Here is a 57671-nt window from a genome sequence, read left to right as displayed (position 1 = left end):
TGGAAACTCAGCAATCAATTCATTTGATCCTACAAACGCCAGTGCTTATATGTTAGATCAAAATGGTAATCCAATGCCCAATGTTGCACATTTCGACTTGACTGATCCTAATGCCAATGCGCTCAGGGATATGAGTAACTACATCTACGCTACGAGATATTACACCCAGTTCAGACAACGAAATCACGGATTATATATTCAGGATCAGTTGAGCATTAATAAGCTTAAAATACTCATTGGGTTAAGACAGGAATTCTTCTTTGATGAACTTAATTATGACACTGATGAAGAGCAATTTGAGGAACAAAGAGCATTGCTACCAAGGTTTGGTATGGTCTACTCAATACAGCCAAATATTAACGTATATGCTACCTATGTTGAAGGTTATGAACCACAAAGTGCAGATGTAGCCAATGATCCAAATGTTGGTGGTCCTTTTGATCCTTTAACGAGTTCATTGTTGGAGATTGGAGCCAAAGCCAAATGGTTCAATGGTAAGTTAAATACTACACTGGCAGTATATCAACTACAACAACAAGGGGCACTTTATGATGCGAATGATGCAAATAACCCAGGTTTGCTTGTCCAAATTGGCGAAGAGGAATCTAAAGGTATTGAACTCGATTTAGCTGGTAGTATTAATCAAAACTGGAGCATTGTAGCCAGCTATTCTTATAACGATGCTGTGATTACAGAAAGTGATAATACTGAAGAAATTGGTAGACAAAAGCCCAATTCACCCAGACATACCGGAAACATCTGGACCAAGTATTTAATCAATGATGGTGCTTTAAAAGGTATTGGGTTTGGACTTGGAGCCAATTTCGTTTCTGAGAGATATGGTTCGATAGTGAGCAATGATACACCACCAATATTTCCAGAATATCAGTTAGTGGATGCAGCCGTGTATTACAAAGTTGAAAAGTTTCAACTACAGGTGAATGTGAACAACATTTTCAACAAAACGCATTGGGTAGGCGGTTATGATTATATCAGAGCATTCCCAGGTGCACCCAGAAATATAATGACCACTGTATCTTATACCTTCTAAAATGAAAAAGAATTTCATTTGGAAATTGCATAGCTGGACCGGCCTATATGCCGGTCTGGCGATTGCTTTTTTGAGTTTAACAGGTACTGCTGCTTTGTTTAGAATTGAAGCCGATCATATTCTAAATCCCGACTTGAGAAAGGTTGATGTTGGCAATCAACAGGTATCATTAAATACTGCTGTAGAATCAGTAAAGAAACAATATGAAAATCTTGAGCTATTTGAAGTAGAGCTGCCTAAAACACAAGATGGTTCTTGGAATATTCGTTTTCAATCCGAATCAGACAGTAAGTTGTTTCCTGTGTTTTGGGAAGTATTTGTTGATCCATATTCCGGCAAAACCCTTGGTGACAGGAACTATTACAAAACATTCAGCTACTATCTAAGAAATATTCATGTTCGCTTTTACGAAGGATATTTTGGCAGGCAAATAGTAGGTCTTGCAGGAATAGCACTTGTAATCTCATCAATTACTGGACTTTTAATTTATGGGCGATTTACGAAAAGGCAAAATTTTGGTAAGATAAGGAATAAGAATATCAGAACGCAGCAAGCTGATTATCATAAATACATAGGAATTACAGCGCTTGTTTTTAATCTGATGATCGCTATCACAGGAGCCTGGTTAGGTTTGCAAGTTTACCTCCAAAAATGGATGCATATTGATAGACCAAATACCTATATTTCATCAAACTCTGTAAGAATTAAAAACCAATCTTCTATAGATTTTGATTTAGCATTGATCAAAGCTAAATCTGAATTCCCAGAGCTTATACCAACCATTATTCGACCTACAAAAAATGGAACTGTTGAAGTTATTGGTGATGTAGCGGGAAAGGTATATGAACGAAATAGTAATAAGTTGGTATTATCAACTGCTGACTATTCAACACTTTTTAAATACAACATCAGCGAAGCAACGGCAAGTCATAAATTATTCTTTATTCAGGAAGCTCTCCATTTTGGCGATTTTGGCGGTTTTACTCTCAAACTGATTTATGGATTATTTGGCCTAACCACAGGATTTCTATCACTTAGTGGCTTTATTATTTATTTGGAACGGACAAAAAAACAACGAGCGGTCAAACCATCATTTCAGGAGTTGGGACCTGTACTTTGGAAGTATACGTTTGGGTTACTTGCCTTTTGTTTAATAACTATGATAATGAGTTTGATCTGGGGAATTGGAGTGCCAACTTTAATTGTATCAGTAATATTTTACTCACTACTCATATTCATTTCAATGAAAGTGACTTTCAAATTCATCATTAATATGTTTAGAAGGTTTACATTATATCACTAGATTACTTCGAAGCCAACTGCATCAATATTCCACATAACCACGCTCCATAAGTACCCAATGCATAACCTAATACTGCCAGTAACACTCCTACAGGTGCTAACGATGGGTGAAATGCTGCAGCCAAAACAGGTGCACTGGCCGCGCCACCAATATTTGCTTTACTACCAATGGCCAAAAAGAAATAAGGAGAATGAGAAAGCCTGGCAGCTACAACCATAATCAATACATGAATTGCCATCCAAATTAAACCCACTAAAAAGAAGCCCGGGTTATCAAAAATGGCCAGCACATCCATTTTCATTCCAATGGCTGCCACTAATATGAAAATAAATACTACTCCAATTTTAGAAGCACCCGCTCCTTCATACGTTCTCATTTTTGTAAAAGAAAGTCCAATACCAATGGTAGTTGCTGTTACAATCAACCAAAAGAAGCTGCTATCTAAGCTGAATTTCTTTAGTTCAGGTGCATGAGTGGCAATTAATGGGGCTATCCAATCTGCGAATAAATGTGATAAACCAGCTACTCCAAAACCAACACCCAAAATCACCATTAAGTCTGTAGTTGAAGGGATTCTGGCAATACTTAAACTGTATTCTTCCATCTTATTTTGTAGCGTATGAATTGAAGTATTATCCGCTTTAAAAAAATCATTAATAGCATCTCTTCTGCCAATACCCAACAATAGCACTGCCATCCAAATTTCTGCGACAATTACATCTACCGTAATACTAATAGAATATAGCTCGTCAGACGGTTGGAATAATTCATACATGGCTGCCTGGTTGGCTCCACCACCAATCCAACTACCAGCTATGGTGCTCATTCCTCGCCAAACGGCATCGGGGCCGGCACCTCCTACCCAATCAGGGTTGATACCAGATACGATAAGAATAGCTAAAGGCCCACCAATAACAACACCAACTGTTGCAGCAAAAAACATAATCAAAGCTTTTGGTCCAAGCTTGAATATTTCTTTTAAGTCTATACTTAAAGTAAGCAGTACTAAACAGGCAGGCAATAAGTAACGTGACGCAACAAAATACAACTTCGATTCTTCGGCATCTACAATTCCGAAAGTGTTTAACAAGGAAGGCAGAAAATAACATAATAAGATAACGGGAATTACTTTATAGAACTTAGTCCAAAATGGCGTTTTCAATGATGAAGTCTTGAATATTAAAGCCAACATCATCATTAAAATTCCAAAAATGATGGCATCGTTAGTGATTAGTGCGTTTCCGTGCTCCATAGTTTAATTTTTAAACCGACAAACTAATCGATAAAACACAAGAATGACAAATCCATTAATTTAGGGCATATGATACCGGAAGAAATCAAGACCTGCTTAATTGATAATTATGGTGAGCTACAATCTTTTACTCCTGCCTCAGGTGGTTGCATTAATAATGGCGGAACAGCCAAATGCAAATCTCAAGAGCTCTTCTTAAAATGGAATAGCGCATCCCTTTACCCAGGAATGTTTGCTGCCGAAGCTAAAGGTTTGAATTTATTGCGCAAGTCTGAACTCATAGTGCCAGAAGTCTTAGAAGTTATAAATGGACAAACCTATGAAGCATTGATTTTAGAGAATATAAGATCAGGAGGACAAAACAAGAACACTATGGAAAAGTTTGGCGGTCAACTAGCACAGATGCATCGGATTACACAAAAAAAGTATGGTCTCGATCATGATAATTACATGGGGTCACTAAAACAATACAATAAGCCACATGAAAATTGGATAGAATTCTATATTGCTCAGAGACTTGAGCCACAGTTAGAAATAGCTGTTAAGAAGGGTTTGGCTGATTTACAGCTTCAAATGAAGTTCGAAAAATTATATAAACTGTTGCCAAAACTACTAGTAATTGAGCAGCCTTCTTTGGTACATGGAGACTTATGGAGTGGTAATTATATGATTAATTCAGATGGTAATGCTGTATTAATTGATCCGGCTGTGACATTTGCAAATCGTGAAGTTGATCTGGCAATGACCAAACTATTTGGTGGTTTTTCTCAGGAATTTTATTCAGGTTATGAAGCGGAGTATCCCACGGAAAAAGGTTTAAATGAAAGACTGGATATTTACAATCTATACCCATTATTAATTCATCTGAATCTATTTGGAAGTAGTTATAGAAGCCAAATCATTTCTATACTCAATTATTTTATCTGATTACATTCCCTTTCCAACTTCGGGTTCATATTAGTATGTTTGTGGGATTGGTTAGCTCTGACGAAAACAAAACTTTATCAGGGTTTAACCTGACAAAAAATCAATTGATTTTTTTGTCGATGGTTAATTCTAAATCGATCCTATGCTGAAGATAGACATGCACACCCACATCATTCCAGAGAATATGCCTAACTGGACTGATAAGTTTGGGTATGGAGATTTTATCTATTTACAACATCACAAGCCCGGATTCGCCAAAATGATGAAGGGAAACCAGTTTTTCAGGGAAATAGAAGCCAATTGCTGGGATCCTGAGCTTCGAATTAATGAATATGCTCAGTTCAACACTCAGGTACAAGTAGTATGTACTATACCTGTTATGTTTTCCTATTGGGCCCAGCCAGATGATTGCTTGGCGCTTAGCGAGTTCTTAAATGATGACATTGCCCAATTAGTAGAGAAATACCCTAAGAATTACATCGGGCTTGGAACAATACCTATGCAAGATACTGATCTGGCCATTCAGGAATTAGAGCGCTGTAAAAAAATCGGCATCAAGGGTATTCAGATAGGTTCTAATATTAATGATGAAAACCTTAGTGAGGATAGGTTCTTCCCAATATTTGAAGCATGTCAGGAACTAGATTTAGCCGTTATGGTGCATCCATGGAATATGATGGGTTTCAAAAATATGACCAAATATTGGCTGCCTTGGTTGGTAGGTATGCCTGCTGAAACGTCAAGAGCTGTTTGCTCCATGATTTTCTCAGGAATCTTTGAACGCCTGCCCAATTTGAGAGTTAATTTTGTGCATGCAGGTGGTGCCTTTTTACCCACTATTGGTCGCGTTGAGCATGGATTCAACTGTAGACCCGACCTTGTTGCAGTAGACAATCAAGTTAACCCACGAGAATATTTATCTAAGTTTTGGGTTGATTGTATTACTCACGATCCGAAGATGTTACAATACGTATTGGATTTACAAGGCTCAAAAAGAGTGACTTTAGGCTCAGATTACCCATTTCCATTAGGAGATTTAGAAATTGGCAAGTTTATTGAAGAAATGAACTTACCGGAATCAACTGTAGAAGATATTTTTTGTAACTCAACATTAGAATGGCTCAAGCTGAACAAAGAAGATTACCTATAATTAGGCATTACATTTTTATAGCTTCTATCCTACTCCCTTCATTATGCTTTTCTCAAACACAAGAAGAGAAAATACGAGATGCTGAACTTCAGGCAGAGCAAATGCGCAAGGTGAAAATCACCAAATTAATGGATGAAGGGATAGACTTTATGGAGAATGAGCAGTATGAAGAGGCGAATGATAAATTTAAAGAAGTGCTGGCTACTGCAAGAGTTATCCCCACCGATTTAACCTTTTTCTTTGGAAAGAATTCATTTCATCTGGGAAAATATGAGCAAAGTATCGATTGGCTCAATAAGTATATTGAACTTAAAGGAACTACCGGGCAATATTATCAGGAATGTGTTAACCTCCTAGACCAATCAAACAAAGCCTTTCTTATTGTGAAGGAACAAGAAAGAAAGGAAGCCAAACAAATACTGGCGTCTAACTATCAAATCGATTGCGGGCCCAGTGGTAAAGTAGTTTGCCCTGTATGTTCCGGAAATGGTGTAATCATTCAAAGAGGCGCATTTGGCGATATTTATAAGACCTGTCCGTATAGCGATGAGCATGGTTACCTGACTTGCGATGAGTACAACCTGCTCATGAGAGGTGAACTGAAACCCAAATTTTAGCTACCTTTGCATGATATTAAAATCATTCATGCAAAATGATCTTACACAACAGAGTAAACAAAGATGTACTAAAGGAGCAGCTCCAGAATAGTACAGAAAAAAGAATCACTATTTCGTTTTACAAATACGTAAAACTAGAAAACCCGCAAGAATATAGAGACCAATTATATGCCGACTTCTTTAAGTTAGGTGTTTATGGTAGAATATATGTGGCTCACGAGGGTATAAATGCACAAATAAGTGTTCCTGATGCCAACTTCGATGCCTTTGAAAAATATATAGATAATAGCCCTGAGCTAAGTGGAGAAAGATTAAACATTGCTGTTGACGATAATGGAAAGTCATTCTTTAAGCTTAAGATTCAAGTAAGACATAAAATAGTAGCAGATGGCCTTAATGACGAGACCTTTGATGTTACAAATAGAGGTGTTCATTTAAAAGCAGAAGAATTTAATAAGTTAGCAAGTGACCCTAACACTGTAATTGTAGATATGCGAAACCACTACGAAAGTGAAGTTGGTCATTTCGAAAATGCAATTACTCCAGATGTAGACACCTTTAAACAGTCCTTACCTATCATTGAGGACATGCTGAAGGATAAAAAGGACAAGAATCTCCTGATGTATTGCACCGGTGGTATACGATGTGAGAAAGCCAGTGCCTATTATAAACACAGAGGTTTTAAAAACGTATTTCAATTAGAGGGTGGAATTATCGAATATGCTCGTCAGGTAAAATCTCAGGGACTTGAAAATAAATTCAAAGGCAAAAATTTTGTATTCGATGAGCGGCTAGGTGAGAGAATTTCTGAAGATGTGATAGCTGTTTGCCATCAATGTGGGCAAAGTGATGACACACACACTAACTGCAAAAATGACGGCTGCCACCTGTTATTTATCCAATGTGAAAAGTGTGCCGAGGAATTTGAAGGCTGTTGTTCAAAAGAATGCCAGGACGTTATTCATCTTCCAGAAGAAGAGCAGGCAAAAATCAGGAAAGGAATAAACAAAGGCCGCCAGGTTTTCAAAAAAGGTCGCTCTGAAAAATTAGCTTTCAAAAAATAATGAAGGCAAAAATTGGGATTATCAATGTTTCTGACAGAGCCAGTCAGGGAGTATATGAAGATATACCCGGAAAGGCTATTGTAGAAACCCTCAAAGAATACCTAATATCCGAATGGGAAAGTGAATATCAGGTTTTACCTGATGAGCAGCACCTTTTGGAAGATGCGCTAAGGTTTATGGCAGATGAACAAGAATGCTGCCTGATTATTACCTCTGGAGGAACGGGACCAGCACCAAGAGATGTGACTCCTGAAGCCACCGAAGCGGTATGTCAGAAAATGATGCCTGGTTTTGGTGAACTTATGCGGCAAGAAAGCTTAAAGTTTGTTCCTACAGCCATATTATCCAGGCAAACAGCTGGAATCAGGAATAAAACGCTTATCTTGAATCTACCAGGCAAACCAAAAGCAATTAGAGAGTGTTTAGATGCTGTATTCCCCGCTATACCATATTGTATAGACTTGATAGGCGGTCCGTATTTGGAGTGCAACCCTGACATCATAAAAGCGTTCAGGCCTAAGAGTAATTAGTGAGCAATGGCTAGAATTAAGTATTACTACGATACAGAAACCTGTAAATACGAGCGGGTTAAAGTCAAAACACAGGACGTTGTTTTTAATTTTTTGGGCTTAGCATCACTAATTATTGGGTGTGCTGTAGGACTACTTTTGTTGTACAACACCTATTTCGAATCTCCAAAAGAACTACGTCTCAAAAATGAGTTGGAAGAGCTCAAAGATTATTATTATAATCTTGAGAATGATGTTTCTAAGATGAACGAAATTCTTGCAGCTTTAGAAAAACGAGATGATGACATTTACCGGATTGTTCTCGGAGCAGACCCTATTGATGAAGAAATTAGAAATGCAGGTATAGGCGGTGCAGATCGCTATGAAAATATCAGATCTTCATCTTCAGAATTTAAAGATGAAATCATCAAGCTTTCTGAAAATGTAGATAAGCTTAAGCGAAAAATGTATATACAGAGTAAATCGCATGATGAGATTGTTGAGCTCGCTGAGAATAAGGAGAAATTATATGCGGCCATTCCTGCCATACAACCGGTGGCAAACAAAGAATTAATTAGGCTTGCATCTGGTTTCGGGTATCGAATACATCCAGTGTATAAGGTTAAAAAATTACATACTGGAATTGATTTTTCAGCCCCAATTGGTACTCCCATTTATGCTACTGCTGACGGAGTAGTTGAAAAGACCAATGTCTCATTCAGTGGATATGGTAAAACAATCAGAATTGATCATGGATATGGCTACAAGACTAGATACGCACACATGCATGAGTTTGCTGTAAAATCAGGAGATAAAGTAAAGCGAGGTCAGGTCATTGGATATGTAGGCAATACGGGCACTTCAACTGCACCGCATTTGCACTATGAAGTAATAAGGAAGGGTCGAAAGATCAATCCTGTACATTATTTCTTTAATGATCTTAATCCTGACGAGTACGAAAAAATTGTTGAATTGGCATCTATAGAGAACCAATCATTAGGTATGTAAACCATTCAACTGATTTTTATATCCCCCAAATTAAGGGATAGCCTTTCATCATAACATTACCGAACTTTACTGCTCTTTCATTGCATTAAACTCAATGAATCATTTTATTTGTCGCTTTTTAAAATCAGAATCATGAAAATTAGATCTTTGATACTCAGCGGAGTATTCGTTTTAAGTACATTCAGTTTAAGCCTGGCCAACGGTCATGGCGAAAAAGATGAGAAGGTAACTTCCTACAAGAAAGAAATAAAGAATATTTATTCTAATTACAAATCTTTTCATTTTCCAACTTTAGACGAAACGTATAAAGACTTTGTTGAAGCTATCGAAATATATAATGAAGATAGTAGTGAGTCTAATTTTATTGAAGTTGAGCACTTAGCTGATAAGATTAAGTTTTTCCATAAACTGAAGGAAGAAGAAAAATGGCATGATGAGGCAATTAGTAACCGCTATTTCGATTTATCTGCAGAAGTTTTTCAATATAAAAGAAGGGTTGATAACTTATTCATAGTTGAACGTGGTTCAGGCTCATTTTATGGAGGTATGGAAAATCATACTAACAGTGTAATTCAAAAGAAAAGGTTGTACGAAGCTGGAATGTTGGCATACGAAGAAAACCTGAAAGAGGTAAAACACACTAATCATTGCGACTATGCTCAAAGAATAGAATACCTAACAGAAAACAAAAATCTGTTGGTGAAAATGGAAACTATTTTAGCAGCCGATGACACAAGAGATTTTGAAAAATCACTAAAAAATTTAGAGGATACTGAAAAAATAAAAGAATTAATCTTTAATTATCAGATAGATTAATTCATATTTGTAATTCAAATGCAATTATTCAGCGCAACATATAACCATCATCACCATCATCTGTTACATCATCAGATGCATGGAAGTTGTATGTTTTAACTAGAATCAAATACCTAATTATAAACGAAAGGCTTGTCATGCGACAAGCCTTTTTTTATTTCTAAAATTTCAAATTCAATATGTCACAAAAAATCAGAATTGCAGTCCAAAAATCAGGGAGACTTCAGGAGCAGTCCGTTAAGTTGCTCAAAGAATGCGGTATTTCTTTTGGAAATGGTTCAAGCAAATTAAAAGCCGAAGCCGACAATTTTCCAGCTGAAATATTATTTCTAAGAGACGATGATATCCCAGAATACATTGAAGATAATGTTGCTGATATCGGGATTATTGGCGAGAATGTTTTTCTAGAAAAGCAGAAGGAAAGTGAGTTGGTGCTAAGACTTGGTTTCGCCAAATGCAGACTTTCAATAGCTGTTCCAAAGTCTGAAGAATATCAATCGTCAAACTGGCTGAATGGTAAAAAAATTGCTACCTCCTACCCAGTTATTGTTGAGAATTATCTCTCAAAGAATAATATAGCAGCAGAGATCCACGAAATCAGTGGTTCGGTGGAAATAGCCCCTGGTATAGGCTTAGCAGATGCTGTTTGTGACATTGTAAGCACAGGAAGCACTTTACTTACCAATGGCCTAAAAGAAGTTGATACTGTAATGAAATCAGAAGCGATACTAATAGCCAGCAAAAGTCTAAACCCTGAAAAATCCGCTTTACTCAATGAGTTAGTTTTTAGAGTAAATGCTGTAAATGCTGCTAAATCTAACAAGTATCTCCTACTTAACGCCCCAAACGACTCAATTGAAGCCATAACACAGGTACTACCAGGTATGAAAAGTCCTACAGTAATGCCTTTGAAAGAAAAAGGCTGGAGCTCATTGCATAGCGTGGTGAACGAAAATGATTTTTGGAGTCAGATTAGTCAGTTAAAAGAGTTAGGCGCTCAAGGAATATTAGTAATACCTATCGAAAAAATGATTGTTTAAAATGGAAGTAATTAAATATACATCAATCGAAGATTTAGAATCTGCTTTAAAAAGACCGGAACTGAATACGGAATATTTGACTGGTACTGTCAAAAATATTTTGCAACGTGTGAAAACCTCTGGTGATGCAGCATTATTTGAACTAACAGAACAGTTTGACAAAACTAAACTGGATCAACTACAAGTTGATGCAAAAGAAATTGAAGTAGCTGCTAATGAGGTTTCACAAGAATTAAAATCAGCAATTCTTCAGGCTAAGTTGAATATAGAAAAATTTCATGCCGCTCAAAAAAGAGAGCCATTAACCGTTGAAACAATGCCTGGGGTTAAATGCATGAGGAAATCAGTACCCATTGAAAAAGTTGGATTATACATTCCAGGAGGTACTGCACCACTCTTTTCAACCGTATTAATGCTTGGAATACCAGCTCAGCTTGCTGGTTGCAAGAAAGTAGTGTTATGCACACCGCCAGATAAGAATGGTAAGATTAACCCAGCAATTCTGTACTCTGCTTCAATTGTGGGTATTAGCCAAATATATAAAGTTGGAGGTTCGCAGGCTATAGCAGCTTTAGCCTATGGAACTGAATCAATACTCAAGGTAAATAAGATATTCGGGCCGGGTAACCAATATGTGACTAAAGCCAAACAACTGGTTAATATGGAAGGAACTTCTATTGATATGCCTGCCGGACCCTCAGAAGTTGCGGTAATTGCAGATAAAAATGCCGATCCAGCTTTCGTAGCAGCAGACCTCCTTTCACAGGCTGAACACGGTGAAGACAGCCAGGTGCTTCTTCTAAGTGATTCTGATCAATTGATTGATTCAGTCTTAAAAGAAATAGAAGAGCAATTAAAAGAATTACCAAGAGTAGAAGTAGCTAAAAGGTGCTTATCACTAAGTAAGGCCATTTGTACTAAGTCTCTTGATAAATGTATTGAAATATCAAACAACTATGCACCAGAACATTTAATTATTAATTGTGAGGATGCTGAAAAAATTGCAGAAAAAATAACGCAAGCTGGTTCCGTTTTTATTGGGGCATATACTCCTGAATCGGCAGGTGATTATGCGTCTGGAACCAATCACACCTTACCCACCAATGGAGCCGCAGAAGCTTATAGTGGAGTGTCGCTCGATTCGTTTATGAAGGAAATTACTTTCCAACAAATCACAAAAGAAGGCATTAAAAACCTAGGACCAGTAGTAGAAACAATGGCTGAAGCTGAAGGCTTAATGGCTCACAAGAATGCAGTATCAATCAGACTAAATGAATTAAAAAGATGAATATAAATCAATTGGTCCGACCCAACATTCGAGCAATGAGGCCATATTCTTCAGCACGTGATGAATATCAAAGTACTGATAAAGTAACACTATTAGATGCAAATGAAAACCCCTATAATACCGAATATAACAGATACCCTGATCCGTATCAAAACTTGTTAAAGTACAAGATTAGTGAGGTCAAAAATATAGACAAAGAGAACATTTTTTTAGGTAATGGAAGTGATGAGGCAATTGATTTAATCTTTAGAATATTTTGCGAACCCACCATTGATAATGTTGTAATTCCTGATCCCACATATGGCATGTATGAAGTAGCAGCTGCAATACAAAATATAGAGGTCAAAAGAATTCCATTAGGTACAAATTTTACTCTTTCAACTAAGGAAATATTAGAAGCAACAGACAGTAGAACGAAAGTTATTTTTATATGCAATCCTAACAATCCAACCGGCAATGCTTTTGATGAATATGACATCTTTCAACTTCTTGAAAACTTTAATGGAGTAGTAGTGATCGATGAAGCCTATATCGATTTTTCTGAATCGAAATCTCTTATAAATCGAATTAAAGATGATAACAATTTAATTGTACTACAGACATTTTCAAAGGCTTGGGGGCTTGCAGGTTTACGTTTAGGAGTTGCATTCTCAAACCCAGAAATCATACAACTCTTCAACAAAGTTAAGGCGCCATACAACCTTTCATCCACTACTCAAAAACAAGCCTGTAAACTCATCGACAGGAAAAAAGACATACTTAACAAAGAAGTAAAAGAACTCATAGAAAATAGAAAATCAATGATTCAAAAACTTCAGAAATTGGCAGTGATAGACAAAATCTATCAGTCGGAAACCAATTTTTTACTGGTGAAATTTAAAAATCATCAAGAAGCATATAACCAATTAAAAATCAATGGTTTAATTGTTCGTGACCGATCTACAGCTTTAAACTGTAATGGCTGTTTGCGCATTACTATCGGAACACAAGAAGAGAATGAAAAAGTACTCAAAACCTTAGAAACATTATGAAAAAAGTATTATTCATAGATCGTGACGGAACGCTTATTTTAGAGCCTGAAGACGAACAAATTGATAGTTTAGATAAGCTGGAATTTTATCCTGGTGTATTTAAGTGGCTAGGAATGGTAGCCAATAATCTGGACTATGAACTGGTAATAGTTACCAACCAAGATGGACTAGGAACCTCATCATTTCCGGAAGAAACATTCTGGCCTGCACACAATAAAATGATTAAGGCATTTGAAAATGAAGGTGTCAAGTTTGATGAAATTCTTATTGATAAATCATTCCCTTCAGACAACTCTCCTACTCGCAAACCCAAAACAGGTTTACTCAAAAAGTACATGAATGGTGACTACGACCTAGCTAATTCTTATGTTATTGGAGATAGGGTAACTGACATTGAACTTGCCAAGAATTTGGGTGCAAAAGGTATACTCATCGGAGGTTCAAATAAGCCTCTCGGAAAGCTTCAATCAAGCTGTGTTTTAAGCACCGAGAACTGGAAAGATATTTATGACTTACTTACTGAAAGAAGATCCAGTATTAGTCGTAAAACCAGGGAGACCGACATTGAAATTTCTTTAAACTTAGACGGCTCAGGGCAGAGTAATATTAGTACAGGTCTTGCTTTTTTTGATCATATGCTGGAACAGATTTCTAAACATGGAAATCTTGATATAGTTATAAAAGTAAAAGGCGATTTAGAAGTGGATGAGCACCATACGATCGAAGATACAGCTATAGCCTTAGGTGAAGCTTTTCAAAAGGCTTTAAGTGACAAAAGAGGTATTAACAGATACGGTTTTCTATTACCAATGGATGATTGTCTTGCGCAAGTTGCCATTGACTTTGGCGGAAGAAATTGGATTGAATGGGATGCAGAATTCAACCGTGAAATGATTGGCAAGATGCCCACAGAAATGTTCTTTCATTTCTTTAAATCATTTTCAGATGCTGCCAAGTGCAACCTAAATATTAAAGCAGAGGGCACTAATGAGCATCACAAGATTGAAGCTATTTTTAAAGCATTTGCCAGAGCCATTCGAATGGCGGTAAAACGTGAAGTTGGAAATAATGAACTTCCTTCAACAAAAGGAATATTATAAATGAAAATAGCTATAATCAAATACAACGCAGGAAATACGCAATCCGTGATTTTCGCATTAAACAGGCTGGGCATCAACCCTACCTTAACAGACAATGCCGAAGAATTGCAATCTGCCGACAAGGTTATATTTCCGGGAGTTGGTGAAGCAGGCAGTACTATGCAGCACTTAAGAGCCAAAGGTCTTGATACCATAATCTACAACCTCAAGCAGCCTGTGTTAGGTATTTGCCTGGGCATGCAACTGTTATGCAAATACTCAGAAGAGGGTAACACAAAATGTATTGGAGTATTCAATACGGAGGTAAAAAAGCTTCAGTCCGAAACCTTAAATGTGCCACATATGGGTTGGAATGAGTTGAAAGCGAAGGATCATGCACTAAATAAACAGCTCATTGATAAGCATATGTATTTTGTCCACAGCTATTATGTGCCCATAACCAATGAGACAATTGCTTCAACAACTTATGGACAAGAGTTCTCAGCCTCTTTACAGAAGGATAATTACTATGCTGTACAATTTCACCCTGAGAAATCGAGCAAACAAGGGCTACAAATGATTAAAAACTTTATTGAATTATGAGAATTATACCTGCTATCGATATTATAGACGGCAAATGCGTACGCCTGAAACAAGGAGATTATAATGCTAAAACCATTTATAATTCAAACCCGGTAGAAGTAGCGAAAATATTTGAAGACAATGGTATCAAATTCTTGCATCTGGTTGATTTAGATGGCGCAAAATCGGGCAAAATTGTTAATTACAAAGTCTTAGAATCTATAGCGCAGGCCACTTCCCTAACCATAGACTTTGGTGGTGGCGTTAAGTCTGACAATGATATTGAACTAGCATTTAACTCAGGAGCTAGCCAGGTTACTTGCGGAAGTATTGCCGTTAAACAGCCAGAGAAGGTTTTTGAATGGATTGAAAACTATGGAAGTGAAAAACTCATTCTGGGTGCAGATGTGAAAAACAAAATGGTAGCCACTAGTGGATGGACAGAAACAAGCTCAGTTACTATTGACAATCTTCTGCTCAATTTCTTACCTAAAAACCTTAGAACGGTAATCTGCACTGATATCAGTACGGATGGTATGCTACAAGGGCCAAATATTGATTTATACAATGAATTATTACATAACCACCCATCAATACGGTTAATCGCCAGTGGCGGTGTGAGTTGTATTGAAGATGTACAGCAGCTTAAAAAGAAAGGCTTGTATGGAGTAATTATTGGCAAGGCCATTTATGAAAATAAAATCTCATTAAAAGATTTGAGTGATTATGCTTAAGAAGAGAATAATTCCATGTCTGGACATTAAGGATGGCAGAACGGTTAAAGGTGTAAATTTCGTAAATATTAGAGATGCAGGTGACCCTGTAGAACTCGCTAAAAGATACGCTGAAACAGGTGCCGATGAATTGGTTTTTCTAGACATCACAGCTACGAATGAAGGTCGTAAAACTTTCGTTCAACTCGTAAAACGTATTGCACAAAATATAGACATCCCATTTACTGTAGGAGGCGGTATTTCTTCTGTTGAGGATGTTGAACCATTACTTCAAAATGGTGCTGATAAAGTTTCAGTTAACTCTTCGGCTGTTAAAAGACCGGAATTGATCAATGAATTAGTAGCAGCTTATGGCACCCAATGCATTACCGTAGCAATAGATGCTAAAAACGTAGATGGCAAATGGTTGGTGCATACCCACGGTGGTAGCAAGCCAACAACAAAACTTCTATTTGATTGGTCAAAAGAAGTAGAGCAAAGAGGTGCCGGTGAAATACTTTTTACAAGTATGGATAACGATGGGACAAAAAACGGATTCTCTATCAATGCATTAAATGAATTAAGCAAAGTAGTGAACATTCCAATAATCGCCTCGGGAGGTGCCGGTACTAAAATTCATTTTTTAGATGTATTTCAAAAAACGAATGTGGGTGCTGCATTAGCTGCGAGCATTTTTCACTTTGGCGAAATATCAATTCCAGATTTAAAAAATTACTTAAAAACAGAAAACATAGACGTAAGATGATACAACCAGATTTTTCGAAAGGGTTAGTGCCAGCAATTATTCAAGACTATTTCACTAATAATGTCTTAATGCTGGGTTACATGAACGAGGAGGCGCTGAGTAAAACAGCAGATGAGAAAAAAGTCACCTTCTTCAGTCGTTCAAAAAATAGATTATGGACAAAGGGAGAAACCTCTGGCAACTACCTACTGGTAAAGTCTATTGAAGTAGACTGCGACAAAGACACACTATTGATTAAAGCAGCCCCACAAGGACCAACCTGCCACAAGGGTAACGATACATGTTTTGGTGAGCAGAAAAACGAATCGAATGATCTTAGCTTTCTGCAAAATACGATCAGTAATCGCAAAGAAAACCCAAAGGAAGGTTCTTACACGAATGAGTTATTAAATAATTTAAATAAAGCCGCTCAAAAAGTAGGTGAAGAGGCCGTTGAACTTGTGATTGAAGCCAAAGACAATAACGAAGAACTTTTTCTGAACGAAGCAGCTGATTTGATGTATCACTATCTCGTTTTATTAACCGCTAAAGATTACAAACTAGATGACGTTATTCAGGTACTAAAAAAACGTCATAGCTAACCTTGTTGTCAACTGCCTTACATCTGGTAATCAATTACAATGATTATACTTGCATTATGAGCAAGACCAAATTGATAAAGGGGCATCCTTACGAGGCATATTCTAAAGAAACATACTCCGAAGAAGAAGTTGTAAAAAGAAGCTTAGAATACTATCAATGGCTGGATAAACGAAGAACGGTAAGGGAGTTTTCAGATAAGCCCATACCCAAAGAAGTTATCGAAAATATCATACTGTCAGCCTCCACAGCCCCTTCAGGTGCTCATAAACAACCTTGGTCATTCTGTGTGGTGAGCAACCCTGATTTAAAGAAACAAATAAGAGAAGCCGCTGAAAAGGAGGAATATGAAAGCTACAATGGTAGAATGACTGAGGATTGGTTGAAAGATTTAGAGCCACTAGGCACTGACTGGCATAAGCCATTTCTTGAGATAGCTCCATATCTAATTATAGTCTTTAAAAAGGCCTACGACCTTTGCCCTGAAGGCAAGAAAAAGAATAATTATTATGTGAATGAATCCGTTGGTTTAGCGGCTGGATTTTTACTCACAGCCATTCATAATGCCGGATTGGTAGCACTAACACATACTCCAAGTCCAATGAATTTTCTTACAAAATTGTTGGAACGACCTGAAAATGAACGGCCAATGCTGTTAATACCTGTAGGTTATCCTGTAGCGGAAACCTGGGTGCCTAATCTCGGAAGGAAGCCTATAGAAGAAATAGCTACTTTCTACGAATAATTACTGATCCATCATCTCAGAGAAATCCTCCACATCAAACTTGATATCGTCTTCACCTATCTGATCAAATGGATTTTCAAGGTGGCCTTGGATGTTATCTAAGCTTACAAGAATAAAACTGAATACAATAGGCATTGCATACATTAAACCCTCTGAATAATGTTCAGAAACTGACACGAAGTACGGGCCGTATAGCACTGGAAAAGAATAAATAAATACCTTGCTATATGCTCTTAAGGTAACAGGAGTTCTATAGTGCAATATGACTTTTAGATTTTCCATGGCCACCATAATTTTGCTAATGTACTGGCTTACTCTTGACATCTCTCCCACCTGCAAACCATGGTCTCGGAATTTCTTAGCAATGGCAGAGAATTTCGAAATCTGTTCATAAATAAGCCTTTCTGATTCATGTTCTGTTTTAGGGTCGCTCACGAAAAAGTCTCTGATACGAGAATATATCTGCAAAAGCTCAGATTTAATCTCCTTTTGAAAATCCTTATCATCATCAACCCAATCTCTTGAAGCATGATAAAGGGCTATTATATGTGCTTTAAAATCACCTAGTAGACCAAGTGCTCTTTCTCTGCGCTTATAGGCACTGTCAATTGAAAATACCACCGGAAATACGATAGCAATAGCTACCAAAGTGAGCGGGAAATCTGCTACCACCTGATACTTTTCACAAAGCCAGGTGCTCACCACAGCTAGTGCCGTTACAATAAAAGTTTTATAATTTATTATTAAATAAAGGCTCTTAATTACTTTCATCAGTATTGTAAATTATGAAGCGAATATAGATAAACCAGACCATGTTAAGAAATTGTTAAGTAAACTACTTTACGTATGTAGATATCGCTTCTTAAAATCTAACTTTTCTATATTTTTGCCGCTGAATTTAAAATTTTAGAAATGGGAAGAGCATTTGAATATAGAAGAGCAGCGAAAGAGAAACGTTGGGACAAAATGTCCAAGGTATTTCCAAAACTAGCTAAAGCCATTACGGTAGCTGTTAAAGAAGGTGGAGCAGACCCCGAAATGAACGCAAAGCTACGTACGGCTATTCAGAATGCTAAGGCTGAAAATATGCCTAAAGATAATATTGAAAATGCCATTAAGCGTGCTGAGGGCAAGGATGCTGCAGAATACACTGAAATTAATTATGAAGGAAAAGGACCTCATGGCGTTTTAGTTTTTGTGGAATGTGCTACTGATAATGCAAATAGAACTGTAGCCAATGTGAAAAGCTATTTCAGTAAGGCAGGTGGCAGTTTAGTTCCTACCGGCTCGTTGGAGTTTATGTTTGACAGAACGGCTGTTTTCGAATTTGTTAAAACTGAAGGTATGGATCTGGAAGAGCTTCAATTAGAATTGATTGATGCAGGAATGGAAGAAATTGAAGAAAAGGATGACAAAGTGTTTGTGTATGGAGATTATACCAACTTTGGCAATATTTCTACAGCTCTTGAGAACCTTAACATTGAAGTGGAAAAATCATCTCTAAAAAGATATCCTACAACTCCTGTAGAGTTTACTGAAGAACAGATGGAGGAAATAGAAAAAATGCTGGATAAGATTGAGGACGATGATGATGTACAGGCAGTTTTTACAAATATTGCCTAAGTGAATCGAAACCCTAAAGTCTTATATAAAACAGCAGGTCTTATACACTGGGCATTACTCATACCCATGCTGTTCTTTTCGATTTTTACATTTATCAATAATGTATCCGGTAGCCAAATGAAAAATTCCGGATTAGACCAGTTGATCTACATACCTATGCTATTGATTGTAGTTGCTTTGACGCTAGGTCGATTTCTTTATGCTAATACACTATCTAAGGCAAAAGGAAAATCCTTCTATGAACGAATGCAAGCGTTTATGAGTGCCATGATCATAAGAGATGCCTTTTTTGAAGTAGCAGGAATAGCGGCTGCTGTTGTTGGATTTCTCACCGGAAATAACCTTATTCTCCTGCTGATCATACTAATTGTAATTCAATTCTACCTGAACAGACCTACCTATCTAACAATAGAAAATGATCTGAAAGCGACTAGAAATGAAATGGAAATACTAAAAGCTTAGAAGATAATATTTTCGTAAACACCTTCATTACACGTTCTGCAAGACAGCTTACCTGTTAAGGCACTTGGCTTAAACAGTGATTTACCCATCACCATACGCACACATTCCTGAATACCTTCTGTTATTGAAGGGTGTGGATGTACGCATTCAGCAAGTTCTTCAATACCCTTATCCATACTAATAAGCAACGCTACCGCTTGTATAGCACTTGATGCGTGGTTGCCTACCACACGCATACCGAGTATTTTCATAGCATCATCATTGGTAACAAGCATTTTTATGAATCCTTGTGTGTTACGTTTGGCTATTGCCCGAGGTATGCAGGCGTAATCAAGTGTTACTACTTTATAGGCAATGCCTTTTGCTTTTGCCTGAGTTTCATTGAGACCTACGCCCGCCACTTCAGGGTTTAGGAACATTATGGTGGAAATATTTTCATACACCAATTTTCTCTGAGGCTTCCCGAAAATCTTTTCTACCGCATGTCGTCCTTCCAATTCACCCACATTAACTAATGCTATATCAGCTGTAATATCTCCAACTGCATAAATGTTGGAAACGCTGGTTTGTGTCTCATTATCTTCAATACCCCGCTTATTTAATGTAATAGGCACTGCATCAGCCCATAGGTTTTCATAATTAGGTATTCTACCTACAGAAACTAAAGCCCTCTCAACATTAAAAACCTCTTTGGAGCCATCGTCATACTCTAGCTCATACTCCACTCGCCCATTCACAATATCCATTCTGATGAGCTGAGAATTACGGTGAATAAGTACGCCATTATTCTCCATGTTACGCTCAATCACTTTTACAATATCCTCATCTTCAAATGGAAGAATACGGTCACCTTTGTCAATTAAATGAACTTTGGTTTTACCAAAACCAGAGAAAATGGTGGCGAATTCACAACCAATAACACCCGCACCTAAAATCACCATACTTTCCGGAAAATCGTCCATCTGCTCAATACCATCGCTGGTGAGTATTACCTTTTCATCAATAGGAATTTCCGGTAACTTTCTTGGCCTGCTGCCTGTCGCTAATACCACATATTCCGCATAAATCACCTCTTTACCACCGTCTGATGTTATTTCTATTTCGTGCTCATTAAGAAGCTTTGCAGAACCTTTTTTAAAGTCTAATAAATCAGAGAATTGAGAGTTTTTTAACAAATCCATATGATCAGTGAGTAGCTGCTTTCTTTCAGCAACTGCACCTCTCACCTCTTGTTGTACTTCTTTAAAACTTACGTCTGGTGCTTTGAGGTTGAACCGCTTTAAATTTTTATTAATAAGGTGCGTTTCTCGAGAAATCTCCCACCATGTTTTGGATGAGAGCGCACCATTCGTTACTCCGGCACCTCCCACATTATTTTTCTCAATTAATAATACCTTTTTTTTGAAGTCCAGTGCCCGCATTGCAGCAGCATAGCCTGAGGGGCCGGCACCTATTACTACTAGATCGTATTTAGTCATAATAACTACAGACAGATTATTTTCTAAATATAACCAATTATCTATCAAATCATTAATGATTAAAAATATCCATTTTTTCGTTACATTGTTGCAACAATGATCTCTCCCAAACCAAACTGGTTGTTTAAAATCTCTAAGATGTTGCAAAGTGCCAGAGCCATTGCGATATCTGCGATTGTAAGTGCTGTTTTACTTTACACGCTAATTTATCAACTCTACCCCTACGCAAACTATGAATCAGGCTTTGTGATAGCTATTATAATTGCTCTCATTGTTGGGTACCCCATGGGAAGATTGGTAACTATTTATGGTAATGAAATCAGGTTTCAGAATAAAGAAATTAGAAAGAATAACGAAATCAAAAATCAGCTAATAAGTATACTCGGTCACGACATAAAGGGGCCATTGAACAATGTGAAGAAGTTGCTGGAATTGGCTAATTCAGATCATATAACCAAAGAAGAGCTGCAAAAAGTAACATCACAATTACACAGCGATGTAGATAGCACGCTTGTACTCACGAACAACCTAATTAACTGGATTAAAATTCAAAAAATAGATTTTAAACCTCAGCATAAATATTTTAAAATTAAAGACATAATAAACGAAACTATTGACTTATACAGACCAATCGCGAAGAATAAATCAATACAACTAGTAGCTCAGTTGCCTGAAGAGGAAGAAATGCAATGCGATGCTGAAATGTGTAAGATAGTCCTGCGTAACCTGGTTTCTAATTCTATAAAATACTCACATGAGGGAGGTAAAGTTGAGATCACTGTTTCTCAAGATTCAAATGATATTATTTTTGAAATAAAAGACACAGGTATAGGTATTGACAATGAGCAAGCCGAAAAACTCCTAAAAGATGAAGTTGTATCGAGCGAGTTAGGCACAAATAAAGAAAAGGGAACAGGAATTGGTCTTCATTTGTCCAAAAAAATTATAGATCAGTTGGGTGGTGAAATATGGTTAGAAAGCAACTCCAATGGAACTGCTTTCTATATTAAACTTCCACAACATCAGGCAGTCGACTAAGCAAACATCAGCTTTTTAGTTATTCGATCATTTAAAAGCATACGCACTTCATGTATTGATTCGAATAACTCTTCAAATGAATCAATGATGAAATACCTATCCTGAAAAATATCTTTGCGGTAAGGCGTATTAAGAATTTGATCTACATTATATTCAAAATGCTTCGGTTCATTGCTTAAACTGAATTTAGTCTCACCAGCTGAAGATAGAATTCCGGCTCCGTAAATTCTCAAACCAGAAGACTCACGTATCAAACCAAATTCAACAGTAAACCAATATACACGAGAAAGCAGATCAATAGCTTTTACATCACCGGCATGTTCAACAGCTATTTGACTTAGTGCTTGAAGAAAGTCTACAAAAGGCTGATTGACAAGTAGAGGCACGTGGGCAAAAACATCATGAAACATATCTGGCTCTTCCAAGTAATCCAACTCACTCATTTTTCTTAGCCATGTTGTTGCAGGAAACTTCTTATTGGCCATTAATTCAAAAAACAGCTGATCATCTACAATACCCTCTACAGCCACCAACTCCCAACCAGTGGCTTCACGCAGTATTTTATTGGTCTTCTCAAAGTTTGGAATTTCATCATTTGTAAAATTAATCCTATCGAGACCTGCCAGATATTCTGCCGTTGCTGCGGTTGGAAGGTTTTTAATCTGTCTGTCAAAAAGTATCTTCCATACCTTATGATCTTCTACCGTGTAGTTATCATAAACCTGCTGCATGTTTTTCAGTGTTGGAATACTTCTTTTTTCAGTTGCTTTCATAGTTGTTAACAGTTAAAATTTGGTATAAAAAAAGCCCCGCTCTTGGAGCGGGGCTTATATATTCGTTTTATTTTTTCTTTGTTGTTAGAACATATAACACTTACTCCAAGAGATTATTTCTCGGTAGTAATAGTAATAATAAGTGTTAAATGATCTTTTCATTAGTTCAATGATAGAAGGATTTTGGAGTAATTCATATAAAATTCAAAAATTATTTTTAAGTTTATTATTACGTAACTTATTACATATTATGAATTACCTCGATCAACTTGGTGTGCTGGCCTTAGGAACTCGGCTTAAAAAAGTATCTGATATGATAATGAATGACGGCATTGAAATGTACAAAGCCGCTGGAATAAAATTCGATCCTAAATGGTTTCCTGTATTTCATTTGCTTTCCACCCACTCTCCTCTCGGTGTTATGGAGATTTCTGAAAAAATAGGTATCTCACACCCATATGTGATAAAATTAGTAAAAGAGCTTCAGAGAGCAGGGTTGGTTACTAATACCACTAACTCGAATGACGCCAGAAAAAGATCTATAGAACTTTCCACAGACGGCAGGAAGCTTCTTAATTCAATAACCCCTATATGGAATGATATACACAGCACCATAGAAGATTTGCTAAGAGATTCCAACAACTCACTTTATTCAAACCTGATAGCGCTTGAAAATTCATTTACAGAAGAAAGTTTTCTTAATAGGGTTTTCACTACCAGAAAGCAGCGTTTATTAGAAGAAGTGGAAATATTGCCTTACAACCCTTCACTCAAAGAGCATTTTAAAACATTAAATATTGAGTGGCTTGAAAAATACTTTACTGTTGAGCCAATAGATGTTAAGGTATTAAGTGAACCAGAAGAAAATATCATTAAGCCGGGAGGTGCGATTGTATTTGCCAGGGTTGAAGGTAAAATTGTTGGTACTTGTGCATTAAAGAAAAAGGAGGGTTATGGCTATGAGTTAACAAAAATGGCTGTTACTGAATCTGCTCAAGGACTACAAATTGGTAAGAAATTAGGTTTGGAAATTATATCAATTGCCAAAACAAAAAAGGCCAAATTAGTATTCCTGGAATCTAATAGAATTTTAACCCCTGCCATTGCCCTTTACAGGAATTTAGGTTTTATTGAAGGAATTACTCCATGGGAGTCGGACTACCAACGTTCTAATATTTATATGGAGTTAAAGCTTTAGACGTTGCTCGGTAACGTAACTTCAAATGTGGTTTGTCCAGGTTTGTTATTTATCAGCTTAATGTCACCTTTTAGCACTTTTACCGCGGTTTTAACTGCGTAGAGCCCAAGACCTGCTCCTTGTATATAATCCTGCCCAACGAAGAACATATCAAAGATATTATCAGCTATATCATCATCAATTCCCAGCCCGTTATCACTTACTTTAATACTGGCCATTCCATCCGCAGCCATGGTCGCTTCTATGGTTAATTTAGGATTTTTGGAATTTCTAAACTTAACAGCATTATCAATCAACTGACTCAATATTAATTTCACATTGTTCTGATCTGTTAACAGCTCAAAATCATCAGATATCTCTATCTTGGATTTTACTTTACAGTTTCGCTCTTCACAAACTTTATCGATTAGTTCCTGAGCGATTGTCTCCAAATCAATCTTCGTAACATTTAATTCAGAAGACTTAAGCCGGATAATATTAATAAGCCTATAGAAAAGCTCATTCATTTCATAGGCTGTTAGATTGAGTCGTTGAACTAACTCAAGTATTTTATCATCTTTAGTCTCCAATGATATTAAATAACTCAGGCCCTGAAGTCTGGCGATAGGCCCTCGTACATCATGTACAGATCTGTATATAAAGGTATCTAACTCTTTATTTACCTCAAGCAAATCCTGATAGGTAGTCTTCAATTGATTTGTACGATCCTCAACTATATCTTCTAACCTTGTATTAATCCGTTGCAATTCATCATTCTTTGACTCTATTTCTTTCTGTTGAGCCTCTATCTCTTCTTTTTGTGTCTCGATTTCCTCCTTTCTCAATAAAATTTCTGACGTACGCTCATCAATTAATTGTTCTAAAAGTTGTTTCGATTTTTTCAATGACCTAACACGTAGGTTATAAACAATCAGTGCAAAGGCGATAACTATTGCTGAAATCAGAAATATGAAATTTTTAGTCTGAGAAAAATAAGGGGCTTTTGTGAATGCTAAGGAAGCGCCTTCATCATTCCAAACACCATCGCTATTGGCTCCCTTCACTTTAAACACATAATCCCCGGGAGGCAGATTGGTATAACTAGTTTCAGGTATTCCTTCGGCATCTTGCCAGGTTTCATCAAAGCCTTCTAATTTGTATTTGTATTGCAGTTTATCAGATGCAATATAGCTTAGGGCTGCATATTTAATTGTTATACGCTGCTTGCCTGGTGGAACTACCAACGTTGAATCAAGTGACATAACTTCATTTTCCACTTTAAACTCTTCTATGACAACTGGTGGTTCAAGTTGATTTTTATTGATATTATCTGGATCTATAAGTTCCACGCCTTCATTAGTAGCGAATAATAACAAGCCATCTTTAGTTTTTAAACTAGTACCTGAAGAGGTTGCTGAGCTGGATTTCAATCCATCTACTTCTGTAAATACAGTGGAATTAATTTCATTTATTTTACCATCTAAATAGTCATTTAATTCTTTTTTAGAAACTCTAAAAACTGTGATGCTTTTCTGATTGGTAGTCATCCAGAAGTTTCCCAGGTCATCTTCAAGCATTTGAAAAATAGTATTGCTTCCCAATCCATTTTGGGTTGTGATATACTTAAACTCACCATCCTTGTAGCGAGTTAATCCGGCATTTCCACACAGCCATAATATGCCATCCTTATCTTCATAAGTTTTAAAGACAAAATCTCCTGCCATACCATCATTGGTATGATATGCTTCAAAGTTCTTACCATCGAAGAAGTTTAGACCATTTCTGGTGGAGATGACCATTCTACCGTCAGAAATTTCATTGAAATGCATAATGTACTCGTGGCTGAGACCGTTTTCTGGAGTGTAGTTTTTTATTGAACCAGTTGCATCAATTACACTTATGCCGTTATTCGTTCCAACCCAAATATTACCTACTTTATCTTCGAAAATGGTTCTTACATTATCATGTACCAACCCATTAGTTACATCAAGCTTCTGAACCTTACCTGATTTGTATTTCATCAGAAAATCTCCAGCAGCTATCCATAATTTGCCTTTAGAATCCCAAAGCCCGTATTTTAGTTTTGTTTCCGTGAATTGGTACCCAATATTGAAAGGATATATCTTATTCGCTTCCAAATCCAGCTTACTGACTCCTAGCTCATGAATTACGAATATCTCATCCTGATTATTTTGAAACACAGCATGGGCGATATAAGGGTAAGCTATTTGCGACCGATCGAACGAATAATTAGTGAATTTCCCATTCCATAACTTAAACAACCCTTTTCTATAGGTAGAAATCCAAATATTACCTTCATAGTCATTAATTATATTAGTGAAGTCATTATTATGTAATTGGCTTCCTAATGATGGATAATCTACCTTGCCATTGTGATATCTTACAAAGCCTTTAAATGTTCCGATAAACACGGCACCTGTGGTTTGATCGACCAATGAGGATGAGACTACTTTATGAGGCAAACCATCATTAATAGTAAGGTTTTCAATGCTTAAATCAGGACTGATGATTGACATACCATCTTCAGTTCCAACCCAAATTTTTCCATGATCATATTTTATATAGTTAATGGTATTACTCACAAGGCCGTGGGACACGTTGACTTCATTCAAATTCTTTGACTTGTCATACGTGTATAAACCTTCACTAGTGGTGGCTATCCATATTGTTCCCTCATCATCAACATCAATACTTTTTAACCGTTCTGTCTTCAACTTTTCAGGTGTATCTGTATTCTCAAACCTTCCGTTCTTAAAATAACAAAGGCCATCACTAGTGGCTACCCATAACCTGCCCGAATGATCCTGCACTACCTCCTCAATAAAATTACTTGGCAAGCCATCATTGGTGGTATATATGTGAACAACATCATCTTTTACAGTAGCCAAACCACCACCACTTGACGAAGCCCATATTACTCCTTCATTATCTTCATAGATGTGGGTAAATGAGTTGTTAGTAATCTTGGGTGTATTATAAGAATTGAAATTCTTAAAATCCCGTCCGTTAAACCTGCTAATACCTCCATAAGAAACGAGCCACAAATAGCCTGTCTCAGAAAAGAGAGTATGAATGATGGCATTATCAGGAAGACCATCTTCGGTTGTCCAATGTTCTAAATTATACTGGTTAAGACTTTTATTGATTTTTGGGGCTTGACCGAAACTTGATTGCTGAACTAAAAACGCACAGCAAAGACAGATGATTAGTTTGATGTAGTTGGTCTTATGCATCTATAGATAAGGTCTAGCCTATGAATATCGTGAATTTAAACGTATCGTTCAAACATCTGGGCTAATAGGAATATACGATAGCTATTAGCAAATCAATTTTGCTAAAAATTATAATTATATAGCCTTAAAGTATTTTTTTTATACGCTCTACAATTTCCAGCACTGCCGGACAAACCAGCGTGTTTTTATAGGTGAGACTTAAAATACCTGTCATTTTCTTTCTGTCAGTATGTGGGTATTCTCTGCAAGCCTTTGGTCTGGCTTCGTAAACAGTACAATAATTATCAACTCCTAAGAAAGGACAAGGGGCGCTATTAAGTACATAATCATTATCACTGTCAAGGTGAAGATACTTTTCTATAAACTCCCCCGGCTTTATTCGAAAGTGCGAAGCTAAACGCTCAATATCCTTATCCCTGAAAATTGGACTGGTCGTTTTACAGCAATTAGCACATTCCAAACAATCTATTTCCTCAAATACCTCATCATGCAATTGATGAAATCCATCATCCAAAAGTCGTGGGTTTTTATTCTTAAGCGAACTGAGAAACTTTTTATTCTGCTTTGACCGATTCTTACTTTCTTCTCTGAATTTATTCAAATCCATAAACCAAAGGTAAGAAGACACGGATAATCTCTTGACTTAACACATGTTGATTTCTTATATAATGACAAAACAGAAGAATGGCAATGAGTATGAAAATAAAGACTCATTGACTGATTGGCCAATGAGTCTTAGAAAGTTTAGTTAATAACTGCAGATTGCAGTTCAGTTGTACCACTATTTTGAATGTCGTTCCAATCATAATATTGAAACGTACCATCGTCTGACATAGCCACAAATAAACCGTTAGGAAAAGAGCTGCCTAAAGCTATATTCGTCACTTCACTTCCATCACTCTCATTAGTAGAAACATTAATAGTTTTTACCAATTTATGATTGTGAGGATCACCATCTACACCTTCTCTGGAATATAGATGAAACTTATTGGCCTGTTGATCTGAAACGATAATATAACCTTTTCCATTCCCTGCATCATAAATTGAAATACCTTCATGATCTTGCGTAAATTCTCCATTGTTACCGAAAACTGCTAGCTCGTCATTTCCTTTGGCAGGATCAGCATAGTATTTTCTTACCCCAAACATCTCATCTGAACAGTATACGTAACCCAACTCATCATCCACGGCAATCGCCTCAATTTCAGCTTTACCACTGAACTTGCCGAATTTTCTCACCAACTGCCCTGATACTACATCTTTATTTGCAGTTAATTTATATTGCCATAAATACCCATTTTCGGGACCATTTTTACGTCCAACTATGGCATAAATATCACCAGATTCAGCTGTATAAAGTGCAACTCCCATGGGTTCACGCATTTCTTCACCCGAGAATACATCAATACCTCCATTGTCGATAGGAGTTAATTCAGGTAATTGAAATACACGAATAGCATTTCTATAACGCTCTGTAAATACGGCTATATCAATTTGAGTAGAGTCATTCAGCTTCAGACCATAGGCGATATCAATATTATTAGGTCTCATAATACTGTCTACACTTTTTACAATCTCACCTTTAAGATTAAAAGCGAATATTCCTCCTACTCCATTGTCATCACCTTTATCAGTTCCTATTACCAAACTGGCTTCAGGGGTATTTTTATTAATCCAAATTGCCGGATCATCAGAATCATTCTTAACTTTTTGAGTAACTAGCTTAGGTTTAATTTTAGTAACCTCCGATTCGTTTTTAGCCTCTTGGTTGTCTTCTTCTTTTGGTGTACAGGCAATCGTAATAATGAATAAAAATAGTATTGATTTAAGTATGTTAAAATATTTCATAAAGTTGTAGGATTAGGTGGGCTCTGATCGCCCACCTTCATTTTTTTTTAATTGATTGATTAATTTTTGATTAAGTCGAATTTCAAGCCAGCATTGAACCTCGCATTATAGTATTCCATTTGCATGGTTCTATCTTGTGTTCCCTGATAATATCTTAAAGGCTGATTTGTCAAGTTATTCGCTTCGAAGAAAAATCTAAGCTGGGGTGTGAAGGCATAGGAACCATTCAAATCCACAAACAGTTGCTCATCATAGTACCTGTCTGAAAAGGCATCACCGCCAACTTCATCTATGTAATCACTAGAGTAATTAAGTGATACTCGAATAACCAACTTTTCATTCTCAAAGGATAAGGAAGCATTGAACAAGTGATCTGCGGTTCCAGGAAGGTCCAAGCCGTTTCTCAAATCGCCATCTTCGTTTGTTACACCTTCAGTAGATGAGTGGTTGTAAGTATAGTTAGCATAGATGCCCAAACCTCTCCATACTCCTGGAAGAAAATCTAACTGACGTTGAGCAGCTAATTCAAAACCGTATAACTCGGCATTACCTCCGTTTTCTGGTCTAAATAAGGTTTCAAAAGTGTTGCCACTGATTGGATCAACAAAATCCTGCGTCTGGTTTGTATAGATGAAATCATCAATGTCTTTATAAAACACACCTGCTGATAATAAACCGATACTTTTAAAGTAATGCTCTGCCATGATGTCAAAGTTCATAGACACTGTTGGCGACAATTCAGGATTACCCACTAGTAGTTCATTATCCTCAAAATTCACCTCTCTGAAAGGAACAAGCTGAAAGTAGTTTGGTCTTGCAATTGTATTAGTCCATGCAAATCTTAATACAGAATAATCATTGATATCGTACTTCACATGCACTCCAGGTAATAGATTAGTGTAGCTGTCCTGATCAGAAACTGAGCGAGTGCCTGCGATATCACCTTCAACATCTAGAACTAGCTCATTACCCGTATATTCAATATCTGTTCTTTCCATACGCATTCCTGCTAAGACAGAAAGTTTATCACCAATTTGCTGATCAATCATAGCATAAGCAGCAATAATATCTTCAGTTGCAGTGTAGTTAGAAGGCAGGTATTCATCAGGTAAATCTTCTCCTTCAAAACGCTGAGTATCATTAAAATTCAAAGAACCCAGCCATCCTTCAGTTGCAAAAATGCCGACTTGATAATTTTCTCCTGCTAAATAATCGGGGTCTGAATAATCAGCATTAGGAGTAACATCAAGTGTCTCAAACTCATCATTAAGAAAACTATACTCTGTATAGTCATTATCTCTAATCTTTTCCTTCATTCTAAGTTTTCCACCAAATTTGATGAATGCCCTATCGCTAATAGGTAATTGCAAATCCAACCGTGTATTCCAGTCAGTTTCTTCAGTTAACTGGTTTTCTTCTGTAAGTTCATCTAACTCGAATATCGATCCATTAACTAAAGAAGGGTCGTTACCACCTAAAGAAAAGCCATTGCCATTTGTTGGTTGCATAAATGGTTTTCTTGGGTCAGATAGGTTTTGAATAAAAAGCATTCCTTGAGGTTCATCTTCACCATCAATCTCAACTTCCGGTTGTGCTTCATATTGTGCATATCGCTCGTTTGGCCTCTCTTCTGATGCCCTAGCATACGTGGTAGCCCAAGATAGTTTTACATTCCCTAAAAAGTGATCACCACCTAATGAAACGTTTCTTACGCGTTGATCTTCTAAACGAGCATTATCAGTTCTGCCACCTCCTATACCACCTTTGGTTTGTCTGCGAATCGATTCAACGAATACCACTCCATTTTCATCTGGCTCGGCAATATCTCTGTAGCTTAATCTATATCTATTTTCCCAGTCATCGCGGTGGTTATACATACCTCTTAAAAAGAGCTTATGATTAGGGTTGATCTCATAATCCAATGCAGCAGAAAGACTTCTCCTTACTCTTTTAACGAGATATTCGCGAATTTCAAACTCTTCGATATAAGCACCATTATCACCTTCTGCCCAAGCTGCCTCCACGTTATCAGAACCAAAATCGTGCACATTGTATGATCCACTCACGATAACTCCTAATTTGTTATTTAGGATTCTGTCACCAACAACTAATCCTCCAGTCCAGATGGGTTTTTCTGATAAAAAATTATAACCACTTGCTGCAGTACCCGAAATTCTTAGCGCTTCGGGAGCTGATCTTGTAACGAGGTTAACAGAACCACCAATAGCATCGGCATCCATATCAGGTGTTACAGCTTTGCTTACTTCAATGGTTTGAATCATATCGGCAGGAATTAAGTCCATTTGAACCCTTCTATTATCACCTTCTGCAGATGGAATACGTTCGCCATTCAAGGTAACTGAGTTCAGCTCAGGGGCTAATCCTCTTATGATGATATTTCTAGCTTCACCTTGATCATTCTGAACAGTGATGCCAGGAATACGCTTTACGGCATCCCCTATATTAGCATCTGGAAACCTACCAATTTGATCGGCAGCAACTACATTGGTTATATTTTGATTGGTTCTTTGCTTGTTCAAAGCCTTGGCCTGACCTTTCAAACGATCTCCTATAATCATCACTTCATCTCCCATTAATACACCTGGCTTTATTGAAACATTCATGGCCACAGTTTTACCGGCTTCCGCTCTTACTGTCTGCTCAGATGGTTGATAACCGATATACGAAACGGCTATTTGATGATCTCCCGCAGGCACATTAGACAACACAAATTCACCTTCTGAATTAGTTACAGCTCCTACATTTTCCAAATCGGCAATCATTACTGTAGCACCAGGTAGTGGCAAACCGTTTTCATCCAGAATTTTACCGATTAATTTGCCTGACTGCTCCTCTTTGCCTGAACCTTCATTCCCCACTCTGCTTACTACCAGTGAATAATTGATTTGACGAAATTTCAATTTTGTTTGATCCGCCACGTCCTCAAGCAAAGCACCTAATGACTTATACTTTTCAGATACAGCTACTACCTCAGTAAGATTTATTGACTTAGAGTTGTAGGTAAAACGGTACTTAGTTTGACTTTCAACCTTGTTAAATAATTCCTTCAGTTCTACTTCATTTTCGTCAATACTAATGCTAACGTTAAATACACTCTGTGCATCTACTTTCTCTGCTAAGAGTGTCTGCACAGAGACGCATGCCAATAAAATTAAGGCAGTTATACCCCGCAGTTGGTTTTTAAATGTGCTGAGTAAGTTTTTTTTCATAGTTTTAATTGTTTAAGGTTCATTTAATCGTGTTTACTTTAAGCCCGGGTCAAGGTGCTTGCCGGCTAATTGGCCCGGTTATTTATTAATTACATTTTCCTTTTAGTTGAATTTCATCTTGCGTGCGTTTCCAGGATAATCCCGTACTCCAACTAATTGCCTCTAGGACGTTTATTAAATTTTCATCTTTATAATTTCCAGTGACACTACAATTTGCGCCAACCACATCTTCGATATTGATTGGTATGCCGTACCACATCTCTAATTGTTTTGCTATTAATTGAATACTTGCTTCTTCAAATCGCAGCGTATTTTCTGTCCAGGCCAATTCTGTAGCTAAGAGCACTTCTTTCTTGGTTAATCTCCCTGCTTTATGGTAAACTGCCTGATCATTTGGATTGAGGATAACTTGCTGACCGCCAATTTCAGATACCTTCACTTTACCAGTAGCTACCGTCACCTTAATTGTACTATCAAATGCATTGATGTTGAAGGATGTTCCTAAAACCTGCGTAGTTAAATTCTTGGTAATCACCAGAAATGGATGTTCAGTATCTCTAGTAACATCAAAAAAGGCTTCGCCTTCTAAATATACTTTTCGCTCATTTCCATGGAACTCAGCAGGATAACTTAGTTTGCTTCCTGAGTTCAGTTTAACAATCGTTCCATCACTTAATTGAATGGTAGATTTTTGTCCAAAAGGGTTTGATTTCACAACAAGTTCGTCACTAATCATCCATTTAGACAAGCCAAATAGAAGAATACCACAGATTGCAAATAGCAAGAGAGAGGCTGCTACTCTGTAAAACATGCTAATTGACAATGGCATCTTTCTTACAGGCGTTTCCTTATCTAATTGATAACTTAACTTTTTGAAAGCCTCAACGCTATTGAACTCAACCTTCTGTGGTTGATAATTATAAGCATCTATATATTCGGCCAGAATTTCCTGATTTTCAGAATTACTCGAAACCCATTCTTCTACTATAGCAATGTCTTGCTCGGATGCTTCCTCAGCCAGCAGTCTGGCTATTTCTAATTCGGGTATATTTTGTTTTAAGCCCATCTACTACTAAGAGTAAAAAAGCCTGAGCCACCCCTAATGAAAATTGTTTAAGTAATCGTTAATTGAATTGACGGATGTTAATAGTTACTTAACATTATCAAGCCTATAGCTTGCTAGGCTCTCTCTGATCTGTCGAAGTGCAGAAGCCATATGATTCTCAACAGTCTTTACAGATAGGTTGAGTTCAGCACTAATTTCTTTGTAACTCTTGTTGCATGACTTATGCAAGTAATACACTTTTTTTGGCTGACCTGATAGATTATTGTAGGCATTGTCATAGGACTCCTGCAATTCGCTAAACAGTAAATTAGTTTCTGGAGTTGATGAATCAGCTATGAGCTCATTAGCTTGGGAAAAATTACCTGAAAATCTTATTTCCTTTTTCAAAAAACGGATTGATTCATTTTTAACAGAAACATATAAATAGGCACCCACATCCTCTATATTAAGTGAATTCCTGTTTTTCCAAATGGTGTAAAACACATCAGAAACTAGCTCTTCTACAGTTTGTTTACATCGAATAATACGATAAGAAAACTGACACATTTCTTCGTAATACGTATAAAAAAGCGTTTCAAAGGCCTTCTTATCATCAGCCTTCATTTGTTGAAATAATCTATATGATTCTTGAGAGGTCACGTTTTCTAGGCCTCCAATTTAGAAGTATATTTAGTGAGCAGTCAATTTTATCTGGTTACCAAATGATTAATAAATTAAGAAGTGGATATATTTAATCATGCTTAATGAAACAGACCAGTTTTATGATAACCAACCTGAGCCTAATAAAAGTTGCCTCCTAGCACTGAGAAGTATTATCCTCGATTTGGATGAACAAATCACAGAGACCAAAAAGTATGGTATGCCCTGCTTTTGTTACAAGAAAAAGGCTTTTGTTTACTTATGGACAGATAAAAAAACACATGAGCCTTACATTCTGTTTGTTGAAGGAAGGCAAATGAATCATCCTGATTTGGAGTCGGGTGACAGGGCTAGAATGAAAATACTTAGAGTTAATCCAGAAAAAGATATTCCATTAAAAAAGGTAAAATCCATATTAAAAATAGCGGTTGATCTATGTCGATAATAGTAAAAAGAATTTTTAGAGTAGTTGCATGGATCATTGGCATATTCCTGCTTTTAGTCATAGGAATTTGGTCTTTCATTACCTTTTCCCCTGCTTTTGGTAATGAGCCTTCCGGTGCAAGTCTTGAAAGAATAAAAGCTTCTAAAAATTACAACGGTAAAGTTTTTGAAAACCTTGTTAAAACTGAAGTTCAAACTCCTGACCCACAGAATGAACAAACAATGGCAGGTTTTATCTATCGAATATTTTTTCCACCGGATAATAAAAACCCTTCGAAGCCTCTACCCTCAAATAAGTTTGATGGCAACCAATTGGAGAATGGTCAATTTGTGTGGTTAGGACATTCAACGATACTTTTTAAAACGAATGATAAGTTCATTCTTACTGATCCGGTTTTTAATAATGCTTCACCGGTACCAGGTTCTGTTCCACAATTTGAAATGGTAAACAGACCTATAATTTCCGATTTGCCGGAAAAAATAGATGTAGTACTTATTTCACACGACCATTACGACCACCTAGATTATGAGGCTATTCAGGAACTCGACAAAAGAGTATCAAAGCTTTTTGTGCCATTGGGAGTTGGTGCTCATTTAACCTTTTGGGGAATTGATGAAGCTAAGATTGAAGAGAAGGACTGGTATGAAAGCCTATCATATGATTCCATCAATTTTACTTTCACTCCTTCCAGACATTTTAGTGGCAGAGGTTTGAATAACCGCTTTACTACCTTGTGGGGAAGCTGGGTGATACAATCCGATAGTTTGAATGTGTTCTTTAGTGGCGACAGTGGTTATTTTGATGAGTTTAAAAAGATAGGAGAACAATTTGGTCCGTTTGATATTGCCTTTATGGAGAATGGAGCTTATAATACCAACTGGCGAGAAATTCATTTTATGCCGGAGCAATCAGTGCAGGCTAGCAAAGACCTTAATGCGCGGCTGATGTTCCCTATCCACTGGGCGAAATTTGACCTTTCTGTGCACCCATGGAAGGAGCCCATAAAGCGTGCTACTACAGCTGCCTCCAACCAGAATGTAACAGTGGTTACTCCATTGATTGGTGAAGTCTTCGATTTACAGCATCCGCCTCAACGAACTTGGTGGGACTTTGAGTAAATTACTGCTTAAGAAATTCAGTGCAAATTACCATTCATGGCTAGCATTTTTTTTTAAAATAACCGATAACATAGCTTCTATACTGTTATTGATATTTAAAAGGCTAAATTTAATAACTCCTTAATCTCATCCTTATTATCTGAATTAAATTTAACCATTTATTCATGCAACTATCTTTTCAAAAAGTATTTTATGTGATTGCCAGTATCATCGGCCTATTTGCTATTTTAATTTTAGCGAAGTCGGTGTTAATACCTATTGCATTTGCATTCCTATTTTCTTTTATATTATATCCAGTCGCACGCAAATTCGAGACCTGGGGTACTAATGAACTTATCTCAGCCTTTCTATCGATTCTTGTTTCGTTCCTCATAATTGCAGCTGCCATTTTTTTGTTTTCGAATCAAATCATCAACTTATCAGAAAACCTAACTGGCTTTAGGGTTAAAATTCTGAATGTATTTGCTGACACGACCTTATTTATCAATCAAAACATAGAATTTCTTCCTCAACTGGATAAAGAAGAGTTACTCGATAAAATAAAAACTTGGTTAAATGAATCTGCAGGTACTTTAATCAGCCAAACTTTTAGTAACACGGCCAACATAATATTCGGCTTTCTTACTTCCATCATTTTTACATTTTTGATACTTATTTACAGGAGAGGTATAATACGTGCAATGGTTCAGTTTTATCCGGAAAAGCATAGAAAAAAAGCCCTTAACATGTTTCAATCAGTGCAAAAAGTTGGGCAACAATACCTTTTCGGCATGCTGGTAATTGTGGTTATTCTCGGCATTATTGATAGTATCGGTCTTTGGATTATTGGTATCGACAATCCATTTCTGTTTGGGTTTTTAGCGGCAACATTGGCACTTATACCTTATGCAGGCACATTCATAGGTGCTGCCATACCAGTGATGTATTCATTTATCTCACATGATTCTATTTGGATGCCTGTAACCATTATTATCTTTTTTTGGTTGGTTCAACTCATAGAAGGCAATATACTCACGCCAAAAATTGTTGGTGAAAATCTGAAAATCAATGCGTTAACCTCCATTTTGAGCATCATTATTGGGGCATCGGTTTGGGGCATAGCAGGAATGATATTATTTCTACCTTTTGCAGCAATGTTAAAAGCAGTTTGTGAGGAGTACACTGAGCTTAAACCTTTTGCGCTACTAATTGGCGAGAATAATTACAAGACCAAAGATGCTGATGCGAAATTCATCTCCAGATCATTCGAAAAGCTAAAATCTTTATTTTCCAAGTAATTATAATTACCCATTGATAACATTTCTAATAATTTCAGCTTTTATAATATATAATGAATAAACAGCTGTTCGCACTTTTATTTTTAGTTGTATTTACAATTAGTTGTGTACCCGATGAGGAACACAAGAGCATAAGTATAGATGAGAATTTACTGCTTCGCCATGTAGAAATCCTCTCGAATGACTCGCTTGAAGGTAGACTGTTTGGAACAGTAGGACATAAAAAAACACAACATTATATCGCAGAATACTTTGATTCTCTAGGCCTTACACCTGCATTTGATTCGAGCTACTATCAACCATTTTCAATTACCCTTAAAGGAGAAAAAAGAAATTGGCTATTTCCTGTTTCCGATTACGAAGATAGCTCTGTCCAAATACCTGATACAACCATTACTGGTGCTAACATTGTGGCTATAAAAGAAGGACTGACTGAAAAAGCACTATTAATAACAGCACATTACGATCATTTAGGAATGCGTAATGGTGAAATTTATAATGGTGCAGATGATAATGCATCAGGTGTAGCCGCCTTACTCACCATCGCAGAGTATTTCCGAGATAAATCACTGAATCACACACTTATTTTAGCTGCTATAGATGCTGAAGAAATTGAATTAGAAGGTAGTTATTACTTGTCTCTAAATTTTCCAATTGACATCAACAATGTTGTTTTGAACATTAATATGGATATGATCTCAAAGAATGATTCTATGGAGTTGTATGCTGCTGGTACATTCCACTATCCTCACCTGAAGTTGATACTGAATCAATTAAAATCACCAATTAATTTAAAGTTTGGCCACGATGACCCATCGAATAATGAGTTAACTGATTGGACTGACGCCTCTGATCATACCCCATTTCATGATCAAGGCATTCCTTTTATCTATTTTGCCGTGGAAGATCACCCAAATTATCACCAGCCATCAGATACATTTGATAATATCAATCATGACTTTTACATAGAAGCTGTTAAACTAATTATTCAGGCTGTTGAAAGGTTTGATGTTGAGTTGAAGGAAGAAAAGTGAAAACATCTTATTAATTGAATCACACTATTATCGTTTACAGTTCTGTAAGAACGATAAGACATTAATCAGTAACATGCCCTATTTCAATCAATCTTGGCATAAAGGACCGATTTCCCTATTTTAAAGTTTTACAATATTAAAATCATGTGGCTCTTAACTTACAGAAATTGGAGATATAATATTTTAATCCTTTTCTTATTACTTTCTTCTTTTAAGATATCAGCTCAAGAAATAAAAACTTCATATGCTGATTCAACATCCTATTACTCGTTTCATAATGATTACTGGATCAATCTTCATCACTTCCTTTATCAAAAAGCACGAGGTAGTCAGTTAAACAAACTTCAAGAAGATGGGTTAGAGTTCCTTGATATTGGGGAGTCTCGAATTTATAAGTCATTAAACAAAAAAGATCAGCATAAACTGGATTTGGCAATTAAGTACTATACTGAACACCTAATTGAAAAAGATCTTTTAAGAGATTTAGGCGATATTCGAGTTTGGCTACAGAACCAAAAAAATACTATTTTAATACGCGACACACTTTTCTCTGAAGAATACACAAGTATATTAAATAGTGCTTCAGAAGTGTATTCCAAAACCTACTGGCCCATACACAAAGAACATAATCAAAGAGTTCTTCAAAAACATTTAGAGGTCATTAGGTCAATGGAATCACCAGTTATTCCAAAAATGGAAAAGATATCACTAAACAAATGGCCTATGAATGAAAAGGTACGTGTGGACTTAACAGTTTATGCCAACTATGCAGGCGCTTATACTCCATCACGGCCTAAGATGAACATATTTATTTCTACCATTGACCCACGTTCTTTGAGCTTAGGTTTTGTTGAAACCATTTTTCATGAAGGGTCCCATTTATTATTTAATTATGGTGGGCCTTGGCGCGGTGGAATTACTGAAGTTTTTGAATCAGAAAAACCGCAAATAGATTATCCTATTCATTTATGGCATGCAAGTCTGTTTTATTTATGCGGTAAAATTTGTCAGGAAGAATTTATAAAAAGGGGTTTCGACAATTACACAATTACCATGATTGAAAGAAACATTTTTAATCAATATCATTTTGATGATTTCTTTTTTACACTAAATGCCTATTATGATGATAAAATTACTTTTTCAGAAACTATTGCTGATTTACTAAAAAGTATAGCTGAATTAAAAAAGAATTGATGTAATCAAGCTAAAGTATTTAATAGGCTCTTACGATAATTCAATTAACTGTTTGATGTTTCGCACAAACCAGTCAAACCTCTAGTCTTTTGGTTAAAGCAATCGGTAAATCAAACATCTTTTAACTTACTTATTTTCAAATAGTTAAAACAATGTAAAGGTTGTGATGTTGATCTGTAAACTAAATCTAATATTATGCTCTCACAACTTGTTTACGTTAGTAACAGAAAGCCAAATTGTACACAGGAAGAAATAAGTAAAATTCTGGAATCGTGCAAAAAGAATAACCCACCGTTAGATATTACGGGCATACTACTCTATTCTAAGAAAAAATTTATTCAGTTAGTAGAAGGTGAGTCTAAAGTTATAACCGGATTATACGATAAAATTAAAACTGATCCCAGGCACTCTGAAGTTCGAATGATTTCATTAAGCCCAATTAAACAAAAGTCATTTCCGAGTTGGCATATGGGGTCTAAAGAATTACCAAAAGAGAAGGTAAATTTCAATACTGACATTACAAAAGAAGATGAAACGATCTTCAATAATATTCTCGGAGGTAAAGAAGAAAATGGTGAGCGAGTTCTTAACATGCTTAAAAAATTCTTTTAGATAAATAAACATGTAGAAAGCATTATAAAAGGGATGTCGGAAAATTCCCCAACATTCTTTTTAATTAATACTTATTTTAACGCAACTCAAATACCTTCCTCATCATCTTAACCAATTTTTCTTATTCGATAGATTTTAAATCTATTCTCAAAAATCGTCTTAAGTATAAAAATCAAGATTGAAGTCACAATAATAACGAAATTAGTTTGGCTCATATCATCCAATTCACTAGCTTGGAATGAACTATATCCAAAGGCATGTGCCTACTAAAAAGATGTTAGTCAGGTACTTACAAACACTTTCTTATGAAAAATTTCCCTAATGCCTTTGTGATAATATTATACTTTATCCTTTTTGCCTGGATACTGACGTTTATCATTCCCAAAGGGAATTACCAAAGAGAGTTAAATACCGAAACAAACAGAACTACAGTAATTGCCAATTCTTATGAACAAATGGATGCTCCGCATCTTTCTGTTTTTCAAGTGCTGTTGGCAATACCAAAAGGAATTGCCGATCGTGCTGATTTAATAGTTCTCATTTTAATACTGGGAGGATGCTTTTATTTAATAGAAAAAACAGGAGCACTTAACCAGGGTTTAAACCAACTGATAACCGTTTTAAAAGGGAAGGAACTTTTGGCTTTGATTATAATTTGCATCTTGTTTCTTTTTGGTGGGTTTGCAATTGCTATACAGGAAGAAATTATTGCGATGACTCCGGTACTTCTCTTATTTGGACGAACATTGGGATATAATCCATCGGCTATGATCTATTCAAGTTTTGGATCAGCTGTCGTTGGATCAGCATTCAGTCCATTCAATCCATTTGGTGTAATAATCGCTCAGAAAGAAGCAGAAATTGAATTACTTTCCGGCTCAGAATTCAGATTGATTGTTTTTCTAATCGCATCAATTGTTTGGATCATCTATATTGTAAAATATGTTTCTAAGAATCGTGCAGATAAGTCGGTAGCCAATATTGAAGCTGAGAAACTGTCAATTAGGAGTAAATCAATATTGACATTATTAGCCATTACCTTTGGCATAGTTACCTATGGACTTATTCAACTATCCTGGGGCTTTAATGAAATGTCAGCTTGCTTTTTTGCGCTGGCATTAGTTTCTGGATCAATTGCTGGTTTCAGTTTTAACAAGACCACCGAAGTTTATATTGACGGTTTTAAAGAGATGATTTTTGCATGTATCATTATTGGTCTTGCTAACTGTATCTCACTGGTATTAAAAGAAGGATTAATTGTTGACAGTATTATACATGCACTTTTCGCACCATTGAAGAATGTGCCTTCAAATATTTCCGCAGTATTGATGATGATTTCTCATTCTATTCTTCATTTTCCAATTCCAAGTTATTCGGGACAGGCAATTCTCACGATGCCAATTCTTACTCCACTATCAGATTTAATTGGTCTATCCCGGCAAGTAACAGTGCTGGCATATCAATATGGCGCCATTATGATGGATGCAGTTATTCCAACTAATGGAGCTTTAATGGCCATTATTGCACTAGGTGGCATTAAATACAATCAATGGATATCCTTTATTATTAAACCAACACTGCTTATGCTCTGTATTGCCGCTGTTGCTATACTTGTAGCAGTACAAATAGGGTACAATTAAAATGTTTGCATAAACTACATCTCCTCCCTCAATTCAAACACTTTTCGCATCTTATTTATCAACTTCTTAGATTCTCTGAAATTCAAGGTCTGCTGTCCATCGGAATATGCCTCCTCAGGTTTTTCGTGTGTTTCATAGATTACACTAACTCATTGTCCAATTCCAATTGAATTCCTTAGCTTCGCAAGCTCATCGAACTTTATTAAACCTAATTATGAAATTTTATCCAAAACTCAAGTTTTTGTTATTATTAACCTCAATCATTATTTTAAATGGTTGCTCAGACGATGATGAAGTAAGCAACCCTACTGTTACATCAATAACACCATTAACTGGAGAGTTAGGGACTGTGGTAACAATCAACGGAACCAACTTTCCTACTAATAAATCTAATGTGGCTGTATTTGTCGGTGAAGACCAAATGCTTACCGAATCTGTATCGGTAAACAAAATTGAATTCCAAATAATACAACCCGTAGAAACTGGCTTAATCTCTGTCAAAGTATTCGGTAGTGATTTAACTATTGAGACTGGCCAAGAGTTCGAAGTTACCGCAGGAGAATGGACTGAAAAAAGTGCTTTAAACATCCCAATTGATATTTACGACATGTCGTTTATGATTGATGGTAATGTCTATATACACACAACGTATAATGGTGTTGATAATGCAACTTTTTGGAAATATAATTCCGATCAGGACACGTGGTCAGAACTACCCCCTTATGATACACAACTAAGAAGCCACTATTCATATACTTGGGGAACAAAAGATAAAGGATATATCTATTTCATAGAAAGTGACTCAAAAAATCACCTTTTAGAGTATGATCCTATTACCAATGAATGGAATGTTGAGGGTGCTGTCATATTTGACTCACCGTTACTTCCTGAATTTTCATTTTATATATCGTCTTTGGATAAAGCTTTCTTTATCTATCCTGATGGAAGTATCCGATCCTATAATCCAACTACAAGATCATGGGGAACTGAAACAGATTTCCCCCTTAATGAAGTGTCTGCCAATAACAGAAACCTAGCTTCTTCAGATGACAAGAATGGCTATATTATTTTAAATAGTGGAGATATCTGGAAATACTCTTCTGATTCTGACACTTGGGTACAGTTAGAAAATCCCCTGGATTATACAGCAACGAAACGAGCCGAAATCATATATACTTTGAATGGAAATGTATATTTGGGCTTAAGTGAAGCTCTTTATTATTTCAAAGACAATGAATGGTTTAGAAAAAGGGACATCCCCGCAGATAGATTTTGGTCATTAGCAATTTCTGATGGGTCAAATGCATACTGGGGTTATGGCCTAAATGACAGAGATCCTAACAACATTTTTGCAGTTAATGACTGGTATGAATTTGTCGACTAGTTAATCAAACTATACTAAGCAAAGAAGGCCACTATTGTGGCCTTCTCTTTTACATCTCCTCCCTCAACTCAAACACCTTTCTCATCTTATTAATTAGCTTTTCCGATTCTCTGAAATTCAAGGTTTGCTGACCATCCGAATAAGCTTCCTCTGGTTTTTCATGAGTTTCGTAAATTACTCCATCAGCACCGGCCATAATGCAAGCCAATGCAACAGGCTCTACATGATCTCTGATGCCAATGCCATGTGAAGGATCGGCTATTACTGGTAAATGAGACTTTTCTTTAAGTATGGTTATGGCATTAATGTCCATGGTATTTCTACTTGCTTTCTCATAGGTTCTTATTCCACGTTCGCATAGCATTAAATTCTCATTACCTGCCGAAAAGACATATTCAGCTGATGAAAGTAATTCATCGATTGTTCCAGAAATACCTCTTTTTATCAAAACAGGTTTATGAACCTTTCCCAGTTCATCCAACAAATTGAAGTTTTGCGTGTTTCTCGCACCCACCTGGAAGATATCTATATAATCATGCATCTCCTCTATCTGACTTACCTGCATAACCTCCGTAATGATTTTAATGCCTGCTTTTCTAGCAGCATCATACCAAACCTTTAAACCATCAATCCCCAAACCACGGAATGAGTACGGAGAGCTTCTTGGCTTATAAACACCACCACGCATGATCTTCACATTGTTATCCAACAAATGCTGAATAGTCTTCTCAATTTGCTCCTCTCCTTCTATGGAACAAGGGCCTGCCATGATTGCCATCCCTCCTTCTTCAATAACTACTCCATCTCCTAAATCAATAACAGTAGGTTTTACCTTCCACTTCTTAGAAACAAGCTTGTAGTCGTCTGAAACTATATGAACATCCGATATACCTGGCATATGGCCAATATCACGTATATCAAAATCCTTTTTACCTATGCCTACAATATACTCCCCTTTTTGGGTAGCCACTTCAGTAGTCTTGTATTTGAGGCCATTAATCTTGGTTATAATTCGATCTCTTAAATCTTGTTTTATGTTTGGTTCTAGTTGTATGATCATGCTAGTAGTATTTTGTAGTTAGTAATTAGTAGTTAGACGCTGGAATTCCTTCCTTTTTAATTGTTTTCAAAAACTCATTAATATCTGTTTTCAAGTCATGAGATTTCTCTAAGGTCTTAATAAAAGCACTTCCGATTATCGCTCCACTTGCTGATTTACAGGCTTGTTCGAATGTGATATGATTTGATATTCCAAAGCCAATAAGTCTAGGATTTGTCAAGTTCATATTTCCAATTCTTTCGAAATAGTTTACCGCTTCATCGCTGAATTTATCTCTTGCACCTGTGGTGCCAGAAGTGGATACCATGTAAATAAAGGCATCAGTTTGCTGGTCAATTTCTTTGATTCTGCTTTCTGAAGTCTGAGGAGATATCAGAAATACATTTCGTAATCCATGTTGCTCGAAGAGTGCTTTATACTTGGTTTGGTATTCGATCATCGGTAAATCAGGTAAGATTAAGCCATCAACTCCTACCTGCTCACAAGCCTTACAGAAATCTTCTATACCGTATTGAAGGATAGGATTAATATACCCCATCAAGATCACTGGAATAGTAACTGACTTTCTCAAATCTTGTAGCTGCTCAAACAACTTTGATAGAGTCATACCATTCTTCAAAGCCTGATTATTACTCGCTTGGATGGTAGGCCCATCAGCAATAGGGTCGGAAAATGGGATGCCTATTTCCAACATATCAGCACCTGATTGTTGGAGGCTTTGTGCCACAGTTATCGTATCGTTGAGATTAGGAAATCCGGCAGTGTAATACACTGATAAGATGTCCTTTCCTTTATCCTTAAATAGTTTATTTATTCTGTTCATTAGTTAGTTCAATGTTTAAAGTTGAATGTTCAAACCTGTCACATTGAGCTTGTCGAAATGTGTCTAGGTTTCGACAGGCTCAACCTGACACTAATACATCCCCCAATTAATGTAAGTCTCCAAATCTTTATCTCCACGGCCTGAGAGGTTTATTACAACCACATCGTCCTTATTTAATTTTATCTTTTCTAATGAAGCCAACGCGTGAGCAGTTTCTATTGCAGGAATAATTCCTTCCAATCTACTCAGTCGCACTCCTGCTTCCATGGCTTCCTGATCTGTTACACTTTCAAACTGTACTCGACCAGTTTCAAACAAGTGTGCGTGAATTGGTCCTATTCCAGGATAATCTAACCCTGCCGAAATAGAATATGGTTCAACCACTTGTCCATCAGCTGTTTGCATAAGAAGTGTTTTACTTCCGTGCAATACGCCAGGTTTTCCCAGTACAGTAGTAGCAGCCGACTCTCCGGTATCATTACCCTTGCCAGCTGCCTCCACTGCTACTAGATTTACTGCTTCATCTTCCAGAAAATGGTAAAAAGCTCCTGCTGCATTGCTTCCTCCACCTACACAGGCCATCACATAATCGGGCAGCTCTTTCCCTTCTTGTTCTTTTAATTGTTTTCTTATCTCCTCACTAATCACAGACTGAAAGCGAGTGACCATATCAGGGTATGGATGTGGACCTACTACAGATCCGATAATATAGTGTGTATCCTCAGGGTGGCCAATCCAGTGCCTCATTGCCTCATTGGTAGCATCTTTCAGCGTTCTACTACCTGAAGTTGCTGGTACAACTTGCGCACCTAAAAGTTTCATGCGCTCTACATTAGGTTTCTGACGTGTCATATCCACTTCACCCATATAGACAATGCATTCTAAGCCCATCAGTGCGCAGACAGTAGCTGTAGCCACTCCGTGCTGCCCCGCTCCTGTTTCAGCTATAATCTTATGCTTTCTTAATTTCTTAGCCAGGATAATCTGCCCAATAGTATTGTTAATCTTATGCGCACCGGTATGGCATAAGTCCTCACGCTTTAAATAGATTTTAGCGCCATACTTCTCTGATAACCTTGAAGCAAAATATAATGGCGTAGGCCTTCCCACATATTGCTTCAATAGATCCTGAAACTCATCTTGAAAATCAGCATCGCCAATAATATCCAAATATTTAGTTCTTAGCTCCTCTACGTTTGGATACAACATTTCCGGAATGAAGGCACCGCCAAAATTCCCATAGTATCCATTCTCGTCTACTTGATATTTCAATGTATTCATTGAATTGCTGTTTTTAATTCTTTTAATTTTTCTAAATCCTTCAGCCCTGGTGATATCTCAAACTTGCTATTCACATCAATTGCAAATGGCTTGTTTACCGATCTTGATACTTCACCAACATTCTCCAGGCCTATTCCACCGCTTAAAATGTAGGGTTTTTTCAATCTCAGCTGATCGATAGTAGTCCAGTCAAAGGCTACACCATTACCACCATGCTTATCCAATTTTGTATCGAATAGATAGAAATCAATGAATTCGGCATAGCTATCCAACACTTCCTGATTCAATGGTTTATTACCTGCAAACACTTTTATGATCTTTGAATCCACAGCTTTTAACTCCACGCAATAGTCCACCGACTCATCGCCATGCAATTGCAGATAATCCAGCTGATATTTCTGTTTCAAACTCATTACTTCTTCTATCGATTGGTTCACGAACACACCCACCTTTTTAGCTCTAATCCCTTTAGGCATTAAATAATCTTCTCCTACAAATCGGGGTGATTTAGGGTAAAATATGAAACCCATAAAATCAGGATCTACACCTTCAACCTCATCTACATTATCACGTAGACCACACACCTTCAATTTGATAGATTGATCAAGCATATTGCTTCTTTTCTAATTGACTTAATTGTTCTATAAATCGTGCACAAGACTTCTCAGGACGGCTGCTTGTCATAAACCTTTCCCCAATCAAAAAACCTTCAAATCCTTCCTGTTTTAACTCCAGAATAATCTCCGGATCACTTATTCCACTTTCGGAAACCTTTACAAACTCATTCGGAATAGCATGAGCTAATGACTTTGAAGCTTCAATAGATACTTCAAATGACTTAAGATCGCGATTATTCACTCCCACCAAATCAATGAATTCATTTAGTGATGCATCAAGCTCCTGTTGGTTATGCACTTCAAGTAAAGTCTCTAACCCTAAAGACTTAGCAAACTCTGCGAACTGTTTGATTTGCTTGCTTTCTAATGCAGCAGCGATAAGCAATATAGCATCTGCACCAATAGATTTCGTTTCAAGGATTTGATATTCGTCAACCACGAAATCCTTTCTTAAAATTGGGCAGAAATTAAACTTACGTGCTGTCGTTAAATCTTCATTCTTGCCTCCAAAATAATTCTGATCTGTCAATACTGATAATGCCGAAGCTCCTGCTTGCATGTAGCCTATAGAAGTTCTTTCTACAGATACATGGGCATTAATCATTCCTTTAGAGGGTGACTTGCGCTTGATTTCAGCAATTATCCCAGACTTATCCTCTCTCTGGATGTACTTCCTTAGTGAAACTGATTTAGAGCCATAGTAAATGCTCTGCTCTAACAACTTCTCTGGAAATAGCGATCGCTTTTCAGCTACTTCTTTATGCTTATGTGCGATAATTTCTTCTAGTATATTCATCTCTTAGTTCGTTGGTACTGTGATATTTTTATTTATTAAATTTTTAAATGCGTTTAGTGCTTTCCCTGACCTTAGTGATTCGTCTGCTTTTGCTATGGCATCAGCAATAGAAAGGTTTTCATCAGCACAATGCAGGGCCAAACCGGCATTGGCTACTACAACATTATGCTGAGCTTCTGTAGCCTCACACTTCAATACTTGTTCAAATATTTTGGCTGATGATTCAATAGTTTCTCCTCCATAGATATCAGAAGGATTTAATTGATTTAATCCTAAATCTGCTGGAGTTAGTAGTTGCTCGCCAGCATTGGAAATCATCTTGAATCCTCCAGTGAGAGATATTTCATCATACCCATCCAGTGCATGAAGGATTAGAAAACGCTTGTCTGTTTTCTGATATAAATAGCCATACAGCCTAGCAAGTTCGAGGCTAAAAACACCTACTAACTGCTTCTTTGGAAAAGAAGGATTCACCATTGGCCCAAGCATATTAAAGAAGGTTTTTACTCCTAAATTCTTTCTAATCGGTGCTACATTCTTCATGGCTGGGTGAAATAATGGCGCATGCAAAAAGCAAATGTTGGCTTCTTCAAGACTCCTTTTCAACTTCCCCTCGTCATTGGTGAATTCATATCCGAAATAATTCATCAAGTTACTCGAGCCACATACAGACGAAACACCATTATTACCATGTTTGGCAACCGCCTGTCCGGCACCTGCTACTACAAATGAACTCAGTGTAGAGATATTGAAGGTGTTTCGTCCATCACCTCCGGTCCCGCAAAGATCAATAGCATCATACTCCTGAATCTCAACAGGCAAGCATAATTCCAGCATCGCATCTCTGAAGCCTGTAAGTTCTTCTACAGTGATGCTTCGCATCATATACACAGTGAGAAAAGCTGCTACCTGACTTTGGTTGAATTTACCTCCTGCAAGATCTACAAGCACTTGCCGGGCTGTTTCCTTATCCAGTGTTTCGTGATTGAATAGTTTATATAGTATTTCTTTCATGTCTTTATATTTAGCCGATTCTAATTCCCCTCTCGGGAGGGGTTAGGGGTGGGTCTTAATCACTTCATACCCACCCCTTGCCCCTCCAAGGAGGGGATTCTCTTTTGCAAGCCAATTCTCAATAATCTTCATCCCTCCTTCTGTTAGTATTGATTCTGGATGAAACTGAAGTCCTTTTACATCAAATTGTTCATGAGAGAGGCCCATAACTAATCCACTTTTATCTTTAGCCGTGATCTTAAGTGGACTAGATATTGAATCCTCTTTTACTGCCCATGAGTGATAATGACCAATCTTAAATGACGCAGGCATTCCATCGAAAATTTCATCAAAATGCTCAACAAGCTCTCCTTCAATGCCATGCAGTACTTCTTTCATGTTATATAGTTCGGCACCATATACTTCTGCAATAGCCTGATGCCCTAAACAAATACCTAAGATTGATTTTGTTGCACCATACTTTTCAATTAACGCCTTCATAATACCTGCCTCGTCAGGAATTCCAGGGCCTGGTGAAAGCAGTATTTTATCAAATTGATCAACCTCCTCTAATGAGATTTTATCATTTCTTACAACTGTCAGAGCCTCACCATAACCTAGCTCTCGGACACCATGCACAAGATTGTAGACAAATGAATCGTAATTATCGAGTACTAAAATCTTCATCTGTTTATCTCCTCCGCTAGTTTAATGGCATTGCGCAATGCTGCCAGTTTGTTATCAACTTCTTTCAACTCACTCTCAGGGCTGGATTTGGCCACAACCCCGGCTCCTGCCTGATAGTGCAATTGGTTATTTTTACTTAAAAATGACCTAATCATAATAGCATGATTATAATCTCCATTGAAACCCATAAAGCCAATGGCACCAGCATAGTAGTTTCTACTAGTCTGCTCATATTGATCAATCAGCTCCATGGCTTTGTACTTTGGTGCTCCTGAAAGCGTGCCTGCCGGAAAGGTGTCGGCTACTAATTGCAACGAAGAACCATGTCCGTTTAACTGTCCTGTTACTTTTGATACCAGGTGTATTACATGCGAGTAGTATTGCACCTCCTTGTAAACCTCAACATTTACATTCTTCGAGCTTCTACTCAAATCATTTCTAGCTAGGTCAACAAGCATGATGTGCTCAGCATTTTCCTTTTCATCTTCTGATAATTTCTTCGCTAATTCTGCATCAGCAGCATCATCTCCTGTTCTTCTGAATGTACCTGCTATTGGAAATATCGATGCTCTGTCGCCTTTGATCAGAATTTGTGATTCAGGGCTAGAGCCAAATAACTTGAAGCTTCCATAATCGAAATAGAATAAATAAGGCGATGGATTAATGGATCTTAGGGCACGATACACATTAAACTCATCGCCTTGGAAGGTGGACATAAATCTCCTTGATAAGACTATTTGAAACACATCGCCTCTATGGCAGTGGTCAACTCCTTTTTGAAGTATTTCTAAAAACTGCTCGTCATTATAAACTGACGACTCTTCTCCCTGAATCTTGAATTCGAATTGCGGATCAGCATGTCTGTTGATCAATGAAACCAATTCTTCTATCTTATTCTCCTGACCTTCAGTAGTATGTTCGAACACATACATCTCATTTTTGAAGTGATCTACAACAATGACAAATCGATAGACCCTGTAGAGTAAATCAGGTATTTCGCTATTCTCATTTTTTAAATCCAGGTCTTCGAAGTGCTGAATGACATTGTAAGCCATATAACCGAAAAGGCCATTCGTGCTGAATTTGAAATTATTGTCGGCTACCTGAAATGAATTCTTAAATGACTCAAGTTCGGTTACCAGTTGACCCTCCTCAATAGATTTTATCTGTTCTGTATTGCCTGGAAGTTGCTGGTGGAGCATTTTTCCTTTTGCTTTTATCTCAGCAAGTGGCTCACAACAGATGTAAGAGAAGCTATTTTCATTGCCGTGATAGTCTGAGCTTTCAAGTAGAATGCTGTCGGCATATTTATCTCTAAGTCGCAGATAGATACTAACCGGTGTTAGTGTATCAGCAAGTAGTTTTTTATGTATGGTATTTAATTTTATTTTCATTTTTCAGTTCATAGGAATAAAAAAAGGCCTTGTGAGTGAACACAAGGCCTTTATCTTTTAGACATACTTCTTGCGTTCAATCCCCATTGATTTTAAAATACCACCACCAGTTGTTAAATGTCTTGTTCATATTTTTAGTCATAAAAAAAGCTCACTGTTGGAACAGCGAGCTTTAAGTTTTGTTTTATGTTTTTATACAATAACGCTGTTCCCTTTCTATTTAGAAAAGTACCACCAAGCGTTATATGTAAAATTTTTCTTCATTGATTCTCAAATATAGATTTGGTTTTCAAATAAAAAAATGATTCCTAGAAAATTTTACAATTTCTTTTTCATTCTACTTTTTTAGACTATTCCTTCTTTTTAGTCGCGGCTTTTTTAGCTGCAGGTTTTTTAGTTGCAGCTGCTTTTTTAGGTTCGGCCTTTTTCTCTGCTTTAGGCTTTGCCTCTGCTGGGCGATTTACAGACTTCTTGTTTTTCGATCTCTGTCGAGTAACACCATAAGACCCCATCGATATTTTACCCTTTTTCGTCTTTTTATCTCCTTTTCCCATAATATTTATTTTTTCTATTGAACCACTTAAATTAAAAAACCTCTGAATAAATATCCAGAGGTTTCACAATTAGTTGAATTACTAATTACCAAATCTTCACCCTTGTGCTGTCTGGTTTATACATGGCATCGCCTTCCTTCACATTAAAAGCAGTAAAAAACTCCTCCATGTTCGAGATTGGGCCATTGGCTCTATACATTCCCGGTGAATGTGGATCAGTAAGAATCTGTGTTCTTAAAGACTCATCTTTGTATTTCACTCTCCAAACAGTCGCCCATGATAAAAAGAATCTTTGCTCAGGAGTAAAACCATCTATTTTACCTGGATCACCATTGGCGGCAAGGTGTCTCTGCAATCCGTCATAGGCAGCACTTATACCCCCTAAGTCACCAATATTTTCACCCAATGTAAATTCTCCATTTACATTCACACTATCCAATGGCTCATAGGCATCGTACTGTGCAACCAACTGACCAGTTCTTGCCTGAAAATTCTTCAAATCTACATCTGTCCACCAGTTTTTCAAGTTACCATCAGCATCAAACCTACTCCCCTGATCATCAAAACAATGAGAAATTTCATGGCCAATGACAGCACCAATACCACCATAATTTACAGCAGCATCTGCTTTATAATTATAGAATGGCGGTTGTAAAATAGCTGCCGGGAATACAATTTCATTATTTAACGGGTTGAAATAAGCATTCACAGTCTGAGGACTCATTCCCCACTCTTTTTTATCTACAGGCTCACCTAGTTTTGAAGTATTGTATTCAAATCCAAACTTAGCAGCATTCATTAAATTCTGAACGTAAGATGAAGTTTCAGGATCACCATTTACTTCCAATTCAGCATAACTTCTCCACTCATCAGGATAACCAATTTTAACCACCATCTTTTTAAGCTTTTCTAATGCTTTAGTTTTGGTAGAATCAGTCATCCAATCCAAATTTTTGATTCTCTCTGCGTATGCCAGCTTAATGTTTTCCACCATTTCCTGAGCCTTTTGTTTTGCTTCAGGAGGAAATACCTCATCTACATAAAGTTTACCAATTGCTTCTCCTAAAGAGTTATTGGTTGTGCTCAAAACTCTCTTCCAGCGAGGCCTCATTTCTTCTACACCTCTCAATTCTTTACTGAAAAATTCGAAATTAGCTTGTACATAATCATTGCTTAAATATGCAGAAGCACCATCAATGAGTTTCCATTTTAAGTATTCTTTCCATACATCCACTTTACCATCTTTTACTATGGCTTCAAATTCTTTCATGAACTCCGGTTGAGTTACAATAATTGTATCGATCTTGTTAACACCCATATCTGCGAAATACATTTTCCAATCTACCGATGGCACAATTTCCCCTAGCTGGTTTAACGACATTTTGTTGTAAAGCGCAGGTATATTTCTCTGCTCAACATTCGTCATAGAAGCTTCTGCTAACCTGGTTTCTAATGCCATAATTCTTTTAGCCTGCGCATCTGCCGACTCGGGGGTATCGCCCATTAATTGAAGCATTCTTGAAACATGTTTTACATATTTTTCTCTGATTTCTTTGGATCGAGAATCTGTTTTGGTGTAATAATCTCTGTCCGGAAGACCAAGACCACCCTGACCAAGATATGCAGCATTCATTGTGCTATTCTTCAAATCAGCAAATACACCAAAACCGAAGAATGCTCCGCCACCATAAGTTTCTTGTTCCGACAAGTACTTTTGAAGACTTTGCACATCATTAATTGCGGCTATCATTTCCAGATGAGGCTTCAAAGGTTGTATACCAGCTTTCTCAGCAAGTAGTGAGTCCATACCAATAGAGTAAAAATCTGCTGCTTTACGCTGGTCTGTTCCTTTGGCATACTTATCGCTTTCAGCAGCACTATTAAGTACCTCCAATACCACTTCGTTTGTGTTTTCACGTAGTTCGCCAAAAGAACTCCAACTGCCTCTGTCACCAGGTATTTCAGTAGTTTTTAACCAGCCGCCATTGGCGAATTGGAAAAAGTCATCGCCAGGATTCACTGTAGAATCCAAATTAGCCATATTTAGCGCCTGAACATCTTCGGCTGTCTTTTCCTCCTTGGGCTCAGAGCAGGCCGATAGTAAAATCATGCCGGAAGCAAGCCAAGCGAGGTTGTTTTTTGTTAATTTCATAATCATTTTTAGTTGTTAGATTTGGCATTGCAAATCTATGAAAATCGGTTAAGAGACTCGGACAATCTTTGATCAACGGTTTTTACAAAGGATAGAAATGAATAAAGCATTGTGAAACTTTAAATACAGAACCATAATGCAAAGGTTTTGTTATAATATAAACTGATGAAAATATGGCTAGAGCAACTTTAGAAATTGTAGACGTCTTAAGAAAAACAGCAACTAAATTAGCTTCAAGTAACAATTACCAATGGGGCCATATGGGTAGCTGTAATTGTGGTTTTCTGGCTCAAGAAATTACTCACTATTCAAGTTCAGATATTCATAGCAGGGCTATGCAAAAATATGGTGACTGGAATGAACAACTCAATGACTACTGCCCAACAAGTGGTTTGCTTATGGATGACCTGATCACCACCATGCTCGATTTTGGATTTGATTCCGATGACCTGAAACATCTGGAAAAACTAAGTGATAAAAATGTGCTTCAAAAATTGCCTGTTGAGGAACGCTATTTAAGCCACAACAGAAAAGCCGATGTAGTTAAATACTTAAAAACATGGGCATCTATGTTAGAAGAGCAATTGATAGAGAATATTAATATCGAAAAAGAAACAATTAAAAAACCGTTGAAAAAAGTTAGTATTGCTGCTACTATAGCATGATACATGAATATTTTAAGCGGGAGTTTGAAGACTTCACCATTATAGTTCAGTTAAACCCGAAAACTTTTGAAGGTGTAGAACTCACCATTTATAAAGACAAAACTGTAGAAAAAAGAAAAATGCAGTTTGACTCTGATATTTATGAAGATTTTAATGAAGATGGATTCAAGCCTTCCAGCCCCATAGAGTTCAATCTGTATTTAAAAGGTATCAGTTAATAAGCCTCCCATTCGAGGCTATATTTAGCATCTTCACCCAACTCAACAAGTAAGTCCGTTTTAAATGGGCCTCCTTTTTCATTTACTAACATCTTAAAAGTTCCCAACTTGTCATTGGGAGTGAGTAAATCGTAATCCCAGAGTTCAATTTCTACCTCAGTACCGGATTCAAGGCCAGCTATATCTACATTAACATCTAAGCTGCCCTCTTTCATACTTTCGTATTTTGATTTAAGCGGCCAGATTTTCTCCTTCTTATATTTAATAAAAACCTCATCTCCATCGCTTTCTTCTTGTCTGTAGCAATGCAGCTTAAGCAAACGCAATTGGTAGGTAATTTCAGCCATAACAGCAATTTTTTATCAATTTAAAAAAGATAGCTGAAAGAAGGTAATTATATTTTAACAATTCAGTTATTCGGCCTACCTTTGCAGTGGCAAATCAGTACGACCAGCTCCTGCTGAACTCCCCCAGGACCGGAAGGTAGCAAGGGTAAGCGGTTGTAGCGGTGCGATACTTGATTTGCCTTTTTTATTTCCTCCCCCTTTCTTGGTTGACTCTGATTAATTTTTAGGAACCTTGCCATTTCATAATTAACTTAGCACATCTAAAATTTAACCACTAAATATCCTTATGAAATTCTTTATTGATACCGCAAACCTTGACGAAATTAGACAAGCCTACGACCTGGGCGTACTAGATGGCGTAACCACAAATCCATCGTTAATGGCCAAAGAAGGCATTACTGGTGATAAAAACATTAAGAACCATTATAAAGCAATATGTGATATTGTCGATAATAATGTTAGTGCAGAAGTAATTGCTACTGATTATGAAGGTATCATAAAGGAAGGTGAGGAACTTGCTAAAATTGACGATAAAATTGTTGTTAAGGTTCCGATGATCAAAGAAGGCGTTAAGGCTATTAAATATTTCAGTGATAAAGGTATAAGAACTAATTGTACACTTATATTTTCAGCGGGTCAGGCACTATTGGCAGCAAAGGCTGGGGCCAGCTACGTTTCTCCGTTTATTGGTAGACTAGATGATATCTCTCATGATGGTTTAACACTCATCGAGCAAATTGTGCAGATTTATGATAACTATGGTTTTGATACCGAAATTCTTGCAGCAAGTGTTAGACACACCATGCATTTAATTCAGTGTGCAGAAATAGGAGCCGATGTTGCTACTTGTCCATTGAATGTTATTACAAGCTTGCTCAACCACCCGTTAACTGATAAAGGACTGGCTCAATTCTTAGCAGACCATAAAAAAGGTAATAAATAAGCTATGTCATTTTCTACTGACCCAGTTGTAAGAGTAAAGGACGCTACCATTTTCCAGGACAGTAATACTGTTTTGAGTGAGGTAAACTTTGAACTTGAAAAAGGAGAGTTTGCTTTTCTTATTGGTAGAACCGGGGGTGGGAAATCTTCTTTACTTAAAACTCTTTATGCTGATTTACCCTTGCGGCTGGGTCAGATAGATGTTGCCGGTTACAACATTGGTAACATAAAAAAATCACAAGTTCCTCTATTACGTAGAAAACTAGGCATCATATTTCAGGACTTTCAATTGTTTCCGGATAGAACTGTAGCGGAAAATCTAACATTTGTTATGAAAGCCACAGGCTGGAGAGATAACTCGAAAATGAAAGCCAGACAAGCAGAGGTGCTCATGCAGGTAGGACTAGGTTCAGTGGGATCTAAAATGCCGCACCAGCTTTCTGGTGGTGAGCAGCAAAGAGTAGTTATTGCCAGGGCAATGATTAATGAACCTGTCATTTTAATTGCCGATGAGCCAACAGGAAACCTTGATCCGGAAGTATCTCAAGGGATATTCAGACTATTTTTGGACATCAATAAAAAAGGTACTGCTATTTTAATGGCCACTCATGACCATACCTTGGTGAGGGATAATACTGCGAGAATCCTGAAGTGCGAAAAAGGTAAGTTATTGGATTCAAAAGTTGAGCAATTCGATTTAAAAACTACTGTTTATTAAATCTCTACTTCTTCTTTATTTGCCTCATCACGGTTTGGAGCATCATCATCCCCTTCAAGCTCCTCTATTTTTTCATTAAGAACATCAATTCTAACGAGCAGATTGAGAATAAGTGCATCCACCACCTTTTTACTTGGATTAGCCTTTAACTCTTCTTTCAAAACCTGATACATCGCATCGAGCTTTTGTAAATCCTGCTCAAAATCTACTTGAATAGGCGCTTCACCAGTATCATACTCATAGATAAGGTCTCGTTTTTCTGAAATAATTTGAAAGTAGTAGGACTCTACATCACCAAAATCATCGGATATAGTCTCCTTTTGCGCGACTAGATTTTCTTCACTGGATTGTGAGAACTTGTCTAAGCTTAAATAAAGAGAAGTACAAAAGAATATGACAGCCGCTACCTTCCAAATCCATGTAAAATCCTTCGGGCTTGGCAAATCAGCTTCTATCCTACTCCATAAATCTATGGCAGGCTCCTGATCATCAAACTCACTTCTGTGATCTTTTATATATTTATCAAGCTTATCCATTGACTTGCAATAATTCTCTAATCTTCTTTTTCGATCTGTTAAATTGAGATTTACTGGTTGATTCTGAAATCCCAAGTATCTCACCTATTTCACCATGATCGTAACCCTCTAATAAATACAGTGAGAATACTAACCTGTAACCTTCAGGTAATTTTTCCACTGCATCCTTAATTCTTTCAACTGAAAGATCACCATAAAAAGTTTCTTCATTCTCTTCCTTTACTTCGGGGAGTTCGTCCATTGGTGTTACATCAATACTCCTTTTCTTAAGAAAATTCAGAGACTTATTAATTACAATCCTCTTCAACCATGCTCCGAATGAAGAATCTCCTTTAAAACTTTTTAAGTTCTTAAAAGCACTAACGAATGCATCTTGCAAAACGTCTTCTGCATCACCAGAATTTCTCACTATCCTAAAACATGCATTATACATGGCTTTAGAATAGAGTTTATATAACTCATACTGCGCAGCACGACTGCCACGCAAGCATTCATCTATAATATTCTGATGTATATTATATTCGTGTTGTGCCAAGCTTTTAACCTCTGTATTATAGACAAATATACGTTACAGAGGTTGCATGGAAGAGAATTATTTTTTTAGAGTAGCGAGATTATCCTTAGCCATTTTAAAATCAGGAGCAATAGTTAAAGCTTGCTGATAATAGTTTTCAGCCACTTTGTTATCTCCTTGTTTTTGAGCTATAAGACCTTTCAGGTTAAGTAATGCTACTTTAGCCGGGTATTCTTTTTGTTTTCCCTCAGTGTCATTAAAAACAGCATTCATTTCTTCAACCCCCTTCTTGTTAAGTAAGATGTCTGCATTGGTTTTACTTTCAGCATATTTTTCTAAATCAAACTGCAAGAAAGCCATTTTATAAAGCGTTTGGAGATCATCCGTTTTTAAATAGAGCGTTTCGTATGTTTCTAGAGCCTTATCATTAACTCCTAAATTTTCGTAAGAAACTGCAGCAATTTCTAAGGCTCCAAGGTTATCAGGATTTACAGCAATAATATCCTGAGCAGTAAGTGCTGCGGAAGCATAATTTTGAGATTGAAAATAAAGTAATGATAAT

Annotated in this window: 58 protein-coding genes, 1 other RNA gene and 1 pseudogene (2 of these 60 cut by a window edge); 35 read left to right on the top strand and 25 right to left on the bottom strand. The window is 36.9% G+C overall.

Going from position 1 to position 57671, the window contains the following annotated elements; translation table 11 throughout:
- Positions 1-1051 carry the end of a TonB-dependent receptor gene (locus tag JR347_RS11305; RefSeq protein WP_205720715.1) on the top strand. Its footprint begins 1409 nt before the window's first position, so only the last 1051 of its 2460 coding nucleotides appear in the window; its start codon lies off the left edge, out of view; its stop codon occupies positions 1049-1051.
- 1 nt (position 1052) lies between these two features.
- Complete coding sequence (locus JR347_RS11300; RefSeq protein ID WP_205720714.1) at positions 1053-2354, top strand: PepSY-associated TM helix domain-containing protein; 1302 nt, start codon at positions 1053-1055, stop codon at positions 2352-2354.
- A gap of 1 nt (position 2355) precedes the next feature.
- Here the strand turns inward: JR347_RS11300 and JR347_RS11295 are convergent, their stop codons facing one another.
- The gene (locus JR347_RS11295; RefSeq protein WP_205720713.1) at positions 2356-3606 is read right to left on the bottom strand and encodes a DUF819 family protein; all 1251 of its coding nucleotides are present in this window, start codon (positions 3604-3606) and stop codon (positions 2356-2358) included.
- A gap of 69 nt (positions 3607-3675) precedes the next feature.
- On the opposite strand from JR347_RS11295, the gene JR347_RS11290 reads away from it, so the two are divergent.
- The 16 genes from JR347_RS11290 (at position 3676) to JR347_RS11215 (ending at position 17520) form a co-directional block, all read left to right on the top strand.
- Positions 3676-4533 carry a fructosamine kinase family protein gene (locus tag JR347_RS11290; RefSeq protein ID WP_205720712.1) on the top strand — a complete coding sequence of 286 codons (858 nt, stop codon included), beginning with the start codon at positions 3676-3678 and terminating at the stop codon, positions 4531-4533.
- 142 nt (positions 4534-4675) lie between these two features.
- A complete protein-coding gene (locus tag JR347_RS11285) occupies positions 4676-5683 on the top strand; it encodes an amidohydrolase family protein (protein WP_235689642.1) in 1008 nt (335 codons plus the stop codon).
- A complete protein-coding gene (locus tag JR347_RS11280; RefSeq protein ID WP_205720711.1) occupies positions 5650-6300 on the top strand; it encodes a tetratricopeptide repeat protein in 651 nt (216 codons plus the stop codon). The genes JR347_RS11285 and JR347_RS11280 overlap by 34 nt, the downstream gene beginning before the upstream one ends.
- 35 nt (positions 6301-6335) lie before the next feature.
- Complete coding sequence (gene trhO, locus JR347_RS11275; RefSeq protein ID WP_205720710.1) at positions 6336-7364, top strand: oxygen-dependent tRNA uridine(34) hydroxylase TrhO; 1029 nt, start codon at positions 6336-6338, stop codon at positions 7362-7364.
- Positions 7364-7894 (top strand): molybdopterin adenylyltransferase, encoded by a 531-nt coding sequence (mog, locus tag JR347_RS11270; RefSeq protein WP_205720708.1) that lies wholly within the window; start codon positions 7364-7366, stop codon positions 7892-7894. The genes trhO and mog overlap by 1 nt, the downstream gene beginning before the upstream one ends.
- 6 nt (positions 7895-7900) lie before the next feature.
- Positions 7901-8881 carry a M23 family metallopeptidase gene (locus JR347_RS11265; protein WP_205720707.1) on the top strand — a complete coding sequence of 327 codons (981 nt, stop codon included), beginning with the start codon at positions 7901-7903 and terminating at the stop codon, positions 8879-8881.
- Positions 8882-9013: 132 nt separating this feature from the next.
- On the top strand, positions 9014-9697 hold the full coding sequence (locus JR347_RS11260; protein WP_205720705.1) for a hypothetical protein: 684 nt from the start codon (positions 9014-9016) through the stop codon (positions 9695-9697).
- 179 nt (positions 9698-9876) lie between these two features.
- Complete coding sequence (gene hisG / locus JR347_RS11255; RefSeq protein WP_205720704.1) at positions 9877-10737, top strand: ATP phosphoribosyltransferase; 861 nt, start codon at positions 9877-9879, stop codon at positions 10735-10737.
- Between the two features lies 1 nt (position 10738).
- A complete protein-coding gene (gene hisD, locus JR347_RS11250; RefSeq protein ID WP_205720702.1) occupies positions 10739-12025 on the top strand; it encodes a histidinol dehydrogenase in 1287 nt (428 codons plus the stop codon).
- A gap of 35 nt (positions 12026-12060) precedes the next feature.
- The gene (hisC, locus tag JR347_RS11245) at positions 12061-13056 is read left to right on the top strand and encodes a histidinol-phosphate transaminase (protein WP_235689641.1); all 996 of its coding nucleotides are present in this window, start codon (positions 12061-12063) and stop codon (positions 13054-13056) included.
- Positions 13053-14156: a bifunctional histidinol-phosphatase/imidazoleglycerol-phosphate dehydratase HisB gene (hisB, locus tag JR347_RS11240; RefSeq protein WP_205720700.1), complete on the top strand. Its 1104-nt coding sequence runs from the start codon at positions 13053-13055 to the stop codon at positions 14154-14156. Before hisC ends, hisB begins: the two co-directional genes overlap by 4 nt.
- Entirely contained in the window at positions 14157-14738 is a 582-nt protein-coding gene (hisH, locus tag JR347_RS11235; protein WP_205720699.1) for an imidazole glycerol phosphate synthase subunit HisH, read from the top strand.
- The gene (gene hisA, locus JR347_RS11230; RefSeq protein ID WP_205720698.1) at positions 14735-15451 is read left to right on the top strand and encodes a 1-(5-phosphoribosyl)-5-[(5-phosphoribosylamino)methylideneamino]imidazole-4-carboxamide isomerase; all 717 of its coding nucleotides are present in this window, start codon (positions 14735-14737) and stop codon (positions 15449-15451) included. Before hisH ends, hisA begins: the two co-directional genes overlap by 4 nt.
- Positions 15444-16196 carry an imidazole glycerol phosphate synthase subunit HisF gene (gene hisF / locus JR347_RS11225; protein WP_205720697.1) on the top strand — a complete coding sequence of 251 codons (753 nt, stop codon included), beginning with the start codon at positions 15444-15446 and terminating at the stop codon, positions 16194-16196. Before hisA ends, hisF begins: the two co-directional genes overlap by 8 nt.
- The gene (gene hisIE, locus JR347_RS11220; protein WP_205720696.1) at positions 16193-16777 is read left to right on the top strand and encodes a bifunctional phosphoribosyl-AMP cyclohydrolase/phosphoribosyl-ATP diphosphatase HisIE; all 585 of its coding nucleotides are present in this window, start codon (positions 16193-16195) and stop codon (positions 16775-16777) included. Before hisF ends, hisIE begins: the two co-directional genes overlap by 4 nt.
- Before the next feature lie 56 nt (positions 16778-16833).
- Complete coding sequence (locus JR347_RS11215; protein ID WP_205720695.1) at positions 16834-17520, top strand: nitroreductase family protein; 687 nt, start codon at positions 16834-16836, stop codon at positions 17518-17520.
- On the opposite strand, the gene JR347_RS11210 is transcribed toward JR347_RS11215, so the two are convergent.
- Positions 17521-18291, bottom strand: a complete 771-nt coding sequence (locus JR347_RS11210; RefSeq protein WP_205720694.1) for a bestrophin family ion channel — start codon at positions 18289-18291, stop codon at positions 17521-17523.
- Between the two features lie 141 nt (positions 18292-18432).
- On the opposite strand from JR347_RS11210, the gene JR347_RS11205 reads away from it, so the two are divergent.
- Entirely contained in the window at positions 18433-19143 is a 711-nt protein-coding gene (locus JR347_RS11205; RefSeq protein ID WP_205720693.1) for a YebC/PmpR family DNA-binding transcriptional regulator, read from the top strand.
- Positions 19144-19605 (top strand): hypothetical protein, encoded by a 462-nt coding sequence (locus JR347_RS11200; protein ID WP_205720692.1) that lies wholly within the window; start codon positions 19144-19146, stop codon positions 19603-19605.
- Here the strand turns inward: JR347_RS11200 and JR347_RS11195 are convergent.
- Positions 19602-21083 (bottom strand): dihydrolipoyl dehydrogenase family protein, encoded by a 1482-nt coding sequence (locus JR347_RS11195; RefSeq protein ID WP_205720691.1) that lies wholly within the window; start codon positions 21081-21083, stop codon positions 19602-19604. The two genes, JR347_RS11200 and JR347_RS11195, sit on opposite strands and share 4 nt — an antisense overlap.
- A 96-nt stretch (positions 21084-21179) precedes the next feature.
- On the opposite strand from JR347_RS11195, the gene JR347_RS11190 reads away from it, so the two are divergent.
- The gene (locus JR347_RS11190; protein ID WP_205720690.1) at positions 21180-22121 is read left to right on the top strand and encodes a sensor histidine kinase; all 942 of its coding nucleotides are present in this window, start codon (positions 21180-21182) and stop codon (positions 22119-22121) included.
- On the opposite strand, the gene JR347_RS11185 is transcribed toward JR347_RS11190, so the two are convergent.
- Positions 22118-22894 (bottom strand): phenylalanine 4-monooxygenase, encoded by a 777-nt coding sequence (locus tag JR347_RS11185; RefSeq protein ID WP_205720689.1) that lies wholly within the window; start codon positions 22892-22894, stop codon positions 22118-22120. The genes JR347_RS11190 and JR347_RS11185 overlap by 4 nt on opposite strands.
- A gap of 250 nt (positions 22895-23144) precedes the next feature.
- On the opposite strand from JR347_RS11185, the gene JR347_RS11180 reads away from it, so the two are divergent.
- Positions 23145-24092: a bifunctional helix-turn-helix transcriptional regulator/GNAT family N-acetyltransferase gene (locus JR347_RS11180; RefSeq protein WP_235689640.1), complete on the top strand. Its 948-nt coding sequence runs from the start codon at positions 23145-23147 to the stop codon at positions 24090-24092.
- Here the strand turns inward: JR347_RS11180 and JR347_RS11175 are convergent.
- From JR347_RS11175 to JR347_RS11150, 6 genes are all read right to left on the bottom strand, one after another.
- Positions 24089-27325 (bottom strand): sensor histidine kinase, encoded by a 3237-nt coding sequence (locus JR347_RS11175; protein ID WP_205720688.1) that lies wholly within the window; start codon positions 27323-27325, stop codon positions 24089-24091. The two genes, JR347_RS11180 and JR347_RS11175, sit on opposite strands and share 4 nt — an antisense overlap.
- A gap of 124 nt (positions 27326-27449) precedes the next feature.
- The gene (locus JR347_RS11170) at positions 27450-27932 is read right to left on the bottom strand and encodes a YkgJ family cysteine cluster protein (RefSeq protein WP_205720687.1); all 483 of its coding nucleotides are present in this window, start codon (positions 27930-27932) and stop codon (positions 27450-27452) included.
- A 137-nt stretch (positions 27933-28069) separates the two neighbouring features.
- The gene (locus JR347_RS11165) at positions 28070-29173 is read right to left on the bottom strand and encodes a phytase (protein ID WP_205720686.1); all 1104 of its coding nucleotides are present in this window, start codon (positions 29171-29173) and stop codon (positions 28070-28072) included.
- 59 nt (positions 29174-29232) lie between these two features.
- A complete protein-coding gene (locus tag JR347_RS11160) occupies positions 29233-32403 on the bottom strand; it encodes a TonB-dependent receptor (protein ID WP_205720685.1) in 3171 nt (1056 codons plus the stop codon).
- Between the two features lie 85 nt (positions 32404-32488).
- On the bottom strand, positions 32489-33469 hold the full coding sequence (locus JR347_RS11155) for a FecR family protein (RefSeq protein ID WP_205720684.1): 981 nt from the start codon (positions 33467-33469) through the stop codon (positions 32489-32491).
- Between the two features lie 84 nt (positions 33470-33553).
- Positions 33554-34108, bottom strand: coding sequence for an RNA polymerase sigma factor (locus JR347_RS11150; RefSeq protein WP_205720683.1), 555 nt, complete (start codon positions 34106-34108; stop codon positions 33554-33556).
- 97 nt (positions 34109-34205) lie between these two features.
- Here JR347_RS11150 and JR347_RS11145 point away from each other — a divergent pair, with 97 nt between their 5' ends.
- The 7 genes from JR347_RS11145 to JR347_RS11115 all read left to right on the top strand — a co-directional run bounded on the left by JR347_RS11145 (position 34206) and on the right by JR347_RS11115 (position 41428).
- Positions 34206-34553 (top strand): DUF1801 domain-containing protein, encoded by a 348-nt coding sequence (locus JR347_RS11145; protein WP_205720682.1) that lies wholly within the window; start codon positions 34206-34208, stop codon positions 34551-34553.
- Positions 34544-35671 (top strand): MBL fold metallo-hydrolase, encoded by a 1128-nt coding sequence (locus tag JR347_RS11140; RefSeq protein WP_205720681.1) that lies wholly within the window; start codon positions 34544-34546, stop codon positions 35669-35671. The genes JR347_RS11145 and JR347_RS11140 overlap by 10 nt, the downstream gene beginning before the upstream one ends.
- A 164-nt stretch (positions 35672-35835) precedes the next feature.
- A complete protein-coding gene (locus JR347_RS11135) occupies positions 35836-36948 on the top strand; it encodes an AI-2E family transporter (protein WP_205720680.1) in 1113 nt (370 codons plus the stop codon).
- 53 nt (positions 36949-37001) lie between these two features.
- A complete protein-coding gene (locus JR347_RS11130) occupies positions 37002-37982 on the top strand; it encodes a M28 family peptidase (RefSeq protein ID WP_205720679.1) in 981 nt (326 codons plus the stop codon).
- A 144-nt stretch (positions 37983-38126) separates the two neighbouring features.
- Entirely contained in the window at positions 38127-39176 is a 1050-nt protein-coding gene (locus JR347_RS11125) for a hypothetical protein (RefSeq protein WP_205720678.1), read from the top strand.
- Positions 39177-39371: 195 nt separating this feature from the next.
- Positions 39372-39788, top strand: coding sequence for a BLUF domain-containing protein (locus tag JR347_RS11120; RefSeq protein ID WP_205720676.1), 417 nt, complete (start codon positions 39372-39374; stop codon positions 39786-39788).
- A 305-nt stretch (positions 39789-40093) separates the two neighbouring features.
- Complete coding sequence (locus JR347_RS11115; RefSeq protein ID WP_205720675.1) at positions 40094-41428, top strand: YfcC family protein; 1335 nt, start codon at positions 40094-40096, stop codon at positions 41426-41428.
- 14 nt (positions 41429-41442) lie between these two features.
- On the opposite strand, the pseudogene JR347_RS18380 reads toward JR347_RS11115, so the two are convergent.
- Positions 41443-41571, bottom strand: a pseudogene (locus JR347_RS18380) (3-deoxy-7-phosphoheptulonate synthase); the annotation flags it as partial.
- A 71-nt stretch (positions 41572-41642) separates the two neighbouring features.
- Between JR347_RS18380 and JR347_RS11110 the strand changes: the two are divergent.
- A complete protein-coding gene (locus JR347_RS11110; RefSeq protein WP_205720674.1) occupies positions 41643-42812 on the top strand; it encodes an IPT/TIG domain-containing protein in 1170 nt (389 codons plus the stop codon).
- Between the two features lie 49 nt (positions 42813-42861).
- Here the strand turns inward: JR347_RS11110 and aroF are convergent, their stop codons facing one another.
- From aroF to JR347_RS11060, 10 genes are all read right to left on the bottom strand, one after another.
- Positions 42862-43872: a 3-deoxy-7-phosphoheptulonate synthase gene (aroF, locus tag JR347_RS11105; RefSeq protein ID WP_205720673.1), complete on the bottom strand. Its 1011-nt coding sequence runs from the start codon at positions 43870-43872 to the stop codon at positions 42862-42864.
- A gap of 25 nt (positions 43873-43897) precedes the next feature.
- Complete coding sequence (gene trpA, locus JR347_RS11100; protein WP_205720672.1) at positions 43898-44695, bottom strand: tryptophan synthase subunit alpha; 798 nt, start codon at positions 44693-44695, stop codon at positions 43898-43900.
- A gap of 90 nt (positions 44696-44785) precedes the next feature.
- Complete coding sequence (gene trpB / locus JR347_RS11095) at positions 44786-45976, bottom strand: tryptophan synthase subunit beta (RefSeq protein WP_205720671.1); 1191 nt, start codon at positions 45974-45976, stop codon at positions 44786-44788.
- On the bottom strand, positions 45973-46587 hold the full coding sequence (locus tag JR347_RS11090) for a phosphoribosylanthranilate isomerase (protein WP_235689639.1): 615 nt from the start codon (positions 46585-46587) through the stop codon (positions 45973-45975). The genes trpB and JR347_RS11090 overlap by 4 nt, the downstream gene beginning before the upstream one ends.
- Entirely contained in the window at positions 46580-47389 is an 810-nt protein-coding gene (trpC, locus tag JR347_RS11085) for an indole-3-glycerol phosphate synthase TrpC (protein WP_205720670.1), read from the bottom strand. The genes JR347_RS11090 and trpC overlap by 8 nt, the downstream gene beginning before the upstream one ends.
- A gap of 3 nt (positions 47390-47392) precedes the next feature.
- Positions 47393-48403, bottom strand: coding sequence for an anthranilate phosphoribosyltransferase (trpD, locus tag JR347_RS11080; RefSeq protein ID WP_205720669.1), 1011 nt, complete (start codon positions 48401-48403; stop codon positions 47393-47395).
- A gap of 42 nt (positions 48404-48445) precedes the next feature.
- Positions 48446-49069, bottom strand: a complete 624-nt coding sequence (locus tag JR347_RS11075; protein WP_205720668.1) for an anthranilate synthase component II — start codon at positions 49067-49069, stop codon at positions 48446-48448.
- Positions 49066-50463, bottom strand: coding sequence for an anthranilate synthase component I family protein (locus tag JR347_RS11070; RefSeq protein WP_205720667.1), 1398 nt, complete (start codon positions 50461-50463; stop codon positions 49066-49068). The genes JR347_RS11075 and JR347_RS11070 overlap by 4 nt, the downstream gene beginning before the upstream one ends.
- Before the next feature lie 350 nt (positions 50464-50813).
- On the bottom strand, positions 50814-51017 hold the full coding sequence (locus JR347_RS11065) for a 30S ribosomal protein THX (protein WP_205720666.1): 204 nt from the start codon (positions 51015-51017) through the stop codon (positions 50814-50816).
- Between the two features lie 85 nt (positions 51018-51102).
- Positions 51103-53169 (bottom strand): M13 family metallopeptidase, encoded by a 2067-nt coding sequence (locus JR347_RS11060; RefSeq protein ID WP_205720665.1) that lies wholly within the window; start codon positions 53167-53169, stop codon positions 51103-51105.
- A gap of 173 nt (positions 53170-53342) precedes the next feature.
- On the opposite strand from JR347_RS11060, the gene JR347_RS11055 reads away from it, so the two are divergent.
- Positions 53343-53834 (top strand): hypothetical protein, encoded by a 492-nt coding sequence (locus JR347_RS11055; protein ID WP_205720664.1) that lies wholly within the window; start codon positions 53343-53345, stop codon positions 53832-53834.
- Positions 53831-54052 (top strand): hypothetical protein, encoded by a 222-nt coding sequence (locus JR347_RS11050; protein ID WP_205720663.1) that lies wholly within the window; start codon positions 53831-53833, stop codon positions 54050-54052. Before JR347_RS11055 ends, JR347_RS11050 begins: the two co-directional genes overlap by 4 nt.
- On the opposite strand, the gene JR347_RS11045 is transcribed toward JR347_RS11050, so the two are convergent.
- Positions 54049-54399, bottom strand: coding sequence for a hypothetical protein (locus tag JR347_RS11045; protein WP_205720662.1), 351 nt, complete (start codon positions 54397-54399; stop codon positions 54049-54051). The genes JR347_RS11050 and JR347_RS11045 overlap by 4 nt on opposite strands.
- 86 nt (positions 54400-54485) lie before the next feature.
- On the opposite strand from JR347_RS11045, the gene ffs reads away from it, so the two are divergent.
- The 3 genes from ffs to JR347_RS11030 all read left to right on the top strand — a co-directional run bounded on the left by ffs (position 54486) and on the right by JR347_RS11030 (position 56059).
- Positions 54486-54584, top strand: an RNA gene (gene ffs / locus JR347_RS11040) — signal recognition particle sRNA small type.
- Positions 54585-54685: 101 nt separating this feature from the next.
- Positions 54686-55342, top strand: coding sequence for a fructose-6-phosphate aldolase (gene fsa, locus JR347_RS11035; protein WP_205720661.1), 657 nt, complete (start codon positions 54686-54688; stop codon positions 55340-55342).
- A 3-nt stretch (positions 55343-55345) separates the two neighbouring features.
- Positions 55346-56059 (top strand): cell division ATP-binding protein FtsE, encoded by a 714-nt coding sequence (locus tag JR347_RS11030; RefSeq protein WP_205720660.1) that lies wholly within the window; start codon positions 55346-55348, stop codon positions 56057-56059.
- Here the strand turns inward: JR347_RS11030 and JR347_RS11025 are convergent.
- The 3 genes in view from JR347_RS11025 to JR347_RS11015 are tightly spaced (at most 57 nt apart) and all read right to left on the bottom strand, a layout consistent with a single transcriptional unit that may run on beyond the window.
- Positions 56056-56595 carry a hypothetical protein gene (locus tag JR347_RS11025; RefSeq protein WP_205720659.1) on the bottom strand — a complete coding sequence of 180 codons (540 nt, stop codon included), beginning with the start codon at positions 56593-56595 and terminating at the stop codon, positions 56056-56058. The genes JR347_RS11030 and JR347_RS11025 overlap by 4 nt on opposite strands.
- Complete coding sequence (locus JR347_RS11020; protein ID WP_235689638.1) at positions 56588-57130, bottom strand: RNA polymerase sigma factor; 543 nt, start codon at positions 57128-57130, stop codon at positions 56588-56590. The genes JR347_RS11025 and JR347_RS11020 overlap by 8 nt, the downstream gene beginning before the upstream one ends.
- Positions 57131-57187: 57 nt before the next feature.
- A protein-coding gene (locus JR347_RS11015) for a tetratricopeptide repeat protein (protein WP_205720658.1) crosses the window boundary here: on the bottom strand, positions 57188-57671 show its 3' portion. The gene runs 221 nt beyond the window's last position; only the last 484 of its 705 coding nucleotides appear in the window; its start codon lies beyond the right edge, outside the window; it ends in the stop codon at positions 57188-57190.

The organism is Fulvivirga lutea, assembly GCF_017068455.1.
GTDB classification, from domain to species: domain Bacteria; phylum Bacteroidota; class Bacteroidia; order Cytophagales; family Cyclobacteriaceae; genus Fulvivirga; species Fulvivirga lutea.
The sequence above is the reverse complement of the archived record's forward strand: the minus strand, read 5'-3'. Positions and strand labels throughout refer to the sequence as shown.

Excerpts from the sequence above, each read along its gene's own strand:
- JR347_RS11055 (WP_205720664.1), top strand. The coding sequence starts at position 53,343 with ATGGCTAGAGCAACTTTAGAAATTGTAGACGTCTTAAGAAAAACAGCA.
- trpB (WP_205720671.1), bottom strand. The coding sequence starts at position 45,976 with ATGAATACATTGAAATATCAAGTAGACGAGAATGGATACTATGGGAAT.
- hisD (WP_205720702.1), top strand. The coding sequence starts at position 10,739 with ATGGAAGTAATTAAATATACATCAATCGAAGATTTAGAATCTGCTTTA.
- JR347_RS11260 (WP_205720705.1), top strand. The coding sequence starts at position 9,014 with ATGAAAATTAGATCTTTGATACTCAGCGGAGTATTCGTTTTAAGTACA.
- JR347_RS11090 (WP_235689639.1), bottom strand. The coding sequence starts at position 46,587 with ATGCTTGATCAATCTATCAAATTGAAGGTGTGTGGTCTACGTGATAAT.
- hisF (WP_205720697.1), top strand. The coding sequence starts at position 15,444 with ATGCTTAAGAAGAGAATAATTCCATGTCTGGACATTAAGGATGGCAGA.
- aroF (WP_205720673.1), bottom strand. The coding sequence starts at position 43,872 with ATGATCATACAACTAGAACCAAACATAAAACAAGATTTAAGAGATCGA.
- JR347_RS11300 (WP_205720714.1), top strand. The coding sequence starts at position 1,053 with ATGAAAAAGAATTTCATTTGGAAATTGCATAGCTGGACCGGCCTATAT.
- JR347_RS11130 (WP_205720679.1), top strand. The coding sequence starts at position 37,002 with ATGAATAAACAGCTGTTCGCACTTTTATTTTTAGTTGTATTTACAATT.
- fsa (WP_205720661.1), top strand. The coding sequence starts at position 54,686 with ATGAAATTCTTTATTGATACCGCAAACCTTGACGAAATTAGACAAGCC.
- JR347_RS11180 (WP_235689640.1), top strand. The coding sequence starts at position 23,145 with ATGAATTACCTCGATCAACTTGGTGTGCTGGCCTTAGGAACTCGGCTT.
- JR347_RS11190 (WP_205720690.1), top strand. The coding sequence starts at position 21,180 with ATGATCTCTCCCAAACCAAACTGGTTGTTTAAAATCTCTAAGATGTTG.
- trpA (WP_205720672.1), bottom strand. The coding sequence starts at position 44,695 with ATGAACAGAATAAATAAACTATTTAAGGATAAAGGAAAGGACATCTTA.
- JR347_RS11140 (WP_205720681.1), top strand. The coding sequence starts at position 34,544 with ATGTCGATAATAGTAAAAAGAATTTTTAGAGTAGTTGCATGGATCATT.
- JR347_RS11145 (WP_205720682.1), top strand. The coding sequence starts at position 34,206 with ATGCTTAATGAAACAGACCAGTTTTATGATAACCAACCTGAGCCTAAT.
- JR347_RS11165 (WP_205720686.1), bottom strand. The coding sequence starts at position 29,173 with ATGAAATATTTTAACATACTTAAATCAATACTATTTTTATTCATTATT.
- JR347_RS11160 (WP_205720685.1), bottom strand. The coding sequence starts at position 32,403 with ATGAAAAAAAACTTACTCAGCACATTTAAAAACCAACTGCGGGGTATA.
- hisH (WP_205720699.1), top strand. The coding sequence starts at position 14,157 with ATGAAAATAGCTATAATCAAATACAACGCAGGAAATACGCAATCCGTG.
- JR347_RS11065 (WP_205720666.1), bottom strand. The coding sequence starts at position 51,017 with ATGGGAAAAGGAGATAAAAAGACGAAAAAGGGTAAAATATCGATGGGG.
- JR347_RS11175 (WP_205720688.1), bottom strand. The coding sequence starts at position 27,325 with ATGCATAAGACCAACTACATCAAACTAATCATCTGTCTTTGCTGTGCG.
- JR347_RS11215 (WP_205720695.1), top strand. The coding sequence starts at position 16,834 with ATGAGCAAGACCAAATTGATAAAGGGGCATCCTTACGAGGCATATTCT.
- JR347_RS11170 (WP_205720687.1), bottom strand. The coding sequence starts at position 27,932 with ATGGATTTGAATAAATTCAGAGAAGAAAGTAAGAATCGGTCAAAGCAG.
- hisA (WP_205720698.1), top strand. The coding sequence starts at position 14,735 with ATGAGAATTATACCTGCTATCGATATTATAGACGGCAAATGCGTACGC.
- trpC (WP_205720670.1), bottom strand. The coding sequence starts at position 47,389 with ATGAATATACTAGAAGAAATTATCGCACATAAGCATAAAGAAGTAGCT.
- JR347_RS11290 (WP_205720712.1), top strand. The coding sequence starts at position 3,676 with ATGATACCGGAAGAAATCAAGACCTGCTTAATTGATAATTATGGTGAG.
- JR347_RS11050 (WP_205720663.1), top strand. The coding sequence starts at position 53,831 with ATGATACATGAATATTTTAAGCGGGAGTTTGAAGACTTCACCATTATA.
- JR347_RS11265 (WP_205720707.1), top strand. The coding sequence starts at position 7,901 with ATGGCTAGAATTAAGTATTACTACGATACAGAAACCTGTAAATACGAG.
- JR347_RS11295 (WP_205720713.1), bottom strand. The coding sequence starts at position 3,606 with ATGGAGCACGGAAACGCACTAATCACTAACGATGCCATCATTTTTGGA.
- JR347_RS11195 (WP_205720691.1), bottom strand. The coding sequence starts at position 21,083 with ATGACTAAATACGATCTAGTAGTAATAGGTGCCGGCCCCTCAGGCTAT.
- JR347_RS11120 (WP_205720676.1), top strand. The coding sequence starts at position 39,372 with ATGCTCTCACAACTTGTTTACGTTAGTAACAGAAAGCCAAATTGTACA.
- JR347_RS11185 (WP_205720689.1), bottom strand. The coding sequence starts at position 22,894 with ATGAAAGCAACTGAAAAAAGAAGTATTCCAACACTGAAAAACATGCAG.
- hisG (WP_205720704.1), top strand. The coding sequence starts at position 9,877 with ATGTCACAAAAAATCAGAATTGCAGTCCAAAAATCAGGGAGACTTCAG.
- JR347_RS11070 (WP_205720667.1), bottom strand. The coding sequence starts at position 50,463 with ATGAAAATAAAATTAAATACCATACATAAAAAACTACTTGCTGATACA.
- JR347_RS11115 (WP_205720675.1), top strand. The coding sequence starts at position 40,094 with ATGAAAAATTTCCCTAATGCCTTTGTGATAATATTATACTTTATCCTT.
- JR347_RS11285 (WP_235689642.1), top strand. The coding sequence starts at position 4,676 with ATGCTGAAGATAGACATGCACACCCACATCATTCCAGAGAATATGCCT.
- hisIE (WP_205720696.1), top strand. The coding sequence starts at position 16,193 with ATGATACAACCAGATTTTTCGAAAGGGTTAGTGCCAGCAATTATTCAA.
- JR347_RS11205 (WP_205720693.1), top strand. The coding sequence starts at position 18,433 with ATGGGAAGAGCATTTGAATATAGAAGAGCAGCGAAAGAGAAACGTTGG.
- JR347_RS11060 (WP_205720665.1), bottom strand. The coding sequence starts at position 53,169 with ATGAAATTAACAAAAAACAACCTCGCTTGGCTTGCTTCCGGCATGATT.
- JR347_RS11045 (WP_205720662.1), bottom strand. The coding sequence starts at position 54,399 with ATGGCTGAAATTACCTACCAATTGCGTTTGCTTAAGCTGCATTGCTAC.
- JR347_RS11075 (WP_205720668.1), bottom strand. The coding sequence starts at position 49,069 with ATGAAGATTTTAGTACTCGATAATTACGATTCATTTGTCTACAATCTT.
- hisB (WP_205720700.1), top strand. The coding sequence starts at position 13,053 with ATGAAAAAAGTATTATTCATAGATCGTGACGGAACGCTTATTTTAGAG.
- trhO (WP_205720710.1), top strand. The coding sequence starts at position 6,336 with ATGATCTTACACAACAGAGTAAACAAAGATGTACTAAAGGAGCAGCTC.
- JR347_RS11135 (WP_205720680.1), top strand. The coding sequence starts at position 35,836 with ATGCAACTATCTTTTCAAAAAGTATTTTATGTGATTGCCAGTATCATC.
- trpD (WP_205720669.1), bottom strand. The coding sequence starts at position 48,403 with ATGAAAGAAATACTATATAAACTATTCAATCACGAAACACTGGATAAG.
- JR347_RS11280 (WP_205720711.1), top strand. The coding sequence starts at position 5,650 with ATGGCTCAAGCTGAACAAAGAAGATTACCTATAATTAGGCATTACATT.
- hisC (WP_235689641.1), top strand. The coding sequence starts at position 12,061 with ATGAGGCCATATTCTTCAGCACGTGATGAATATCAAAGTACTGATAAA.
- JR347_RS11125 (WP_205720678.1), top strand. The coding sequence starts at position 38,127 with ATGTGGCTCTTAACTTACAGAAATTGGAGATATAATATTTTAATCCTT.
- mog (WP_205720708.1), top strand. The coding sequence starts at position 7,364 with ATGAAGGCAAAAATTGGGATTATCAATGTTTCTGACAGAGCCAGTCAG.
- JR347_RS11030 (WP_205720660.1), top strand. The coding sequence starts at position 55,346 with ATGTCATTTTCTACTGACCCAGTTGTAAGAGTAAAGGACGCTACCATT.
- JR347_RS11110 (WP_205720674.1), top strand. The coding sequence starts at position 41,643 with ATGAAATTTTATCCAAAACTCAAGTTTTTGTTATTATTAACCTCAATC.
- JR347_RS11025 (WP_205720659.1), bottom strand. The coding sequence starts at position 56,595 with ATGGATAAGCTTGATAAATATATAAAAGATCACAGAAGTGAGTTTGAT.
- JR347_RS11155 (WP_205720684.1), bottom strand. The coding sequence starts at position 33,469 with ATGGGCTTAAAACAAAATATACCCGAATTAGAAATAGCCAGACTGCTG.
- JR347_RS11210 (WP_205720694.1), bottom strand. The coding sequence starts at position 18,291 with ATGAAAGTAATTAAGAGCCTTTATTTAATAATAAATTATAAAACTTTT.